The organism is Leptolyngbya sp. FACHB-671, assembly GCF_014695745.1.
Classification (GTDB): Bacteria; Cyanobacteriota; Cyanobacteriia; order Elainellales; family Elainellaceae; genus JAAUTN01.
In genome coordinates, this window is sequence record NZ_JACJOV010000127.1 from 288,358 (window position 1) to 346,028 (window position 57,671).

The following is a 57,671-nucleotide window of genomic DNA, read 5'->3' on the forward strand; positions in this document are numbered from 1 at the left end:
AGTCGACGACAAACTTCAAATCCATCTATCCCTGGCATCATTACGTCTAACAGGATTAGATCTGGGTTAACGTCAACTACACAGCCTAAAGCAGTAGAGCCGCTGCTGGCTTCTAAAACTTCATAACCTTCTACTGCGAGAAGAGCAACAGCAGTCATCCGACTGGAGGGATGATCATCAACAACCAAAATTTTAGGTTTTTCTGAGTCAGGACAGTTCACAAGAAGGACTCGCTTTTTGTCGTTTGTTAGCATCACCTGATATCTGGCGTACAAAACTCGACAGCAACCTGCTCAATTAGTTGGGCTAGTTAACTTGGTAGGTCCGTGCAGCAGTGATGCAACGTCTGCAATACAGTTCTTGGACAGAGGAGCAAACGCCCGTTTGACAGTTACCTATTGCCTTGCTCATTAAGCTTGGGCATTAATCTAGCCTATGATTCCCGGTGTTCAGGTTTTATTGACAAGACAAGTTGTTAATTTGAAGAAGTCTGTAATCTTCTTCAGTGCTAAGTTTGAAACGTCTTTAATCTTTTGCCCTCAGCACACATTTTCTTGCTGAAGTGCCCTTTAGTATAGCTTCAACAAGATTAGGACTGAGAAACTTAATAAATCCGCAATTTAGCGTTATTAATCCATACCAGCGAAATATCCCAATACAGCAAAAAATCGGAGACAAATTGCTCCGATTTGGGAAGTTATATCTGAAAGCAGATTGCCCCTGAAAGCAAGCCGACGGCTAGAGAACTTGACGAGAGACAAATTTCTCGAAATTAGCCTGGGTCTGATGCAGCAGCTGCTCGCGGCTGTCAATGGTTTGCGTCAGGGTGGGAACCAGATTACGAGCCTGTAACGCCATGTGAAGCTGTAGGTGAGCGACGTACTCGCTGAAGTCCTCTCGAAGTGCAGGATTTGAAAGCTGTTCGGATTGCGAAGCCAAAGTGTTCTTCCTCTCTAAACTCTGCGTCAAAGGGTATCAAAGTCAAAGGATGTCAAAAACTGACATGTAGAACGTATCATTTCAACGTTCCTTTGTTTTGCGTTTTGCAATGAAGTGTAATCCTTTTGGGATTAACTGTTGAGAAGTATAAACTTCATTGAAATCTGTCGGCAAACTTTCCCAAAATTTGGGCGAACTTGCCTGAAGTATTTTCAGGTGCGATCGCCTGTCCACATTTGTCGCCTGCCAGCATCCCTTACTCGTCAACATCTACTCTAAGGTTCCCACGCACCATGAGCGCCAAGCAGATTCTAACGCTGAATAGCCAATCTAATAATGACTTACCCTACCAGGCTGCCTATTCAGAGACAGGGCAAGGTCCAGTTGTCTTGTTTCTGCATGGCTTTATGGGCGAAGGAAGCTGTTGGCGATCGCTCACTCAACTGCTCCAGCCTCACTATCGCTGCATCAGCTTAGACATGCTGGGGTTTGGTGCGTCGTCTAAGCCCAAAATTCGCTATGACATCGCCAAGCAGGTTGCTTTTGTGCGGCAATTTGTGGAGACGCTCAATCTGGGTTCAGTGGCAATTGTGGGGCATTCGCTAGGTGGATGGGTCGCTTCAGCCTATGCGCTTGATTACGAGAACTCCGTCAGCGCTTTGATTTTAGCGGCTCCAGCTGGGATTCGAGACGACAGTTTTTGTGGGCGCTATGATGCGCTACGCCCACTGCTGTGGCAAACCCCGCTGGTGGATGGAATGCTCTGGTTGGTAAAGCCCTTCGCTGGTGTTGTTGGACAGCGAGAAGGACTGGAGCGGATTAGCTGGTTTCGACGGGAGCTAAATGCTCAACCTGCGGCCCGATCATTTTTGGTCGATCGGCTCCGTCCTGAAGATGCGATTGACACAGTTGAGAAGGAAATTCATCGGTTGCGGGTGCCGACGCTAGTGATCACGGGCGATCGCGATGAAACGATTCCACTGTGGCACTCGCAGACCTACGCCTCCGAAATTTTGGGGGCTGAGATTGTAGTGATTCCCGGTGCTGACCACGCTTTACCTCAGGGTTATGCCTCCGAAATGGCTGAACTGACCCTGCCATTTTTGAGCCGTGTATCTACTGCTTCGCCTCATCAACCCTCACCATGATAAGCAGGAGTTTCTGTGAAATACTTTGCCGTTTTAATTACGCTGTTGCGCGATCGCACGCTTTTTCTAGAAGAAATTCGTCAAGGTATTAAGATTGAAAGCAAAATCGTTTCGCTGCTAATCTCAAGCTCGATCTTTTTTGCAATTTATGGCGCAATTATTGGCGCAAACAGCAGCCTACCTCAAGTCATTTCATCGGCTGTAAAACTTCCGGCTCTGTATCTAATTACGCTGATTATCTGTTTGCCGACGCTGTTTTTCTTTGACATTTTGTTTGGGTCTACACTGGCTTTCAATCAATATGCTGCTTTGATTCTGACAACAGTCTCAGTAATCAGTGTTTTGCTATTCAGCTTTGCTCCAGTCACTCTGTTTTTTCTAGTTTCAATTCGAGATTACGAATTCTTCCTGCTACTAAACATTGCTATCCTTGCACTCACTGGAGTAATTGGCGTGAAATTGTTTTATCAGGGAATGCAATTTGTTACAGAAGCAAATTACAAGACGTTCAAATCAAGAGAGCCGTTGGTTAAATTGGACGAGGCAGAAAATCCGTCAGAAGATTTTGTTAGTGTGAAAGATGCGATTCCTGTAGAGGATAAAAGTCAAAGGATGCGAACAAGGCTGCTGCAATTTTGGTTATTCCTTTATGCTCTGGTAGGTAGCCAGTTGGGGTGGACGCTCAGACCCTTTTTTGGCGCACCTGGAGAGCCTTTTCAGCTATTTCGCAGTGAAATTGAGAGCAATTTTTATCAACAGGTGATTCGAATAATCTTCACTGTTTTGGGCCTTCAATAGTTTTAAGTGTTGCCAAGATTAAGAGCAGGTTACTTATGCAGTCAGACCTGGAGGAACTGAGAATTACCCAAAAGGAATTGGAAAACTTATCAGGTCTAGATGTAAATGAAGTCTTTGTGGGTGGTGCATGGCGACCTTCGATTATTCGCTATCCCAAAAGGCTTCTTTCGTTTGTAATGACTGAAGTTTTTACGTTTGGGTTAATTCTAATTTTTTGCTTGCCAATTGGTTTAATCATAGCTCGTAGCTTTGGTGGGCTAACGGGAGATGCTAGCAGCACTGCACAATTTCTACAGACTAGTTTTGGAGCGTCGGTGGCGATCGCCCTGCTGTGGAACTTCTACATGTGGCAGAAAGGAAAAAGTATGAAAATACTGGCTCACTTGCTAGATGAGGTAGATAAACACAATGAAATCATTGCAGCAGTTGATGTGATTGATGAACTCGGTTCGGTGAAAAACTCAACGATTAGCCTGATTGATCGGGGAGAAGTTTTAGCTGCCCTTACCGCTACAAGAGAAAGCTTAGTTTGTGCATTGATGACTGAAAAAATTTTGCGAAAACACAAGCGCTTTATTGCCCGTCGTCATGAATTGTTCAACAACATCGAAACCAATTTAGCAGCACTGCAAAATTTGCAGGTGAATAACCAGGCAGATGAATATGGGCAGCTTTTGAATGAAGCGCTTGAAATTGGCATGAGCGTACATCAGGAAATCAGAAAGTTTGAGCGATAAGAGAATTGGGAACCGGGAGATTGCCTGGAATAGCCATAGATAAGCTATAGATAATATATGAATCTTCCTACAGACAGATGACAAGCTTTCGTGCCAGACTGTTGTAACTGATTTGTTGTCTGGCTCAAAGCTATGCTGAGTGTGAATTGGAAAGTTGAACGCTGCCTGAACTGTTGCCATTTTGCGGTCAAGAGTCAGGATGAGTTTTTCGATTGCTTGAAGTGCCGAGAGCAATTGCTACACGACCAAATCACCAACTCGTTAGAAAGAAGCTGCGTATTTTGCGGACAGCCACTCATTCTTCTCATGGAATCCTGTTTACACTGTGGAAATCAGCCTAAATTACTCCAGACGGAGCTAGAAACAGACTGAAAGAAGGGTAGAGCAGTACGCTCTAACTTCTCATCCTTCACCCCTCATTTCCCCAATGGCTTCCCTCTCTGATGCACTAGCGATCGCCCACCAGCACTATCAATCTGGACGGCTAGCTGAAGCAGAACAGGCATATCGCCAAATTTTGGCAGAGCATCCTGACTACACCGAGGTCTGGCATTTCTTGGGAATGACGTTTCACCAGGCAGGACGCTTGCTCGATGCGATGGCTTGCTATCAGCGGGCGTTGAGTTTCAAGCCTGACAATCCCTTTGTTCACAACAATTTGGGTGTCGCTCACCGGGCACAGGGGCAGTTTGATCTAGCGATCGCTCACTATCAACAAGCTTTGGCACTCAAGCCCAGCTACCCAGAAGTTCACAACAATTTGGGCAACCTGTTTCGCCAAACGGGTGATTTGGAGCAGGCGATCGCCCATTATCAGCAAGCCATTTCCCTTGCACCTCGCTATGCAGAAGCGCATAACAACCTGGGCATGGTGCGGCAGGATCAGGGCGAATTTGAGCAGGCGATCGCTCACTATCAGCAAGCCCTAACGCTGAAACCAAACAATGCTGATATCCACAACAATTTGGGAAATGCCCTCCAGGGGCTGAAGAAATTTGAGGCAGCGATCGCTTGCTACCAAAAAGCGTTGGCGTTGCAACCCGAAAATTTCACCTTCTACAACAACTTGGGGGCAGCCTTGCAAGAGTTAGGGCAGTTAACGAAATCGGTGCAGGTTTATCGGCAGGCGCTAACGCTGAAGCCTGACTATGTGGATGCCCATTACAACCTGGGCAATACGCTGAAAGATTTGAAAAAATTGGATGAATGTGTCACCTGTTATCGTCAGGCGATCGCCCTCAAACCCGACTATGCGGATGCCTACAACAATCTAGGTTTAGCGCTATGCGAACAAGGCAAAATTGCTGAATCAGTTGCAGCCTATCAACAGGCAATTTCGCTTCAGCCTGACTATGCGGATGCTCACCTCAATCGAGGGTTGTCATTGCTGCTAGCAGGCGAGCTGGCACAAGGCTTTGAGGAATACGAGTGGCGCTGGCAGGTAAAAGGTCCAAACTTTAAGTCACTTCCTGCTTTTACTCAACCGATGTGGGATGGGTCTTACCTGAACGGCAAAACAATTTTGCTGCACACCGAGCAAGGCTTTGGTGACACGATTCAGTTTATTCGTTACGCGCCGCTGATAGCTGAGCGCGGCGGGCGGGTGATTGTAGAGTGTCAGGAAGCGCTAATCAGGCTGCTGCAAACCGTTCCTGAAATTAACCAGGTAATTGCCAAAGGCACTCCCCTACCGGAATTCCACGTCCATGCGCCATTGCTCAGCTTGCCGCACATTTTCGGGACTACGTTAAATACGATTCCAGCTCAGATTCCCTACCTTAAAGCGCCTGCTTCTGATCTTCACCTCGATGCACCACCCGATCGCTTCAAAGTGGGAATTGTTTGGGCAGGCAGTCCCGATCATCGCAGCGATCGAGATCGCTCCTGTTCTCTCAATCAATTTGTGAAACTGCTGGAAGTCCCAAACGTCCAGCTTTATAGTCTACAAAAAGGCGCAAGAACAGCGGACCTGACGCAGCTGCCAAACGCTAGTACTATCGAAGATCTGAGCCCTCAGCTAAAAGATTTTGCTGACACTGCCGCTGCAATGATGCAGCTTGATTTGATTATCACCGTTGACACCTCAGTCGGTCACTTGGCTGGAGCGCTGGGTCGCCCCGTTTGGGTGCTGCTATCTTTTGCTGCTGACTGGCGCTGGATGTGCGATCGCTCAGATAGCCCCTGGTACCCCACCCTTCGCCTGTTCCGCCAACCCACCCCTGGTGATTGGGATAGCGTCCTTACCGAAACCATTCAAACCCTAAAAACCAAAACTCTAAGACCCCAATCCCCAACCCCTGATCCCCAACCCCCAGCTTCCACTCCCCAACCCTCAGCTCCAAGTCTCCACTCCATCGGCATCGGCTGGGAACTTAGCGCTGCCACGGGCTGGGGCATCTACGGCACCAATCTGACGCTGCAATTGCTTAAAACTCGCGAGTTCAAGCCGATTACTCTACTGCCTCCATTCACCTCGGCGGACTTCAACCCGTTGCATCAGGCACTTTTAAGTCCCCTATTTAACGAGCCGCAGCGAATTGAGCAGATTCTTCAGCAAAATCCTGGTAAAGCCTTGAAGGGAAACTTTTTGTTGCTGAAAGCTTTGGGCAACCAGTTTGAAACCACTCCAAAGTTGGAACGGGTCAGCGGAAAACATAATGTCGGCGTGATTTTTTTTGAAGATACGCAACTGAGCCAAACTGCACTGGCACGAGCAAATTCTTATGACCTAATCTTGGCAGGCTCAAGCTGGAATACTGAGGTGCTAAAGAGCTACGGCTGCAATCCTGTTTGCATGGTGCCCCAGGGAATTGATCCGACGATTTTTCATCCTGCACCTCGGTCGGGTGTGTTGGGCGATCGCTTCGTCATATTTTCTGGGGGTAAGCTGGAATATCGCAAAGGGCAAGATATTGTAATTAAAGCCTTTCGCATCTTCCACTCACGTCACCCAGAAGCATTGCTGCTTACCGCGTGGCACAACTTTTGGCCACAAACCATGATTGAGTTAGAGCAAGCCGGACATGTAGCTGGCTTACCTAAAGTGAGTTCTGATGGACGATTACAGATTCAGAATTGGTTAGCCGACAATGGTATTCCAACCACCGCCTGCATGGATGTGGGACTAATTCCCAATCACCTGGTGGGACAAATTTTGCGAGAAGCAGATGTGGCTGTCTTCCCCAATCGCTGTGAAGGAGGAACAAACCTGGCGGCGATGGAAAGCCTCGCCTGTGGGGTACCAACAATCCTCTCTGCCAACACAGGACATTTAGATTTAATTGATGAAAACCACTGTTACTCACTTAAGACTCAAGGTGAAGTAAAACCAACACAGTCTTATTCAGGTGTTGCAGGATGGGGAGAGCCTGACCCTGAAGAACTGGTTGAAGCATTGGAAGCGATTTATACAAACCGCCAGGAAGCTTACCAGCGAGGCATCAATGCCACTCACTTTATGCAAGATTGGACTTGGGAAAAACAGGTAGGGCGATTGCTTGAAGTGATTAAACCTCTGTTGTGACTTGGGTGTGAATTTGATTTTGATGTCGTTTGACCAAATAACGCTTGAACTGTACACCCTGCCGTTCAACGATTTCAGTGTCATAAAGATGAAAACCAAATTTTTTGAACAGCCCTAAACTAAATTCGCTAGCTTCTGCATAAAGGCGTTGAATTCCGTTACGGCTAGCGTGATCGAGAATTACCTGCATCAGTGTAGAACCGAGACCTTGACGGATGCGATCGCTACGGACATAGGTTGATGCTATATGTCCATCCGCTGCAATGCCCGCAAAGCCTAGAATTCCGGTTTTGTCCACCACCACATAGGTAGTTGGCTGCAAAATGAGTTGGCGAAAGCGATCGGCATCGGTTGCCGTAGAAGCCCATGCTACAGTTTGCTCTGGAGTGTAGCGCTGAGGCGCGGTAGACAAAACAGATTGGTGAAACAACTCTGCCAGTTCTGCCAAATCCGATTCTTGCGCAATTCGAACGTTCATTAGGCTCATCTTCTTAGAAAGCTCCTAAAAGTCTCTGAAACAGCTAAATAGAGCAGCCCGTTAAAGCTTTTGTCTGAATACTCCGGAAGAACATTGAGAATTGTGAATTATTGAACTGGGGCGATCGCCCCTACAACTCCGTTCAGTTATTCACTGACCGTCCGACAAATCTGTTGAAGCAAGGAGATGAGGAACATTCAGACAGAAATTTAGCGTAATGTGGTCAACCTTATACCACGCTAAGTTCGTTGATTTAACAAGGGGCTCAACAGCTAGCAATGAATGTATCAAAGAATGTATTAAAGAGTATCCTACCGCCAAAATTCTCAGGGCTGATTTTTTTAGGACTGTTCATTATCTACTCTGCCCTATTTTTGTTCTACGATCAGCTCCGTTTTCCGCTGATATGGGATGAGAAACACTTTTGGGAAGCAAGCTTACTGTTTAGCCAAAGCCTTGTTCCTGACTTAAACCAGCTTAGAAACTATGGAGCGCTCAACACACCACTACCATTTATTGTTTTTGGCGTACTTGAGTATCTGTTTGGCAACGGCATCTTCACAGGTCGTTTGCTCAACCTAATTCTCTCATTGGTGATGGTTTGTCTAATTGTATTTCCACTTGCTCAAAAAAGCAAAAACGGCGTACTAGCGGCTTGTGGACTACTAATTTTTCCGTATTATCTTTGGTTAAGTACTCATCTTTATACAGATATCATTGCTACCTTTTTTGTCTTTTTAGGATTCTGGCTCTATCTCCGCAACCAGCACTTGTGGAGCAGTGTATCGTTCATCTTGGCGATCGCATCCCGCCAATACATGCTGGCTTTTCCAGTAGCGCTAGCTGCCTATGAGCTAATGTCTTCCCTTAAAGCTGGATTTCAATTTCGTCCGCGACAGTTAGCACCCATAGCAGCAGCAGCAACGATTCTAGGATGGCTTTGGCTGTTTAAAGGCCTCGCACCAGAAGCAGCGATCGCCACCCAAAGCACACCCTCTGTACAGCAGGCAACCTGGTCATTTTCGCTCAGTCCTAGCCTATATTTCCTGAGTTGCATCGGACTCTACTTTGTCATTCCAGAGTGGATTTTGTTTAGCAGAAGCTTCAGCTTAAAACAAATTCTTAGCTTTAGAAATGTTGCTTTAATGCTTGGTTTGTTACCTGCCTTCGTATTTTTTCCGCCTCTAGAAGCACACGGATTACTCATTAAAATTGAGAATTTCTTGCCCGCTCCGTCAGCCGTGCTGGCAGTATTTTATGTTTTGGCTTTTCTAACTTGTGTACGTTTTTCGCGAGCCAACCTTGCCTTCTGGCTGCTATTTGTCAACTGCGGACTCATGCTCAAAGCCTACCCTTGGGACAAATATGCGCTGCCGTTGCTTGTAGTATTTTGGTACTTCAAATCAACCAACATCTTAGATAGTAAAGTTCAGGATACAGGAAACGATTCTCAAAAGGCTAAGACTGCTACTCCGGAAGATAGTGGTTTGTTTAGGCAATCTTTGTAGTTCTAAAGTAAAAACACGGAGTTGTTTAGCAGTAGATAAAGAATAAATGAAGTCTGCACACTCTGCGACACAACTAATTGCAGGTAACGTATGATACTCATAAGTGATTCTACAGGGACTGCTACGTACTACCTAGAGCATTTACGGTTGTGCAGACTAATGAAAATAATTGATCCTGATTGCCCCTGCACATTCCCTCAGTTAATCATTCAATTAATCGCTCTATAATCTGCAACTCAGAACTTGAAACCCAAGTTTTAAGCATTACTACCCCCAGCAAAGTCCCCCTTTGGTAGTTAAGGAATTCTTAGATGAAAAGTGTTTTAACGGCTTCGCCTTTAGTTTCAGTCATCATTCCAGCATACAACGCAGAAGCTTTTATTCAGAGAACTCTCACTTCCGTTTTATCTCAAACCTACAAAAACCTGGAAGTCCTAGTCATTGACGATGGCTCCACCGATCGCACCGTTGAAATTGTTCAAGCAATGGCTGAGGGCGATCGCCGCATTCACCTACTTCAGCAACCTAACTCCGGTGTAGCCGCTGCCCGTAACCTGGGCATCAAACATGCCAAAGGTGAGTTCATCGCTCCCCTCGATGCCGATGACATCTGGTATCCCCAAAACATTGAAAAGCAAGTTCAATGCTTTCTGACATCTGATGAAACTGTCGGACTAGTATATTCCTGGTCAGTAGATATTGACGAGAAAGATGTTCCGACTGGCGAATTTAGAGCCGCAAACATCGGAGGATATATTTACAAAGCACTAATCTGTCATAACTTTTTAGGGAATGCTAGTGCTTCTCTAGTCCGTCGAACTTGTCTGGAAAAAGTAGGCTACTACAATCAGGAGCTAAGAAAGCAAGGAGCTGAAGGTTGTGAAGACTGGGATTTGTATCTAAGAATTGCTGAATATTATCAATTTCGGGCTATTCCAGAATTCTTGATCGGCTATCGCAAGATTTCCAGCAGCATGTCAGGCAACTTTAAGAAGATGGCAAGATCTCATGCCTTGATGCTCCAAACAGTCCAAAACAAACATCCAGAAATGCCCACTCTGCTCTATCGACTCTCTAGCAGCAGTTTTTATATGTACCTTGCTCGGCAGAGCAGTCAATATGGCAATGACTGCGGTACTCTGTTTTGGCTTGTACAAGCTTTAAAGGCAGACTACATCACTCCACTAATACGCTATGGACTATATATGCTTAGCCTAAAAAGTCTGTTAAGGCTAAGCATCCGATCCATGAAATCTATATTCTCCCTAAATAGTCCAGATCAGATCTATCGCAGATCTGGACAAAGCCCCCATCTCATAAGCATCGCAGAGCTTCAATCCAGGCACTTTAGCATCAAATTCAAGCTGTTTGCTGGGCACGTGCTACACCGCCTATTGTTGGCAATCTAAGGTTTAGTGAGAGGGAGAGAAAACCATGGCATCTAGCCGATACATCAAAAAGTCTTTGCGCCGCGATCAAGTTCATCAGATTCAATACATTTACGATTTGATTCGTGAGTTGGTTGGTCGCGATATTAAGCTGCAATATAAGCGATCGATGCTAGGCATTGCATGGTCTTTTGTCACGCCATTAATGCAATTAGTGGTTTATTATTTCATCTTTCGCTTAGTTCTGTCCCTTGATATTCCTAATTACGCAGCCTTCGCCTTCAGCGGCATGTTGGTGTGGACTTGGTTTCAAGCCTCTTTGTTCCGGGGAGCTAGTTCAATTACAGATGGTCGGGAACTGATTCGGCAGCCTGGATTTCCGGTTGCGATTCTACCGATTGTTGCTGTCACGACTAATCTTGTAAATTTTTTGTTATCTCTCCCGATCCTGCTCCTGTTTTTAGGAAATGAGGGAGGTTGGCTTAAGCCAGCATTTGCACTGCTTCCTATTCTCATCTTGATCCAGTTCCTATTGACTCTCAGCCTGACTTATCTGGTTGCTGCTATTAACGTCACGTTTCGCGACACTCAACACATCTTAGGAGTTCTTCTTAACCTGGTCTTTTACCTAACTCCAATCTTTTATGACACGGATACGATTCCAGCCCAATACCTTCAAGCGTTTCATCTCAACCCGATGACTTATTTGATCGAGGCTTATCGTACTGTATTGCTTGAAGGCGCGCTGCCGGGCTTGCTACCACTTCTGTTCTTGGCTTTGATGTCTCTGGGTCTTTTGTTTGGTACTTATCGGATCTTCCGACGAGCAAGCTACCGTTTTGCAGAGGAATTGTAAATGCAGCACGCCATTCTCGCGCAGGGCTTATACAAGCAGTTCACTCGATATCATGCAAATAAACCCACGACGCTGCAAGAAGCAATTTTGCGCGGACTGCGTCGCATGAAACCCATCGACCAGTTTTGGGCACTGCGTGATGTTAGCTTTAGCATTGAGCCGGGACGGATGGTGGGGCTAATTGGCCGCAACGGGTCGGGCAAATCAACGTTGCTCAGGCTTTTGGGGGGAATCGGGCGACCTGACAAGGGAAAAATCAGAACTTACGGCAAAGTTAGGGCTTTGCTTGACTTGGGTGTGGGATTACATCCTGACCTGACTGGGAGAGAAAATGTTTTTGTGAGCGGCGTGATATCTGGGCTAACGCGACGTGAGGTGCAGCAACGCTTTGACTCAATCGTGGGATTTGCAGAGCTAGAGTCTTCAATTGATAATCCTCTACGCACTTACAGCACAGGGATGAGACTGCGACTGGGCTTTGCGATCGCTGTGCATACTTCTCCTGAAATTTTGCTCCTGGATGAAGTGCTCGCGGTAGGAGATCTCTCGTTTCAGCGAAAATGTCTGGACCGAATTAACCAGTTTAAGGCAGAAGGATGCGCCATCATCCTAGTTTCCCATGATGAGTCTCAAATCCAGCAGCTTTGTGATGAAGTCATCTATTTGCGTGAGGGGCAATTGATCGCGCATGGTGAACCCGAAATCGTGATCGGACAATATGTTGCCGAAATCAGTAATCGCACACATCAACGCACACCACCAGAATATTTAACTTCAACTACAGAGTCCGGCATTGAACTGAGGCTACACGAAAATCGCTTTGGTTCTCTGGAAATGCAGATTACAAACGTGCAATTGCTAAGTGCAGCAGGGTTCCCCGTTAAAGAATTGCACAGTGGTGACGCACTACAAATCGAAATCGAATATTCAGCGCCTCAGCCGATCGCTTCCCCCATCTTTGGAGTGACGATAACCCGTGAAGACCAACTTGCTTGTTACGACACAAACACAGCAGCAACTGGACAAGCGACACCAACCATTCAGGGACAGGGGAAAATCACGCTTCACTTAAAGAGGTTGGATCTCAACAGCGGACAGTACTACGTCAACGTGAGCATTTATGAGTCGGAGTGGAACTATGCCTACGATCACCATTGGCATGTTTATCCTTTGCTGATTCGGCAGAGTGGCTATGAGAAGGGAATATTGAGTGTGCCTCATCAGTGGGAGTTTAACAATGCTCAAACCCTTGCACACAGAGGTCATTAGACCAATCTAGTGAAACTGTTTCGAGACAAATCTGAAGTACGACGTGCATTAACTGCGAGGCTGCCGTGCTACCTATTGCGAGATGACAGATATGGCTTACTCGACAACTTCTGACAATCCGGCATCGAACAGCAACCTTCATCTCATGATCGTCGAGGCATATGAAGGAGTAGCGGAGCTGTATGCAGACGAGCCAGAAGAGATAAAAGCCGCTAGAGGATTAGGGCTTCCTGTTGCAGAAATTGCCGAGCAACTAGATTGTCGCATTACAGTTCTGAGTTGGGATCAGTGGCGAAATTATGAAGTTAGAAAATTGTGGACCCCTACGCCATCCACTCGCCCCAGTACGCCACCTGATTTTAGCCACGTGCAGGTTGACTTTCAATCGGAGCGAGTTAAGCAAGTCTCACTTCCTGCGATCGATCCAGACTACGGGTTGCCGTTTGAGGAGTGTGGTTTAAGCCCACGATCGCATGGACTCATCAACGACAGTGGCTTATTGTTTTTCGCATCCTACTGTCTTCTGAGAGAACTCAAAATACTTCATCAGCAGGATCCTTTTCAAGCTGTAATTCTGCCTATGTGGGGCGGAGTCGGCTATGTCTCTCAAATGGCACGGGCAACCCATGCTCCAAATCAACTAGATGTGCCCTTCGGTGTGGTTGTAACAGATCCCTCACTTACCCGTCAGCGTGCCAATCAAGAAGGGGAATGGCTCCGTCATGCCGTCATTCGCCGTCAAATGGAAGACTTATCGCTAGCACTCGCTGACCTGACGCTAGCTTTTGGACTGAGAGGAAAAGAAACGGCGATCGCCGGAAGACTACCTGAAGCTTCCCTTCCTGTTTTAGCCCCTCGATTTGTAGAAGCGTCTTGTCTAGATGCGATCGCCTACGCAGCGAACCATCCTGCCCAGAGTTACCAGTCTCTTCAGTTTTTTCTCTATGAACCGCAGGAAGCTGCGTCAGGAGTGCTGAATACATTAGACGCGGTTGCACAGTTAAACCGTCAAGAACTAAGACTAGAACAACCTGTAATAAGTTCCGGTCCTGAAATGACTTTTGCTCCCATGAAGCCTAGGGAGTTTACACATTACTGGTCTTCACGCGGATTTGTCCGAGAATTGGTGCGCGATCGCCAATGGCAATGGCAGCGGGACTATCCACAAATTACACAAGGTTTCCGGGTTCGTTTATATCCCAGTAATTTTGAGTACTTACCGAACGTTTGGGCAGAACTAGCCCGTTGCTCTTTTGTGGTGTTGTCCCCAGCAGCAGCCGAAGGACTTGCAGCCGGAACAGCTTTACCCCAAGAAGTCTTGATTCAGGGAGAACCCAACCCAGAAACTTTAGCAAATCACTTGCAATGGATTGCACAAGCAGATTTGCAGCAGCTAGATCAGATTAGACAAAACCTGTGCCGCCAAGTTGTTGAAGCTCATCGAGGTGAAGGAAGACAGCGGTTGCTTGATGAAACTGCTACCAGCTTAGGGCAACTCCTGGCTAGTCCTCCTCCACCACAGGATTTGTCGGGAGTCGCGCTGCTATTAGGCGATCGCCGTTTCCCTTTACAAACCCTTGCCCAACAAAATCAACCCCCTTCCCTACCAGAAAGCAATTCTCACATTCAGCCAGGCACGTTGTCTGTAGTTGTGCCTTGTTATGAGATGGGAGCCATGCTCAAGGAAGCGATAGAGAGCATCTGGAAGTCTGAGCGGTGCCCGGATGAAGTACTCATTATTGATGACGGGTCACAGGGCGAAGAAACCATTACAACCATTCGAGAATTAGAAGCGATCGCTTCTAGCAAAGGATTGCCCCTAAGGGTAATTCGCAAACGTAACGGGGGGCTAGCGGCTGCCAGAAATACTGGACTTGCAGCGGCAACCGGAGAATTTATCTCTTTTCTAGATGGCGATGACTTGATTGAACCACAGTTTTACTCGCTCGCTCAACACCTGCTTCAGCAGTATCCTCTGTTGGGTGGTGTTGCAGCCTGGGCTTCTATTTTTGGGACAGGTATCCCAGATGGATTCTGGAACTCCCCTCAACCAGAACTACCATTTCTGCTGATCGAAAACAGTGTATTTATTCCCTGCTTGACTCGTACTGTTCTCCTCCGACAGCTTGGTGGCTACGACACTCGCCAAAGATATAACTATGAAGACTGGGAACTCAGCGTTCGAATGCTAGCAGCAGGGTGGATGATTGTCACCATTCCAATGCAGTTGATGAAGTATCGCATCCGCCAAGACTCACTTTATCGCAGCATGACAGATGTACAAAATCAGGTGATGCGAGAACTGTTTTTGACAACTCATCAAGATGTGGTTTCTAAATTTGCAGTAGCGATCGCCATGCAGCTAGAGCACCAGTGGAAACAACTTGCCTATGCAGAGCCACCTTCTAACTCACCTGTATTAACGCAAGTGAGCAATCTGTACACTGCTCTTGCATCTACCCCGATTCCTAAGTATCTAGCGGTTATCCAACGGTTCGTCAGTCGCTTCAAGAGAACTTAAGTATTTTAATTGCTTTATGAAACACCTAATTATCTGTGGTGAATATCCTCCTGCGCCCTTTCCACCCGGAGGTATTGGAACTTACGTCATGCACATTGCCCGCCTGCTTGCCGAAAGTGGCGAGACGGTACATGTAATTACGCAGCTTTGGGCAGGTGCCGCCAAGCGAATTGAGGAGAAATGCCAGGGCAGACTCATTATTCACCGTGTACCGCTTGATGATTGGGACTCCTTTCTCCTACGAAGCCCCAATTCTGAGCAACGAGCAAAAGAAGTGAAGGCGCTCTCCCAGTCCTGCTTTCCGGCTCAAGCCTTTTCCTGGCAGGCAAGCTTACTCGCAGAACAACTGGTTGAAGAAGAGGGTATTGATCTGATCGAGGCACAGGATTATGAGGCTCCTCTCTACTACTTCCAGTTGCGGCGGGCATTAGGACTTGGACCAAAACAAACGCCCCCTTGTTTAATTCACCTACACTCTCCCACAGAATTTATTGCTCAGCATAACGACTGGGATATCAGTTTGCCCAATCTGTTGACCGCCAAACGGTTGGAGGACTATAGCATTGGGGCAGCGGATGCATTGCTGTGCCCCAGTCAATACTTTGCTAACCAAGCAGAAACTCATTACGGATTAACAAAAGGAAGTATTCAAGTCATTCCTCTACCAATCGGTGATAATCCAACGCTAAAGCGCGACTCAGAAACCTGGCAGCAAGGCAACATCTCTTATATAGGGCGGCTAGAGCGACGAAAAGGCGTACTGGAATGGATTGAGGCTGCAGTGGAGGTAGCTGAGAGCCATCCAACAGCTCAGTTTGAATTTATTGGGACCAACTGCCTAGGTTCTCATCGAATCAGTGGAGAAGAATTTGTTGAACGGCAAATTCCAGATCATCTCAAAGCAAGATTTCATTTTCGGGGTAGGCAAAATCGTTCCGTTTTACCGCGCTTTTTGAGGCGATCGCGCATTGCTGTTGTGCCATCCCGCTGGGAAAACTTTCCCAACACTTGTGTGGAGGCAATGTGTTCAGGATTGCCCGTGATTGCCTCTCCAGAAGGTGGCATGGTAGAGATGATCAAAGATGGTGAAACAGGTTGGCTAGCAGACAGTGCCAGTTCACAAAGCCTTGCCACAGTTCTCAAACGAGCCTTAGAGACCCCACCCGCTGAAATAGCTGAGATGGGTGACAAAGCGGCCTTCTCAATTCGCCAAATGTGTGACAACGAGAGAATTTTGGAGAAACATCTAGAACTCAGGCAACAGCTCATTGATCACAAGGCAAAACGCTCTCTCTGTCTGCCTGTTAATCTCCCTTGGCAAAAACAACCGCTATCTAATGAGTCCGCTCACCGAGTTGCTAAAACTGACGCTGAAGGAATTGCAGTTGTAATCTCCTGTTTCAATGATGGAGAAATTCTTGATAAATGCCTGCAGAGTGTAGCGAATCAATCCCAAAAGCCAATAAAAATAGTCATAGTAGACAGTGGCTCAACTGATGAACAAACGCTGAAAGGGCTACGGCAGGCAGAATGGGATGGCTTGCAAATTATTCAAAACAAGAAGGGAGATCCAGTTTCAGCCAAAAACCTAGGCATCAAGACTATCTTGCAGTCTGAGTGTAAGCCTTTAGGATTTGCCTTCTTTGAAGCGAAACACATCTTCTACCCCAACTTTATTGAAACCTGTGAATCAACACTCCGCAAGTGTCCAGAAGTTGGAGTTATTTCCTGTTGGGCACGAGAGGGTGGTAGTGAACAAGCTTGGGTGAAACCTTGTCCTAGTTTTCCCTATCAATGGCTAACGAACGAAGCAGTTCCGTTCAGTGTCGTCCGAACAGAAACACTGCATGAAGTCAATCAATTCAGAGCAGAAATGCATCAAGGATACGAGGACTGGGATTTGCTCAATGCAATTCTAGCGGCAGGATGGGTTGCTGTGACACTTCCCGAAATCCTTGCCGATGACTGGTCGGGCAACAGTTCCGTTCTCAATATGCCTAGCATTCACGCTCACGGCAGAATGCGTCGAGAAATGCTGGAAAGGTTTCCAGGTTTGGTTGCTCGTGATGCCCAAGAAATTGCGCTCCTGAGTAGTTTGAATCCTGTACCGTCTATTCAACAGGAGTTGTCTACACCTCAAGGCAAGCAATTTCTGACTCAAATCATTCTTTCTTCATTCAAAGAAGCAACTTTTCGGATTCTTGGAAAAGTCAAAAGCACTGTCTTTCAAGTCTTGTCCTCTTTTCTGAAACCAATCAGAAAACAGGCAGTTTGAGGAATCTCTATCTAATTGACCAAGTCGTTCATTTTTGATTTAGACCTGTATGAATCCCTTAATATCTGTTGTCATTTGTACACACAATCGAGATCGGTATTTAGGCAAAGCAATTCGAAGTTTGCTCGATCAGCAAATGCCTAAAGATCAATACGAAATCGTCGTAGTTGATAACCGCTCAACAGATACTACAAAAGACGTAGTAGAGCAATTTTCAGCAGAAAATCCTATTCGATACATTTATGAGCCAAATCTAGGACTTTCCTATGCACGTAACACGGGCTGGCGTAGCTCCGAAGGGAAGTACATTGCTTATTTAGACGATGATGCGATCGCCCATCCAGGTTGGCTCAACACGATTCTTGAGGTATTTGAGACCGTAACTCCAAGACCTGGATGCATCGGTGGAAAAGCAGAAGCGATCTGGGAAGCTCCAAGACCAGACTGGGTTTCTGATGAGTTGGTTACGGGCTTGACTGTAATTGATTGGTCAGATACTCCGCATCCCATTTCCGATCTATCTCAAGAATGGTTGGTCGGTGCAAATATGGCATTTCCCAAAGAAGTACTGGAGGAGATTGACGGATTTATCCCAGGGCTTGACCGAGCAGGCAAGAACTTGTTATCTGGAGGCGATGTTTTTCTAGAGAAGCAAATCATGCAAGCAGGATATTCCTGCTTCTATCATCCCAAAATGGCCATTGGTCATCACATTCAAAAAACCAGATTAGATCGTCAGTGGTTTCTTCGGAGATATTACTGGCAAGGAGTTTCTGATGCTGCAACTCATTTAATTGAACAGTCTCCTTCTGCAATTGGACGGCTGCAAGCTGCTGTATCCAGAGCTGTGAATTTGCTGCGATCGCCCCAAAAAGTTTCTCACTTGTTGTTGCCCAGAGAAGATCCAAAACAATTTACAGAAAAGTGTTTTGCACTGATTGAAGTCGGTCACATCGTCGGACTGTTAGGAGCAGTACAAAGATAAAATGCCATGCATATTCATTTAATTCGTACCCGTTATCCGCATTGGGGTGGAAACTCTGGTATCCACCAGTTTGTTCGATACATCGATCAAAACAAATATGACATAGATACGTGGGTCACTTCAGACAGCGATGAAGACTTTCCTCTACAACATTCAGGGTTACGAGATGTGCTGCGCTACGCAGTTCAAATGCGAGGAATTCAGTGGTACAAATTAAGCGACCTCACCGCAGAGTATAAAGCTCTGCAAAAGTGTCGGAAGCAACAAGTTGATATTGTCCATTATTTGGATGGAGAGCACTCACCACAGTTTCTACCCAGGCTGCTCAAGCTATTAGGGAAAAAGCGTCCTAAAGTCATCGCCACCTTCCACCAACCCCCTGAACTGCTTGACTCACTTCTCGATCGTTCAGTCATTCCACTACTGGACTTTGTTACGGTAGTATCGCCTGCACAAGTTGCTTATTTTAGTGATTTGATCGGAGCTGATAAAGTTTCCTCAATTCTACATGGCATTGATACAGACTACTTTCATCCAGGTGATGGATCCAAAGAAGACAAGTTTAAATGCATCACTGTTGGTAAATATTTAAGAGATTTTGTAGCATTACGAGCCGTTGCGGAAGCACTCAGCGATCGCAAGGACATTGAATTTCATGTTGTTTCCTCAAATGCAGATGAAGTTAAAGACTTAGCAAACGTCACAATTCATCAGGGCATTGATGATGCTAGTTTACTCAAGCTTTATCAACAATCCAATTTGTTGTTTCTGCCATTAACTCAATCTACTGCCAATAATGCTCTGTTGGAAGGTATTGCCTGTGGGTTACCTGTCTTATCCACCGATTTGCCTTCTGTAAAAGCTTATTTGCCAGGGAAAGAAGCCATTCTGGTACAAAACAACGATCCGAAACAACTCACAAACGCAATATTAGAACTGGCTGATAATCCAGTAGATTGCAAGGTAATGGGAGCAGAAGCTCGCAGACGAGCAAGAGAACTGGATTGGAAGAATATTACTTCTCAGTATGAAGCTCTCTATTCTCAAGTCATGAGTAGTTAGCTTGTGCGGCAATAAACATAACAGCAAAGTAAAGAAAAATCTGGAGATTACGTGAACGTATCCATCGTGATCGCTGCCCATAACGCAGCAGGGACAATTGCTGAAACGCTTAATTCCCTCCTATGCCAAACTTATTTGGACTGGGAGGCAATCATTGTTGATGACGGCTCAAGCGACGAAACAGCAGCGATCGCGGCTCAATTTACAGCAAAAGATGCCCGAATTCAGGTAGTGAGCCAACCTCAAGGAGGGGTCAGTTCAGCTAGAAATCGAGGAGTTAGTTTAGCTCAGTCCAACTGGTTACTTTTTCTAGATGCGGACGATTGGCTCTTACCTCCTTGTCTTGAGCTATTGACAAACGTGCTGAAGTTAAACGCTGAAGTAGATGCGGTCTACTGTGGTTGGGCACGAGTTGCCCCAGATGGAAGATATATTGACCAGTACTGCTGTCCCTGCTCAGACAACCTATTTGAGGTATTTGCAAAATACTGTGCTTTTGCAATTCACACCTGCATCTTCAGACACTCACTGTTTGAGTCAGTTGGGGGATTTAATCCTTCGCTCAAAACCTGTGAGGATTGGGATCTGTGGCAACGGATTGCTCGCACAGGGGCTTCTTTTGCAGCCGTTTACAAGGTTCTTGCACTGTATCGGATGAGACCGGATTCAGCTTCAATGAGCAGTTTCCAAGTTTTTACAGATGGTTTGCAGGTAATCACTCAAGGGCATTCAACTGATCCACGCATCTCGAACCCGGATCCCAATTACCAAAACGGATTACCCACAGACCAACTCTCCAGCACAAAGTATTACTTTGCCTGTTGGATTGCTGGACTCATGATTGGCAGCGGTAGCGATGCGCGATCGCTGCTCGAAGTTCTCAAAGATGAACCTGCTCCTGAGCTAGATCCACAAAACATTGTCCAAAATCTCTTCCTAGCATCGCTTTTACCTACCTGCCAAACTCCAAGTGAGTGGAATAAACTTTGGGCTACTATACAAGCGCAAGTTAACAATTTCCTACTTGCTTTAGAGGAACAAACTCAAATTTCAGGATTACATCACGATGTTTATACTGCTCTTGAACAGCACTGCTCAGAGCCATTAGCAATACCAGAACGTATGGAAACTAAAGTTTCACATACTATTCAGCTTGAGATTACAGAACCCATACCTAACCTTTCCTTGCCAGAAGGGGTTGAACGCCTTCATTGCACCATTGAACTAGAAGGAACTTGTCTCGGCACATTAGAACTTCCCGTTTTTGAAGGGTATGTTCATAGTTATGTGTTGACTGATGCGATCGCCGCTGACTTTGCTTGGCAAATTATAGGGCATTTCTTTGAGCACACTGTTTATCCCTCCTTGAGTATTGAAACACAGGAAACTCGTTCATCCATTCGACGAGGAAACCTGTGCCTTGCAGAATTACCGTCTGAACAACCTATCGTTTGGTCGAAAATTCATAATCAGATTGGCTGGACAGTGTTTCTACAAGAGATTTGGGCACGTCCAGATTTGCCAGAGGCTAGCTTTTATGATCCTCAAGCGCCAGAAGAGGCGAGCACAAAGTGTTGCTTAAGTGACGGTTGGCTCACACTTGAAGTGAGTGGAACATTGTCAGACGTAAAAGTTGCAGGACAACAGCTTGACGTAGTTCTTACAGTAGGTGGGGTTGCTATTGGAGTTGTCCCGGTACCTGTTAAAGATGATGTGGTGCGATCGCAAGAACTTAGAGCAGCACTTACAGCGGCAACAGGATATGAACTCTGCTGCACAGCCGTTCGAGAAGGGCTCCTTGGCAGACCTGTTACAGAGCCAACCTCTCTCCGAGATAGACTCCTCGAAGCAGCTTCTCACAATTCGCCTACTGATGCTCTTAACCGCGTCCTATCACCTAGTGAGAGAGGTGTGGTGCTAGGGCGACGTACCTTTAATGTGTTTGGGACAAGCGCTTCTCGCAGGGCAGTGTTTCCTGCCACAGTAGCCCGTGAACTGAGCGATTGTGCTTTGATGGCTGGCGAACCTGTCCTACATGTGCTGGAGCCAAGTGAACAAGCTGCCCGTGTAGTCTATGCACCTGACTTAATTTGGCGTCCCGTTCAAAAGCAAAAAACCTCTTCCACGCATACATTCCGCTCCAATACAAAACAGGCAGTTGAGGTACCGCTTTATAATCGCAGCTACTTTGAAACGACCTTTGCAACTGGTCCCGTTCACTGGAATTACACGAACCAGTATGAACAAACCAAGTATGAGCAAACGCTCTCCTTGCTACCTCCCAAGCCAATCGCACGGGTGCTTGAGCTTGCTTGTGCTGAGGGACACTTCACCGCGCAGCTGGCTCCTCATGTTGAACATTTGACTGCTGCTGATATTTCTCAAATTGCTCTTGAACAAGCGGCTGAACGGTGCGCTGGCTTGAAAAATGTTGACTTCATGCATCTCGACTTCATGAAGGAACCCTTGCCTAAACCGTTCGATTTAATTATCTGTAGCGAAGTACTTTACTTTGCTAATGAGAGAGAAACCCTTCAGAATGTGGCTCAAAAGTTTGCAGATGCCCTCGCGCCCGGTGGTTACTTATTAACGGCACATGCAAACCTGGTTATTGATGAACCCGATCGCCCTGGCTTTAACTGGAACTTTCCGTTTGGGGCAAAAGTAATTGGGGAAATACTAGCAAGCACACCCTCCCTTCACCTAGTCAGAGAAATCTGGACTCCGCTTTATCGAATTCAGCTTTTTCAACGTAGCCCGCAGTTTCGGTGGTTCTTCTCCCAAACTGCTCCAGAGTTGATTAAATTGCCGCAACCTACACCACCCCCACCTCAAGTTGCCGCCGATGTTCTGTGGAATGGAGGTACACCTCGCGATCAGACAGTTCAGTCTGTTTCGACCTATCATCTCCCGATTCTCATGTACCATCGGGTTGCCCCTAGCGGTGCGTCGGAGTCAGCTCGCTATCGTGTCAGTCCGGATGCCTTTGAGGAACAGGTTCGTTATTTATATGACGCAGGATACTACAGCATTACGCTAGAGGATTGGCACGCCGCAATGAAAGCTCACCGACCGTTACCAGGTCGAGCTATCATGTTCACGTTTGATGATGGCTATCAAGACTTTCAAACCTACGCCTGGCCAATTCTGAAGCAGTATGAGTTCACAGCGATTGTCTTTCTTGTTGCAAATTTAGTAGGCAAAACCAATCTTTGGGACCAGGCTTACGGAGAAGAAATTCCCCTGCTCGAATGGCAGCAAATTCGACAACTAGAGAGTGAAGGAGTTGAATTTGGCTCACACTCTGCAAACCATCATCCGCTAACCACAATTCCTTATGAGGCAGTAATCCGAGAGGGAATTTGCTCACGTATGATTTTGGAGCGGGAACTGGGACATCTCGTCAAAACCTTTGCCTATCCTCACGGTGCTGAAGATCGAGTCATCCAGCATCTAATAGGAGCCTGTGGCTACTCCTTTGGATTAAGTTGCCGATCGGGATTGTGTGGTCTACAGGAACCTCTACTCGCTCTGCCTCGCATTGAAATCACTGGTTCTGATAAGTTGCGTGATTTTGTTGCGAAGCTAAATCCATGAGGAATAGCGATCGCCCTTAGACTTTAAGAACACAAATCGGCATCAGTTAAGTCGAAAATCATGGAATCAATACCAGAGCATAAAATCATACGCTCACAACTTTTTTCAGATTGTTTCTTCTTGAGTATTGTTGTCCTAATCTCTTTAATTCTCTACATTCCGTCTCTCGGCTTTTATAGTGACGACTGGTCATTTTTAGCACCTCTTAATCTCTCTACAGATCAATCCTTTCTGGGGTTGTTTCAATCTGTCTATCTACATCAGCCTAACGTCCAGATGCGACCTGTGCAGGTTCTTTACATTGCAGGTCTTTATTGGTTATTTGGCTTAAATCCATTAGGATATCATCTAATTAATTGTGTATTTCTTAGCTTGGGAATCGTCTTCTTCTACTTAGTTCTTAGAGAATTAAAGCAACCACGCTTTCTTGCACTATCCATTCCGTTAGTATATGCGCTACTTCCTCACTATTCAACGAACCGATTTTGGGTAGCAGCTTTTCAAATTACTTTAAGCATGACCCTATACTTTCTAAGTTTATATGCAGACCTTGTAGCAGTACGTACCAAAACGACATTAGGACTGTGGGCTTGGAAGTTGATCAGTATTGCAAGCCTTTTAATTAGTGGGTTAGCCTATGAAATCTTTTTGCCCTGGTTTCTATTTAACCCCTTATTATCTTGGTATAAGGGGAGATTACTCAATCAATCAATTTTAAGCTATTTCAGCAAGCTAAAATTAATATTGTTAATGGGAAGCACGTTCCCTTGCGTAGTATTTGTGTTTCTCTTCAAGAAGATGACAACAACTCGTCAAGGAGAACTTGAGTTCAAAGAGCATCTAGGTTGGCTTTTTCAACTTTTTAAGGACGCAGTTACAATTAGCTATGGTGACTATGGATTTAAATTACCTCGGATTGTAGGCAGTATTATTTATAGTCAAACTAACTGGGTAATATTAATATTAGGCGGATTGGTGGGGTTGGTTGTGTTCAGTTATCTATTTCATATCGTTAAACTACAGAACATTAACCTACTCAATTACACTAACGGACTGAAATTGACTTTAGCTAGTTTCTTTGTTTTTGCAGCAGGCTATTCAATATTTTTGCTTACGCAAAACGCCCAAAACTCAGCCGCAGGCATTAGCAACCGTATCGCTATAGCCTCGGCAATAGGAGTAGCATTTACTTTCATAGGCTTAATCGGACTGGCAAGCAGTTTTATTCGTACAAATCGCTCACGTAAAGTCCTTTTTTGCCTGCTAATCGCTTTACTCTGTAGTAGTGGTTTTATAATCAACAATGCCATTGCTTCCTATTGGGCTGATGCCTACCGTCAAGAACAGAATATCCTTGCTGATATTCAACAACACCTGCCATCCTTAAAGGATGATGCTACTTTGATTCTTGACGGGATCTGTCCCTATTCCGGACCAGCAGTCGTTTTTGAGTCCAATTGGGATTTAGCAGGAGCATTGCGGATAATCTATAAAACCTACACTTTGAAAGCTGATGTCGTGACGCCTAATTTACAAGTGAATGAGGATGGACTTACCACAGCCTTATACTACGGATCACTAGTGAGTCATTATCCCTACGAAAATCTATTGATTTACAATATTAAAGACAAATTAGTTCATGAGATAACGGATGCGGATGCAGCTTATCGCTATTTTCAAACTTTTAATGCTGACTATGACAACAATTGCCCCAAAGGAAGAGAAGGTCATGGCGTAAGAATTTTCTAAGCTATTATTTTCCTATTCAATCTGGTTAGCAACAATTCATTCTGAGGTCTGCTTCTCTTTACAAGCAGATGGTCAAAGTTGACGCGAAAATCCGGCTTGGACACCATGCTCTGGATTCCGTAATCGAATTGCTCTATCCGGTTGATTTGTACAAGGTAATTCTGCTGCCCAACAAGCCCCCTTTTGATTTTTTGGAGAGAAGTAGGTTACGTCATTAATTTGTTTTTCTACCACTTCTACTTGAACAACTTGGGGCGGTAAAAGGAGGCGCGATCGCACTCCTTGACTGGTTAAGCTCGTTCCAACCATGGCAGCCAACAATAGTGAAATGAATAGACTTTGGTGCTGTAGCTCCTTAAGTTGCCATGAAGACAGCGGCTGGTTAGTAATTCTCGCCAAACTAACTTGGAGTTGTGATTGAAATAGGAGAGCAGCCAGCAAAGTAGGCAAAAGAACAAAATATCCTATACCAAACCTCAACAAAGGTGCTTGCGATAAGGTGAAAGCGCTTCCAACAAACGCCAAGATTAAAATCCAACAGTAACTGAAATTCTGTTTTGCTCGGGATTCTTTGATTACATAACCCGTTGATGCAATAGATATTCCAACTAATAGCACAATTAATTTACTTGAGCTGATAGAGTTAAACCATTGCCAGAACAGCCATAGACTGGAGTTGGCTTGAGAGGGCGGAGAGCCAAACCAACTGCCCCAACCACGAGTTACTTCACCAAGCGCTTGAGCTTCGTGAGAAGTGATTGCCCAGGGCACGTCAAGACATAGTAAAGGAGAAGGATATAGCAAGCAACCAGAATTGGTTGCTCCAAAGAAAAGTATGGGTAGTAAGAGTAAAATACTGACTACACTGCCCACCAAAAATCGTCTTGAACTAAATCTTCTACCGAATAAGTACACTAGGCTAGTGACAAACAGAAGAGGCAGGGCTGTAAGCTTAATTGATGTTGCTCCAATAGCTAATATTAGGGGAATCAAATCAGCATAAAGAACTGGATGCTTCAACTGAGTAGAATTAATGGAATCGGAACTTACTAATATCACCCAAGCAACCACACCCGTCAAAAAGATAACTGGAATGTCAGGAGAGGGAGAGATTAAAACAGTTGACAAAAGCCGGGTCGCAACACTGCCCGAAATAACTATAAATAAGAAAAATACGATAAACCAGTCACTAATTTTTGATTTTTTAGCAAAGCCTTGAGTTAAACAGACTATACAATGCAAGGATGCCAGAAATATAACAAAACCATTCGTTACGGCACTAGCTCGACCTTCCAGGAAGACGGCATTGAGAGGTGCGGCAAGAGCAAACCAGGCGGAGGCAAAGCCGAGTTGCTTTGAAAGTAAGGCGATACCGGGAACTGCACCAAATTCTGATAACCAACGGATTGCACCATAGTGATAAAGACCTGTGTCAATCCAGGTCACTTGGCGTGTGGTTAAGGCGGCAACTCCAATGGACAGCGTCAAGATTCCTACAAGTACACTGGGAGTCAAGTGCGATCGCAGTATTGCGATTTCACATCGAACCTTTGGGGACAGCAAGGACAGAAAGCCTAGTATCGTAGCTACTAATCCTCCTACCCAGGACGATAAAGCAAAGATAAAAGACGTTGCTAAAAGCGCAATAGAAAGGAAAACAACGCCCAACCAAAGAGAAATAATTGAGCGATCGCCCAATCTCACAAAAATGTTTGCTTTCAAACTATTCAGCAAGGCTGTGCCAGTTAACCAACAAACAATACTTAAAAGAGTCCAAACAGCAATAAAGTAGAGCATAAATCTAGACTATTAAACACACCAAGCTTAACAAGATTAAGTGCTTTTTCTAGATAATAAAGGCTAGTTAGTAAAATATTTGTACTGGCTTAATATGACTAGCGAGAAGTGTAGAGATACTCTTTAAAGAGTGCATAAAGGCGGCGATTGTTTAACATACAGTAGACATACAAGTATTAGTATTAATTAACACGTTAGAGATATTCCCTAGGCACTATTCCCACCTCATCTACCTGCCTTATCTTCAGCAAAATTTTCTATCCCTTCCGGGTATCACGCTTCACGAGGAATGTTCAGTGCAGTCAATTTGTGGCTCAGCTCAAGCAAGGGGATTACCCATTCAAAAAATTAGAGATAGCAAATTAGATACGTGATTTTATCCGGATAGATAAGTGGTTTGTTAGTAAAAGGTCTTGGCAGAGACTTTTAAAAATTTGGAAGTACCTAGTGGCATTTTCCAGGTCCTATCTGGAGGCGAGTGAATACTTGTAATGACTTTGACCAACTCAGATGTACGTTCTTCCATAGAACCAGCAATTTCAATTGTGATTCCGGTTCACAATGGCGGTGAAAGCTTCCGCGAATGTTTGTCTAGTTTAACCAAATTTGTTCCTAACTCTATAGAAGTTGTCATTGTTGTAGATGGTGGAACGGATGATTCTTGGCGTTTAGCTGAAGAGTCTGGAGCAAAGGTCAGTAAGTTCCCGACTGCAGGTGGCCCGGCCCGAGCAAGAAATGCAGGGGCGAAGGCAGCTCAAGGTGACATTCTGTTTTTTGTTGATGCAGATGTCACCATTGGTGCTGACACGTTGTCGCAGGTGGCGATCGCCTTCCAAACGTATCCCAATATTGCAGCCCTGATTGGCTCTTACGATGATGCTCCTGGCGCAACTAATTTTCTATCCCAATATAAAAACTTGTTTCATCACTATACTCATCAAACGGGTTGTGAAGAAGCCTCTACATTTTGGGGTGCCTGTGGTGCAATTCGACGAGATGTATTTTTAGAGATTGGCGGTTTTGACGAAGCGTATCGCTATCCTTCCATTGAAGATATTGAGTTAGGCTATCGACTTAAACGGGCGGGACATCAAATTCGGCTTTGTAAAAATGTGCAGGTCAAGCACTTAAAGTGTTGGAGACCCGTCTCTCTGTTGAGGGCTGAATTCTTCTACCGTGCCTTGCCCTGGACTGAGTTGCTATGGCGCGATCGCCAATTTGTCAATGACCTAAATCTCAAAACCTCAAGTCGCGTCAGTCTAGTACTGACTTATGGGCTATTGATTGCTCTGGCTGCAAGCTTCTGGTGGCTACCTGCACTGGGTTTGGCAGGTATTCTGAGTTTGTCTTTGCTGCTGCTAAATTTTTCTGTTTATCAATTCTTTCAACACAAGCGGGGATTATGGTTTGCCGTGCGGACCGTTCCCTGGCACTGGCTTTATTTTCTCTACAGCGGACTTGCTTTTGCAATTGGCACTATTCGCTACCACATCCGCCAGTACAGATTGCCAAAGCCAAGTTCCCTCAAATCTAAAGCATCAATCTGAATAAGCATCCACTTCTACAAATTCAGACTAGATGTTCGCCAAGGTTTTACGCTCGACGCGGGTCAACTTTAAAGGATATTGGAGAAGGATTGATGAAGCATTACCCTGTTGCAATTCTGGGAGGCGGTCCAGCTGGGTTGACTGCTGCATACCAATTAGTCAAGCAAGGTATCCAGTCTGTTGTGTTAGAGAGGTCTGACAAGGTTGGTGGAATTTCCAGAACCGAAACCTATAAGGGCTATCGGTTTGACATTGGTGGGCACCGATTTTTCACTAAAGTAACTGAGGTTGAGCAATTTTGGCACGAAATTCTGACAGACGACTTCATCAAAGTTCCTCGACTGTCCCGAATTTATTATCAAGGCAAGTTTTACAACTATCCGCTCTCTTTGTTCAACGCACTAAGTAATCTCGGTGTTGTCACCAGTTTCATGATTTTGGTGAGTTATCTCAAGGCAAAGCTAAAAGCAAAGCTGCGACCTGGAAACGAACCAGAAACTTTTGAAGAATGGGTAATTGACTGCTTTGGCTATCGCCTTTACCGCATCTTCTTTAAAACCTACACCGAGAAAGTGTGGGGCATTCCATGCGACAAAATTCGGGCAGACTGGGCTGCTCAGCGAATTCAGGGGATGTCTCTCAAAAGAGCGGTAATCAACGCAGTATTTGGCAGCCAAAACGCCAAGAGCCTGATTAAAGAATTTGACTATCCACGGCTTGGTCCGGGCATGATGTGGGAACGCTGTCAGGAAATTTTGGACAGTAAAGGCTCTCCGGTTGAGCTACACACATCGGTACTTCGGGTAGAGCGTGAAGGAACCCGCATCAAAAGTATTACAGCGCAGAGAGGCGATCAGACCTTTCAAATTGAGGCAGATCATTTTGTCTCTACTATGCCTGTCACAGCACTGTTGCATCGGCTTGATCCACCCCCGCCTGAGCATGTTCTAGAGGCTGCTAGAGGGCTAAAATATCGGGACTTTTTGATTGTATCTCTGGTCGTCAACCAACCAGATCTATTTCCTGATAACTGGATTTATATTCATAGCCCAGAGTTTAAGGTTGGCAGAATTCAGAACTTTAAGAACTGGAGCCCAGAAATGGTGCCTGATAGCAGTAAGACCTGTCTAGGCATGGAATATTTTTGCAGCGAAGGGGATGACCTCTGGGAAATGTCAGATGCAGATTTAATCAAGCTGGCAAGCCGTGAGGCGGTTGAGTTAGGGTTAGGAGTCAATAAGGGTGATGTGGAAGATGGAACGGTGATTCGCCAACATAAAGCCTATCCGGTTTATGACGGGGAGTACCGCCAGCACTTACAGGTGATTCAAGATTACTTGGAAACATTTGAAAACCTGCAAACGGTTGGTCGCAATGGAATGCACCGCTACAACAATCAAGACCACTCGATGCTGACAGCGATGTTGGCAGTCCGGAACATTCTAGGTGAAAAGCACGATCTGTGGAATGTAAATACGGAACGGTCATACCACGAGGAGTTTACAAAGCAGCAGTGGTCAAGCGTTCAGGAGCAGTTTAAGGAGGGGCGATCGCCCATTGAAGCAACAGTGGTAACTCCTAGTTGAAATCAAACATCCCTTAAATAGTTGTACTAACGATTCAAGGAGCGTAGACATCATGTCAGAGCCGCAAGTTACGATCGTAGTTACACCTCGTGAGCGATTTAGCTATACTCGTGAGTCGTTAGAGAGCATTTATCAATACACAAAAGTTCCGTTCAAACTTGTGTATGTAGACGGCAATTCCCCGACAAAAATTCGACAATATCTGGAAGCAAAGTCACAGGAAAAGGGTTTTGAAATTATTCGCACTAACTACTACCTTTTCCCTAACCGCTCCAGGAACCTAGGACTAGAACGGGTTGAGACTCCGTATGTCGTGTTTGTAGATAATGATGTCATCGTAACCTCGGGTTGGCTAGAAGCACTAATTCAATGCTCAGAGGAGACTGGTGCTACCGTTGTCGGGCCATTAGTGTGTCAGGAAGAACCTGTTCATGAAACGATTCACTTTGCGGGCGGTGAGTCACGGATTATTCGCGACATCAAAGGAAGACTTCGCTTACGCGAAAAAATGTATAAGCAAGGGCGACGCGTAGCAGATATTCGTCCTCAACTTCAGCGTACTCCAACAGAGTTATCAGAGTTTCACTGCACATTAGTGAAAACTGAAGTTTTTAGGCAAATTAGTTTTTTCGATGAAGCCATGCTTAACACTAAAGAGCATGTAGATTTCTGTATGGCAGTTGCTCAGGTAGGGGGGACTGTGTATTTTGAACCAGACAGTGTTGCAACTTACGTACCCGGCAAACCCCTAAAATGGACAGATTTGCACTTCTATATGCTGCGTTGGAGTGATGCCTGGGAGTTAGCTAGCCTTAGCCGAATGCAAGAAAAGTGGGGGTTAGCAGAGGATAGCTATTTTAAGCAAAAGTACAAGGCACTGGGTTGGAGAAGGCGCGATACAATCCTTTTGCCCCTCATTCAGAAAATTACCTTTGGTATTAAACATCGATTTCTCCAAAAGGTTTTGATGTATGGCTTGCTTGCTCCTGTGGAAAAGAGGCTTAATCGCTATCTCACGACACAGTACGCTAAGCAACATTTGCAGCAGCAACAAGTTCAAGCTCCCACACACTCTAAAATCTTAGAGACAGCTACATCCAGAAATTAGCTACGTAGCCGAATGAAGATTCTTCTACTCCACGATTACGGTACAGCGACGGGAGGGGCTGAACTGCAAATGTTGTCTCTGCGGCAAGGATTGCGCGATCGCGGACATGATGTACGTCTTTTCTCCAGTCGAGTCATACCCGTGTCAGGGAGCCCATTACTCTCTGACTACCATTGCTTTGGCAGCAACACGCGGCTTCAAGTCTTGTCCCAAACTGCTAATGTTTCTGCCTACTTAAACCTGCGTCATGCCTTAAATACTTTTTGCCCTGACGTTGTCCATGTCCGCATGTTCATGTGGCAACTTTCGCCACTCATTCTCCCTCTACTCAAATCTGTGCCCTGCCTCTATCAAACAGCAGTCTACAAGGCGATTTGTCCGCTAGGAACTAAAGTTTTACCCGATGGTCAACCTTGCCAGCATACAGCAGGAGTCAGTTGCCTGCAGCACTGTCTGTCACCTCAGGCTTGGGTGCCTTTGATGTTGCAGCGACAGCTTTGGTTACGTTGGAAGGATGCTTTTGACCTGGTTGTCGCCCTCAGTCATGCAATGAAAGCAAAGTTGGAAGCAGAGGGAATTAGACCGGTTGAAGTGGTACACAATGGCGTATCTGAGCGTCCTATGCGATCGCCCCTCACTCACCCTCCGACTGTAGTGTTTGCCGGACGGTTAGTACCAGAAAAAGGGGTGAACGTTCTACTGCAAGCTTTTGCTCAGGCTAGACTGCAAGTGCCCAATGCACGACTGTGGATTGCAGGACAGGGTACTGAAGCAATGAATTTGCAAACCTTGGCGGCACAACTCAAAGTAGAGGATTGTGTAACCTGGCTTGGACATTTACCTCACGCTCAGCTTGAGAAACAATTTGAGCAAGCCTGGGTACAAGTTGTACCTTCTTTGTGGGAAGAACCCTTTGGTAATGTGTCAACCGAGGCAATGATGCGCGGAACGGCAGTAATTGCCAGTGCTGTTGGGGCACAGCCAGAAATTGTCAGCGATGGCACAACGGGCTTTTTAGTGCCACCGGATGACGTTCATGCACTCACTGCTGCACTATTGCGTCTGTTGCAAAATCCATCTCTAGCAGAACAAATGGGACAGGATGGACGCAAACATGCATTCACTCACTTTAGTGAAAATCGACGCACCGATCGCTTTGTAGAGATTTATCAGCAGATTCAAGCAACAGGAAAGCACTCCCAGGGATTGAATCCATTCAAAGCTATCTCATGAGCATCAAACAAAAAGCGATCAAAGGTGTAGTCTGGTCTGCTATTCAAAGCTGGGGTAGCCAGGCAGGATCACTAATTGTTTTTTTGGTGCTAGCTCGTTTGCTATCCCCTGAAGCCTTCGGGTTAGTCGCGTTGGCCAATATATTTTTGGCATTTATGCAAATCTTCCTAAATCAGGGATTTGCTCAAGTCATTGTGCAACGGCAGAACTTAGAACCAGAACACCTAGATACTGCTTTTTGGACTAATCTTGCAATCGGCATCTTACTCACAGTTCTGGGGTTAACAACTGCTGATCGGGTTGCTGCCTTATTTAATCAGCCTCAGCTCACGCCAATCGTACAAGGATTCTCTCTGCTGTTTTTAGTTACTTCTTTTGGCAACATTCAGCAAGCTTTGTTGGAGCGGAACCTAGCTTTTAGGACGATCGCCATTCGCTGGCTAGTCGGAACTTTAGCTGGTGGCTGCGTAGGTGTAATCATGGCAGTTTATGGCTTTGGCGTTTGGAGCCTCGTGAGCCAGCAGTTGGTGCAAGACCTGGTTGGCACCTTAATACTATGGGTTGCGAGCGATTGGCGACCAAGGTTTAAAGCTTCACTCAAACATTTTCAGCAATTGTGTAGTTTTGGAATCAGTATTTTAGGGTTCAATCTTTTAAATTTTCTAAACACACGAGCAGATGACTTTCTCATCGGTTATTTTTTAGGTTCAGTCGCTTTAGGCTATTACACGATCGCTTATCGAATATTAGGTGTAATGACCCAACTGTTGGTTAATACCAGCAACCAGGTTGCGCTACCAACCTTTTCGCGACTGCAAGAAGAACCTGAGCTTTTCCGTAAAGCATTTTATACCGCGACTCAACTCACTAGTCTAGTTGCTTTTCCTACATTTTTAGGTGTAGCTACCCTTGCACCCGAACTGATTGTATTACTGTTTGGCAATCAGTGGCTACCTTCAATTCCCGTGCTGCAAATTTTGTGTTTTGCCGGAATGTTGCGGGCAATTAACTTCTTTAAAGGATCTGTGTTTATTGCAATGGGTAAGCCCGCCTGGACACTCTGGTTTGGCTTGTTAAATACAGCAGTCAACTTGGTTGGCTTTGCTATATCCGTGCAATGGGGAATTGTTGCAGTTGCCTCTGCCTACGCGATTCGGGGATATTTAATTTTTCCGATCAATCAATGGGCAGTTAGCCGATTAATCAAAACACCAATGCTCACTTATCTCAGTCAGTTTACGGCTCCACTTGTTAGCTCGTTAGTAATGGCAGGTTTTATCTTAGGCTCCAAACAATTACTTCAAAATTTACTCAACTCTCAAGCACTCTTAGTCGTTTGCATTCTGCTCGGAGCAATGGTGTACAGCCTGAGTATCCGATTACTTTCACCAAAGTTATTTGAAAAACTGCTGGGTATTCTTCACTTAGCTTTGTCAAAAACAAAGAGCCAAGGGGCTTAGTCAAATTTCGTTAGTTTGTTGCGTAAGTTTTGGTTATATCCATCAGCTACATCCAACACTGAACCTAGTTCTATGACACAGCATCCAATTTTCTCGATTATCATTCCCACTTACGCTCGTCCAGAGCGATTGACAAACTGTCTGCACGCGATCGCCCAGCTTGACTACCCAGGCGATCGCTTTGAGGTCATTGTTGTAGACGACGGTAGCCCAACTTCAATGGAGGCAGTCGTTGCTCCCTTTCGCGACCAACTACACCTGACGCTGATTCGACAAGTTAATGCGGGTCCCGCCAAAGCCCGCAACGTGGGTGCAGAACAAGCCAACGGACAGTTCTTAGTTTTTACTGACGACGACTGCGCTCCCGTCCGGGACTGGTTAAAAGCGTTAGAGTCCCGCTTCACCACGACCCCTCGCTGCATCATTGGGGGTCGCACCCTCAACGCTCTGCCCAACAACCTCTACTCCACCGCCAGTCAGGTTCTGATTGATTATTTGTACAAGTACTACAGCGTTGAAGGCGATCGCTCTAGCTTTTTTGCGTCTAACAACATTGCTCTGCCTGCTGACCAGTTTCGGGCGCTGGGTGGCTTTGATACGAGTTTTTCCCTAGCAGCGGGAGAAGATCGAGAATTTTGCGATCGCTGGCTGTATCACGGCTACCTCATGCTTTACGCCCCAGAAGTGCAGGTCTATCATGCTCACAGCCTCACCTTACCCAAGTTCTGGCAACAGCATTTCAACTACGGGCGAGGCGCATTCTGCTTTCACCAGTCCCGCGCTCGACGCAACGTAGAACAAATCAAAGTCGAACCGCTGTCCTTTTACTTCAACCTTTTGACTTATCCACTATCACAAACCTCTCCACTTCAGGGATTACTAATTTCAGTCTTGTTTCTTCTGTCGCAGCTAGCAAACATCACTGGCTTCCTTTGGGAGCGGGCTCAGGTGACCGGAACGCGCCCCGTAGTTATTCCAAACAGGCTGTAAATCTAGCTAAAAGGGGTTTACAACCTACTCATTCACAACAAATTTAGAACTGATTTGGCAACTTCACTAAAAATTGACCGAAAAACCTTCAGCAGATCGGATATACTGATTGACCAACTGACAATTTGGGCAATCTATCCCTGGACAGATTTTTGCTAAAGGTAATTTCACCCTTATGGAAGACAAGCTAAAAGAGCTGATTGGACAGTCCAACGTCTGGCTTTACATTGAGAGCAGCAAAGGCTGGGTCAAAAATGCGGAGATTTTAGAGGTGGTCAATAAAACGGTCACATTCCGCTACGAGCACGAATCTGAAAGCGAGAAGCGGACTTGGGAAAAGACCACACGGATTAAAAATATCTCCGAAATCGAAGTGAAGCTGTTGTCCCTTCCCAAGGAAGACCTTCAAGTCACCGCGCTGAAAGACAGACTATCTAATCTCCTGGGTCAAGACTAAAATATGACCTCGTAGTAGCGCATCTTCGGTAGCATGGGAGGGCAATCCTTGAAACGGGGCAACTGAGCCAGTCCATGCAGCCATATAAAACCCAGCTACGGGTGCGCTACCACGAAATGGACGCACTGGGGCATGTCAACAACGCCGTCTACCAGCACTATCTAGAACAGGCGGCGATCGAACACTCAGAACACCTGGGGCTTAACCTCGATCGCTATCGCGAACTGGGTGGCTGGTTTGTGATGCGACGAGTGGAACTCGACTATTTGCGTCCGGCGATCGCAGGCGACATCCTCGAAGTCACCACTTGGCTTCAGGAAATGCGCGGGACTCGTGCTATCCGGCGTTATGAGATTCGTAAGCAGGGTAGTGATGACCTATTGCTCAAAGCAGAGGCACTGTGGGTCTGGGTCGATGCGATCGCCATGCGTCCACGCGCAATTCCCGATGTTCTGATTGCCGCTTTTGGGCAACTTGCTCCCGCAGCCAAGGAGTAACCCAATGCAATCCCTAGAAACTTGGCAACACGACTACATCATCAGTAACGGGATTCGGCTGCATTATGTGACTCAGGGGGAAGGTCCGCTGATGCTAATGCTGCACGGCTTTCCTGAATTCTGGTACTCCTGGCGCAAGCAGATTCCTGAGTTTGCTCAAGACTACAAAGTCGTGGCACTCGATCTGCGGGGCTACAATGACAGCGAAAAACCCACAGACCAGTCTGCCTACGTTATGTCTGAGTTTATCAAAGACATAGAAGGCGTGATTCGTGGGCTGGGCTACGATCGCTGTGTGCTAGTGGGGCACGACTGGGGTGGGGCGATCGCCTGGAACTTTGCCTATGCCCATCCTGAATTGGTAGAAAAGCTAATCATTCTGAATCTACCCCATCCCGCCAAATTTGCTGAAGGTCTACGCACTCCCCAACAGCTTCTTCGCAGTTCCTACATTTTCTTCTTCCAAATTCCCTGGCTACCCGAACTGTTAGTACAAGCCTCTGGCTACCAGATTGTTGCTGCAGCTCTAACCGGAATGGCCGTTAACAAGAGTGCCTTCTCTGACGCAGATTTAGCTGCTTATAAAGAAGCCGCCGCTAAGCCCGGTGCCCTGACCGCTATGATCAACTATTACCGCAACCCATTTCAGCAGGGAATCGTCAACCAGGAATGGGGCGTTTTGGATGTGCCAACTCTGATGATTTGGGGCGAAAATGATACGGCTTTAGGCAAAGAACTCACCTATGGGACTGAAGCCTACGTCAAAAACTTTCAAATTCGCTATATTCCCGACTGTAGCCACTGGGTGCAGCAAGAACGCCCTGACCTGGTAAATCAATACATACGAGAATACCTGGCTAGCTAGTCAGATCTCAGTCATTACTTCCCGTAGGTTGGGTGAAGCAAAGCGTAACCCAACGAGACCGGGGCGATCGCCTAAATTCACACTGTAGCCCCCAGCTTAAATTAGAAGACCCGCAATTAAGCAGGTTCAAAAATCAAACCCACGCCGAAACCGTGGGTCAAATTTGTGTCGCTTACTAGAATTGCAAGAACAACAAAGCGTTTGCAAATTGCTGATGTCGTTGGAACCACCTTTGGCAAGCGGAATAATGTGATCCACCGAAAGTTTGGTGCTAGAGCCACAGCTTTTACACTGGTGCTGATCGCGTTCTAGCACATATTTTCTAACCTCTGTCGGAATTAAAATCCGGGGCATTTTACTCATCTTGAAACTAGGAATTTAGAGTTCTGGTGTATTTTGGCGATCGCCCTAATCAACAATAGTTCGTCGAATATCATCAAGCGGCGATTCGGGTTGAGAACTTGCTTCATCACTGCTTTCTGAGGTATCAGCCAACTCAGGTTCATCAGGACAAAACTCTATAGAGATTCTAACTCTTCCTTTCTGCCAACCTTGAGTAAGACCTAGAACCTCGCAACCCACACCAATATCAAACCAAAAAGCTTGTTTTCCTGTACATTTTTGTATCGCTCTTAGTAATTCAGATACCTTGAAGGTGTTATTACTCATCAGTCCACTAATGTTCCAGTCAGAGGAAATTACTGCACTTGGATCTAGCCTTTTAAAGTCATTATTCATTCGTTCTACTAATACTTTTAATTCTGAAGGTCTATTACGGTTTTGGCTTTAGCTAAGTTACGCGATGCTTCACCCAAACTACTAGAGGATTGTTTGGCGGATGTCTTCCAGGGGAGATTTAGGGACATCCGGGCAGAATTCTATGCTGACTCTGATTCTTCCTTTGTGCCAGTTCCGCTTACCAAATCTCAGGATTTCACAGGACAGTCCTTGTGAGAATAGGTGGGCTTCTTCATGAGATAGTAACCGTTGGGCGATCGCCTCCACAAACTCAGCGACTCTAAGAGTTGGTGGTAGATCCAAATACTGCAAAAGTTCAGCAGATTCTACTGATAAAACTTCGTCACGATTCAGTAGATCAAAGTTGTCTTGGCGATCGGTTTCTTGCATAAAATTCTATTCCTTGTCCTCAACTATCATTTGGCGAATGCTGTCCAAAGGTGATTCTGCTTGGATAGTTTCCAAAACTTTACTTTCGCCATCTTCTAAAGATTCAAGCTCTTCCACATAAAACTCAACCTCAACTTTGGTCCTGACTTTTCCGACTTTCCAACTGTCAGAACCGACCTGAAGAATTTCGCACTCCATACCAGAATTAAACCATCGGGCATATTCATCAGGCTTATTGTTAGGAGCTAAACGTTTTTGATCAATTTGGATTCCTTTATTTCTAAGTTCACCACTTAAATGGCTTCCTAGCGAACTGGAAAACGATAAATCTATTGCCTTCCTAAATTTCCCAACTTTGTATGTGGAATCACCAAACGCAAGGACATCATCGTTCCCGCGGTTTTGCCTTTCAAACTTTTCAGTCATAGTCATTCTGTCCAATTACAAATCAATGCTTGAAAGGTGAGTTTAGTTAGAGCAAATTTCTCCGGAGAGGGCGTAGCATTCGGGCGGGAATTTCTGGTTTGTTCTAGGGTTTATTTGCCGAATGCTGCGCCCCTACAGGTTGTTGGGCTATGGGGTTGATTCTTCAAATAGCTTTTGATGTTCTGCTTCTGTTGAAGAGACGATCGCCCCATTTGCTTCAGTGGTGACATCAGCTTCAAGTACTTCTGAAACTTCTAATTGAGGAGATAGGTCTGGGATTGGTAGAGGCATGAGCAGATCTGACCTGTTAATTTCTGGTAGCTTTTTGCGATCGAGATGCATAGATTCGAGGCAAGTGTTAATGCCTGCGATCGCCTTGTTGTAGACCGCGATTTTTTGCTCAACTTCAGCTTGTTTACGGCGATTGGTTTTGAGTTTTTCCTCTGCTTCTTTGTCGAGGATTTGAGAGAGGTAAAGCCGCGCCTGATCATACTGCTGCAAGATTGCTTCTGCCTGCTGGCTTGCGCTGGTTAGTAGGTGATAGTTGAGCGTTTGGTTAATTGTTTGGCGGAAGGTGCGCATTACCGTTTCTTTCACTTTTTGCTCAAGGTCGAGCTTGAGCAGTTGGCGAATGGCGGGTTCAGCTTCAATCATGTTTTGGTAGTCGTAACCCCGGCAAGCCTGTTGCAAGGTTTGGCGCAGTTGCCACATGGAACAGGTGCCCTCTGTGTAAAACTCGGGACGCTCACGCACATAGCGATCGCACTCCGTCCGGGCTTCGTTTACCACTGCCTTTTTCACCTGCTCTAGCAGTAGATTCAGGTTGCGCTCAATGCTGTCATCGTTTCCTAGCAGGCGATAGAGGTTGCGGTAATATTCCTGCTGTTTAACCCGATTGGTGAGTCGATGGAAGAAGTTGGTGACGACCTCAACAGCAGATTCGACCAGCACATCTTCTAGCCCATTTGCCAAGTAGTAGAAAGCCTCAGTCAAAATGCCCAACAGTGGCACAACAGAGTTGCGCTTATGGCTTGCCTGGGCGCGTTTGTGGACTTCGCCCACGGAGAAAGTGTTGAGCAATTCGTCCAAACGGCTAACCATTCTGGCTTTGAGCTTGAGGAAGTCGCGCTCTAAGGTGGAGTTGCTGGCGCTGGCGATCGCTTCATTCACCTCTCGCTCGATGTCTTGCTGAAAGGCATCTCCAACCTGCTTTAGCTCCTTACCAAGTTGCCTGAGTTCCTGTTCCTTAATTGCCTCAATGTCTTGCGGTTGGCTCTCCAGGTCTTGCCAGGTTGCCAGGTAAGATTTTCGCAGAGAAATGCAGAGCGGTTGCAGATCGTCTGCCAGGTTTGCCAGCAGCAGGGGGCGCTTTTCTTCGGTCAGGTAGCGGGTGACTGCGGTGCGAAATTCTTCGATGCCGCTGTCTAGAATCAGTTGCTCAATCAGCGGATCTCCCTGTTCGCTGAGAATTCGCACATAGTTTTCGTTGGGCGACTCGTAGCTTTTGACATCAATGCGGAAGCGGTCGGCGGGTAATTTACCAGAACTAGCGCAGTAGCGGTTAAATTCGCTGACAAACTGAGGCGTTTCTTCGTGTGCGTTGGTGTCCTGAACATTCTTAGCAAAAAGGGTATCGAGTCCAAAGCGATCGCCCCTTCCTGCTGCTTTAATCTGACTGCCATAGAAGCCCAACAATCCGCTAGTTTTGTAAACGCGGCTGGAATCGCGGAACTGTTCTTGAATCAGGTTATCGAGCCGTTGCCGCAGTTGGGTGTTGTACCAAGTTTCATCAACGCGGTTAAAGACATAGAAGAGGCGATCGCGAATACCGGGATTAGAACGAGTTCGTTCTAGCAGATCGGTTTCTTCAGTGGTCATATCGCCTGCCGACGCGGGTTTCAGCACACAGACAACGGCGGACGTATCTGAGTCTTCAATTTTGCGATAGGTTAAGTCAGCATCACGCTTGACGGGGGCATCAATTCCCGGTGTATCAATCAGAATGTTGCCATCTTTGAGCAAATCATGGTGACAGTAATATTCCACCCGCTTTAGTACAGCACTGTTGCTGCCTCGACGGGCATAGCTAGCAGCTTCTTGGAGCGTCGAGAAGTTGAAATGCTCCATTGAATAGGTCGTGTTGCTGACCGTATTAATGTGGTCGCGGTTGTTGAGCAATCCTTCGATCAGAAAATGGAGAGCGCTGGCTTGTTTCGCCCGTTCTGACTTACTCTCTCCACCTTCCTGGTGAATGATTTCCCGGCATTTTCGCCGCAGCAGATCCACCACTTCCATTTGATTGACGTTCACCGATGCAGTCAGTCCTAATCGCTGACAGAGGACGCTTGCCTGCTCTCGAATTTCTGCCTCACTCAAGAAGGTCAACACCACCCGCTCTTTGCCTGGTTCTGCATAAGCAATCTGACATTCGGTGCCAGTAGCGTGCCCTTCAGCGCTGTAGAGCAATTCTCGCTCCAGCAAAGCGTTGATCAGCATCGATTTTCCGGCGCTAAATGCTCCCGCGAACACGATCTCAAAAGTGGGGGCGATCGCCTTTCTTAAGGACGTATGAATCGCGGTCGTGTTTTGTTGCGATCGCAGCGAAGGTTCCTGGTTGAGCAATTGCAACAGTGCATCAACTTGCTCTTGCAGACTTTGGCAGGAGGGCAATTCGTCCATCGGTAGTGGAGTCCTTATGTGGGAAATGCTTGACGATAAAGAGGGATACCTTGCCCAGCATTCCCACTCCACATTTCAAGATTGAAGTGGTGGTACGGATTTCAACCCATACTGATAGAAAATTTCAGACCTCGCAGCTAGCTGAGTACTCTAAACTTGCCGCAGTACAACAGCAAACTCATGACAATACAGCTTTAATTCGAGCTAACAATTCACTGGTGTTGAAAGGTTTAGTGATGTAGTCGTTTGCACCTGCTTCTAGCCCCCAGGTTTTGTCAATGTCCTGGTCTTTGGCTGAGAGAATTACAATTGGCACATTAGAAAAGGCCCGAATGCGCCAGCAGATCTCCATGCCGCCGACTTCTGGCAGCATCAGGTCAAGCAAAATCACATCGGGAACTTGCTTATGAAACTGCTTAATTGCGGTTGCTCCGTCTGAGGCAGTTGTAACGTCATAGCCTTCTTTTCGTAAAGCGTAGCTGAGGCTATCTCTTAAAGGAGCTTCATCATCTACGATTAATACGTGTGGCATGGTTCAGATGAGTTTTTAACTTTTGTATCCTCTCGGACATTTTATCCTTAATGGTAGTTGTCACCTGCTTCTAAGGTAGTGACCATTTTGTTCCTGAGCGGCTACAGCCAAGCTATTGAGCTCGGAGGTCTGCCATCAACAGATTGATCCGCTCTGCCACATCCGCTTTTCCTTCTGGGTCAGCATTATGCAAAAAAATATCGAGAACAAACCAGCGGCAAAGAGCAGGGTCAATTTGTACCAGGTTAAGCATGACTGCGTTTAAAACTTCTGTCACCAGGTCATCAGGAAGCCGGCGAATTTCGTCGCAGATGGCGATTGCTTCTTCAGTTTTCTGGGTTTCTCTTGCCGCCACCATTACCTTAACCACTGCATTAACCAGCTTGCCTAAGTCATTTTCCAAATCGTTCATGTTTTGAGAACTGTTAATAATCGCTAAGTTGATCAAATTCAAAATAAATTTATGTAAGAAGGCGGAAACACGGCACACCACGCTTCCGCCTTCACCATAATTTTTTCGTGAATCCTAACACGGGAGTTGAAACAGTTTCCACAGCAATAAACCCCTTATCCTCCTTTTTCCGTGGAAAGAGCCGTACTAGTGAAAACAGAAAGAAACGGCATCTATCTTTTGGCAGAGATGTTTCTTCCTGTTCCTGCCTGATAATATTTGAGGAGTGAGACTTGCCCGACAAGTCTTTATTTCTCCGCGATCAACAGTGATCAGACAAGAAATGTCATTGATGTTACCGAACCAATCGAAGAACTGGAAAAGTGTCTTAGTAGGAACGCTTTCCAGTTAGCATGGGTCATTGTTGTAACCTCACGTTTCAACCTCAGGTGCATTAATCTCCTTGCTACTCTCACTTAATTTGCCTCACGTCTTAATAAGGATTAAGCCATGCCGACCGTGACAGCCAACAGTGACACTGACAATCTTGACCCCAAGCAACTTTTAAGAGTGCTGACAGAGGTAAAGAAAGGAAACTTTTCGGTAAGAATGCCTAATGACCAAACGGGCATTTCTGGAAAGATTTCTGACACGCTGAACGAAATCATCGAAATGAATCAGCGCATGGCTCAGGAGTTGGAGCATGTCAGTACGGTAGTGGGCAAAGAGGGCAAGATTGACCAGCGAGCTTCTTTGGGCAATGCCACAGGTTCCTGGACAGCGTGTGTTGAGTCGGTCAATACCTTAATTACTGACCTGGTGCAGCCTATGGAGGAAACCACCCGTGTAATCCGGGCGGTTGCTAGTGGTGACTTGTCACAGTCGATCGCCACTGAAATTGAGGGACGACCGCTGCGAGGTGAATTCCTGCAAACCGCGCAAATCGTCAACACGATGGTGGGGCAGCTCAATTCCTTTGCCTCTGAGGTGACGAAGGTAGCTAGAGAGGTGGGCACCGAAGGCAAACTCGGTGTACAGGCAGAAGTGGAAGGCGTTGCCGGAACCTGGAAAGACCTGACCGACAGTGTGAACTCAATGGCAGGCAGCTTGACAGCCCAGGTGCGGAATATTGCTGAAGTTACGACGGCGATCGCCAACGGTGACCTCTCCAAGAAAATCACCGTAAATGTGAAAGGCGAAATTTTAGAGCTGAAAGACACGATCAATGTGATGGTGGACCAGCTCAACTCCTTTGCCTCTGAGGTAACGCGGGTCGCGCGAGAAGTTGGTACAGAAGGGAAACTCGGCGTACAGGCAGAAGTCCGAGGGGTAGCTGGAACCTGGAAAGATTTGACCGATTCCGTCAACTTCATGGCGGGCAGCTTGACGGCGCAGGTGCGGAATATTGCTGAAGTCACGACGGCGATCGCGAACGGCGACCTCTCCAAGAAAATCACAGTAGATGTGAAAGGCGAAATTCTGGAGCTAAAAGACACGATCAACGTGATGGTCGATCAGCTCAACTCCTTCGCCTCCGAGGTGACGCGGGTCGCGCGAGAAGTAGGAACGGAAGGCAAGCTCGGTGTACAGGCAGATGTAAAAGGTGTCGCCGGAACCTGGAAAGACCTCACCGATTCGGTGAACTCAATGGCAGGCAGCTTGACGGCGCAGGTGCGGAATATTGCTGAAGTTACGACAGCAGTAGCGAACGGTGACCTGTCGAAGAAAATCACGGTAGATGTGAAGGGCGAAATTCTAGAGCTAAAAGACACGATCAATGTGATGGTGGATCAGCTCAACTCCTTTGCCTCTGAGGTAACGCGGGTCGCGCGAGAAGTGGGAACGGAAGGTAAGCTCGGTGTGCAGGCAGAAGTCCGAGGGGTAGCTGGAACCTGGAAAGACCTCACCGATTCGGTGAACTCAATGGCAGGCAGTTTGACGGCGCAGGTGCGGAATATCGCCGAAGTGACGACGGCGATCGCGAACGGCGACCTCTCCAAGAAAATTACTGTTCAAGTCAAAGGCGAAATTCTTGAACTGAAAGACACGATTAACACGATGGTCGATCAGTTAAGCGGCTTTGCCTCAGAGGTAACGCGGGTGGCGCGAGAGGTGGGTTCAGAAGGAAAGCTGGGTGTGCAGGCAGACGTGCGCGGTGTAGCCGGAACCTGGAAAGACCTGACCGACTCCGTCAACTTCATGGCAGGCAGCTTGACGGCGCAGGTGCGGAACATCGCCGAGGTCACGACGGCGGTGGCGAACGGCGACCTCTCCAAGAAAATCACCGTCGATGTGAAAGGTGAGATTCTCGAACTGAAAAACACGATCAACATCATGGTTGATCAGTTAAACTCCTTCGCCTCTGAGGTAACGCGGGTTGCGCGAGAGGTGGGAACGGAAGGAAAACTGGGTGTGCAAGCCGAAGTTCGAGGCGTAGCCGGAACCTGGAAAGACCTCACCGACTCGGTGAACTCGATGGCAGGCAGTTTGACGGCACAGGTGCGGAACATCGCCGAAGTGACGACAGCGGTGGCAAACGGCGACCTTTCCAAGAAAATCACGGTAGATGTAAAAGGTGAAATCCTCGAACTGAAAAACACGATCAACACGATGGTCGATCAGTTGAGCGGTTTTGCTTCTGAGGTAACCAGGGTGGCGCGAGAGGTCGGTTCAGAAGGAAAACTGGGTGTGCAAGCTTACGTGCGAGGCGTAGCGGGCATCTGGAAAGACCTGACCGACAGTGTGAACTTCATGGCAGGCAGCTTGACGGCGCAAGTGCGAAACATTGCCGAAGTCACGAAAGCGGTAGCAAACGGCGACCTGTCGAAGAAAATCACGGTAGATGTAAAAGGCGAAATTCTCGAACTGAAAAACACGATCAACACGATGGTGGATCAGCTCAACTCCTTTGCCTCTGAGGTAACGCGGGTGGCAAAAGAGGTAGGCACCGAGGGAATTCTGGGCGGTCAAGCAGATGTGCGAGGTGTAGCTGGAACCTGGAAAGACCTCACCGACTCGGTAAACTCGATGGCAGGCAACCTCACCGCTCAAGTGCGAGGCATCGCGAAAGTCGTGACAGCGGTGGCAAACGGCGACCTGAAGCGAAAGCTGATGCTGGAGGCGAAGGGCGAGATTGAAACCCTGGCAGACACGATTAACGAGATGATCGATACGCTGGCAACCTTTGCCGACCAGGTAACAACAGTTGCACGGGAAGTAGGGATTGAAGGGAAACTGGGCGGTCAGGCAAAAGTTCCTGGTGCGGCAGGTACGTGGCGCGACCTAACCGACAACGTGAACGAACTGGCGGCAAACTTGACCACACAGGTGAGGGCGATCGCCGAAGTAGCAACTGCTGTGACCAAGGGCGACTTAACCCGGTCGATTTCCGTTGCCGCAGAAGGCGAGGTGGCGATCCTCAAAGACAACATCAACCAGATGATCGCCAACCTGCGCGAGACGACGCAGAAAAACACCGAGCAAGACTGGCTCAAGACCAACTTAGCTAAATTCACCCGCATGTTGCAGGGGCAGCGCGACCTGGAGACAGTGTCCAAGCTAATTCTGTCGGAACTAGCTCCCCTGGTATCGGCACAGCACGGCGTATTTTACTTGATGGATGGCGGCGAACAGCAAGAAGCTTGCCTGAAGCTGCTCAGCACCTATGCTTACCGAGAGCGCAAGCATCTAGCCAATCGCTTCCATCTGGGTGAAGGACTGGTGGGTCAGTGTGCTTTAGAAAAAGAGCGGATCTTGATTACCGAAGTACCTCATGACTACGTCAAGATCAGTTCGGGTTTAGGGGAAGCTTCACCGCTGAATCTGGTGGTTCTGCCTGTTCTATTTGAAGGACAGGTGACGGCTGTAATTGAGCTAGCTTCCTTCCGCCGCTTCAGCGAAATTCACCTCACTTTCTTTGACCAACTCACCGAAAGTATTGCGATCGTACTCAACACGATCGCCGCCAGTATGAGAACCGAGGAGCTGCTGAAGCAGTCCCAATCTTTGACCGAAGAACTCCAGAGCCAGCAAAAGGAGCTAACCGACACCAACAAGCGACTAGAGCAACAGGCTCAGTCACTCAAGGCATCGGAAGAACTGCTGAAGAGCCAGCAAGAACAGCTTCAGCAAACCAATGAGGAGCTAGAAGAAAAAGCCGAACTGCTGGTACTGCAAAACCGCGAAGTGGAGCGTAAAAATAGCGAGATTGAACAGGCTCGACAATCTTTAGAGGAAAAAGCTGAACAGCTTGCCATGACCTCAAAGTACAAGTCTGAGTTTCTGGCTAATATGTCCCACGAGTTACGCACCCCGCTAAATAGTCTGCTGATTTTGGCGCGGCTGCTGACTGAGAACAATGACGGCAACCTCACCAGTAAACAGGTTGACTATGCCCGCACCATCTACTCTTCTGGCAACGACCTACTTGGCTTAATTAACGATATTCTCGACCTAGCAAAAATTGAATCTGGCACCATGTCAGTGGATGTCAGCCAGATTCACTTTAACGATCTGCGCGACCAGATTGAGCGAACTTTTCGACAAGTGGCCCAGGACAAAAAGCTAGAGTTTTCGATTGAATTCGCCGAAAACTTACCTTCGGCACTTTACACCGATCCCAAGCGACTCCTGCAAGTATTGAAGAACCTGCTGTCTAACGCCTTCAAATTTACTGAGCAGGGGCAGGTGTGTCTGCGGGTTGGGGTGGTGACTCAGGGCTGGAGTTCTCAGCGATCGCCCCTCTCTAGAGCTAACTCAGTGATTGCCTTCTCAGTTACCGACACCGGCATTGGCATTGCCCCTGAAAAGCAACGCCTGATCTTTGAGGCCTTCCAGCAGGCAGATGGCACAACCAGCCGCAAGTATGGCGGCACAGGGTTGGGGCTATCGATTAGCCGAGAAATTGCTCAGATGCTAGGTGGCGAAATTGCTCTAGTCAGCCAACCAGAGCAGGGCAGCACATTCACCCTCTATTTACCCCAGACCTATGTAAGCCCAGAGGATAAGCCCCAAGACCCCATCACCAGAACCCTCAGAAACGCTGAGTTAGTAACCACCTCTATCAGCTCTAGCGGACTAACAAGCCTATCGCTCTCCGGCACAAGTAGCTTGCCTGCCGCCGATATCGAAGACGATCGAGGCAACATCGAACCGGGCGATCGCGTTCTCCTGGTGATTGAAGACGACCTCAACTTTGCCCGAATTTTACTCGACATGGCGCGATCGCAGGGCTTTAAGGGCATCGCCGCCAGCCGCAGCGACGTAGGACTGATGCTCGCGAAAGAGTTTAAGCCCGCTGCGATCATGCTCGATATTCGTCTACCTGTGATGGACGGTTGGACGGTACTCGATCGGCTAAAGCGTGACCCTGAGACTCGCCATATCCCTGTTCACATGATGTCGGTCGAGGAAGGGAAGCACAAGAGCTTGAAGCTAGGGGCGATCGCCTACCTGCAAAAGCCCGTCAGCAGTGAATCTCTGTCAAATGCGCTGACCGACATCAAGAGCTTCATTGACCGTCCAGTCAAGCATCTGTTGCTGATCGAAGCCGATGAAATGCAGCGGCACAGTATCGTAGACCTGATTGGCAACAGTGACGTTAGCACGACCGCCGTCAGCAGCGGCTCCGCTGCCATCGAAGCACTGCAATCAGGGCACTTTGACTGCATCGTGCTAGACATGGGCTTGCCCGACATCTCCGGTCTAGAACTGCTGGAGCAAATCCGCCGTGAAGCCCCTAACGCCAATTTGCCCATCGTTATCTACGTCGGCAAAGAACTGTCCGCGCAAGAGGAAATTCAACTTCAGCAACTTGCCGAAACGACCGTCGTGCGAGAAGTCCGCACCCCCGAACGGTTGCTCGATGAAACGTCTCTATTTCTGCACCGAATTCAAGCAAACCTGCCTGCCCCCAAGCGGCAGATGCTAGAGCAGTTGCAGAAGTCTGACCCCATCCTCGCCAATAAAAAGGTGCTGATTGTAGATGACGACATCCGCAACATCTTTGCCCTAACCAGCGTGCTAGAGCGCTATCAAATGCAAATCATTCATGCCGAAAATGGGCGAGATGGCATTGCGCTGCTGCAATCTATGTCAGATGTTGACCTGGTATTGATGGACGTGATGATGCCTGAAATGGACGGTTACGAAACTATGCAGGCAATTCGTCAGGAAGAGCGTTTCAATGATCTTCCGATCATTGCCCTGACGGCAAAGGCGATGATGGGCGATCGCGAGAAATGCATTGAAGCGGGCGCATCCGACTACATCACCAAACCCGTCAACACGGATCAACTGCTGTCGCTGCTGCGAGTTTGGCTGTATCGGTAGGGACGAGGGATGGCGATCGCAGGCTAATTTTGTAGGGGCGGTTCGCGAACCGCCCCTACCGAGGTTTGTGGCTCATAAAAGTGAGAAATTGCTGTGAATTGGGTATCAGATTAGTGGACAAAGCTTCGTTAAAGCTTTGAGATCTGCCAATGAACCTCTAAGGTTCACAAACGAAGCTTAGAGTCTAATGAATGAACTTGGAGCTTCGCCGATGAAGCTTTGGAACTCGTGAATGAAGCTTTGAGCTTCGTAAATAAACCTTAGAGCTTCACCAATGAAGCTTTGAGGTTAGCGAATAAATCCTTCATGTTCCCCGACGAATTCTTACAGCGGGTTTCACTTGGATAAACCCCAATCTTTTGTAAGGGCGAACGGCCGTTCGCCCCTACGATGTAGCTGACTCATCTGAAAACGGCTGTAAGCTGCGTGAATGAATTTCAGAGCTTCGCGAGTAAATCTTTGAGCCTCACAAACAAATCTTTAACCCTGACCGATTAAACTTTGAATTTAGCGAGCGAATCTTTAAGCTTGGTGAATGAGTCTTCTAATTTATTGAGTAATTGAGTTGGGTGACGAGTCCTTTGACACAATGTCCTACCGTTCTGCATCCCCAATCCCTGATCCCTAGCCCCCAATTTCCAAAACTGGCGTAAGTTCATGCAGTCTGAAACCCAAGTCAATATTCTCCTGGCAGATGACGAACCGGAAAACTTAATCGCGCTAGAAGCTGTGTTGGAAGGGTTGGGACAAAACCTGGTTAAAGCCAATTCGGGCGAAGATGTTTTGCGATACCTGCTCTATCAGGACTTTGCGGTGATTTTGCTGGACGTGCAGATGCCCAAGCTGGATGGATTTGAGACGGCGATGATGATTCGCCAGAGAGAGCGATCGCACCATACCCCAATCATTTTCCTCACGGCCTTTAGCACCAGTGATAGCCTCATGTGCAAAGGCTATTCTTTGGGAGCCGTAGACTATTTGTTTAAACCGATTGACCCGGTCATCCTGAGTTCTAAGGTGGCCGTCTTTGTAGACCTCTACAAGAAAACGTTAGAAGTCCAGCGCCAGGGCTTAGAACTAGCAGCCATCAATGCCGAACTGCGGCAGAGCGAAGAGCGATTTCGCACACTCAGCGCTTGCTCTCCGGTTGGCATCTTCCTCACTGACATAGAGGGCCACTGCACCTACGCCAACCCCCGCTGTCAAGAAATTTGTGGCTTTAACCTGCAAGATAACTCCAGTCAAGGCTGGCTAGACTTTGTCCACCCCGAAGATCAGGAAAGGGCGATCGCCAACTGGCTGACTCATCTCCGAGACGGACATGAATATTCAGATGAATTTCGGTTGCAGCGACAGGACAGTACTTGCTGGGTGCATCTTCGCTCCTCTCCCATGCTTTCCAACGTGGATACCCTAGTTGGACACGTCGGCACCCTGGAAGACATCACTGAGCGCAAACAAGCCGAAACCGCCCGCGCTCAGATCATCCAAGAGCAGGTCGCCCGTCGCGAAGCAGAAACCGCCAATCGGCTAAAGGATGAATTTCTAGCAGTGCTTTCCCACGAACTTCGCACTCCCCTAAACGCCATCCTGGGCTGGTCGCGTCTGTTGTTAACCAAGGACTTTGATGCAGAAAAAACCCTCCGCGCTTTAGAAACCATCGAGCGCAACGCCAAATCTCAGGCAGAGTTAGTCGAAGACATTCTAGATGTTTCCTTAATCATTCAAGGGAAACTGCGTCTTCAACCTCAGCCCATTGACCTGATTCAGCTCATTACAAGCGTGCTAGATTCCCTTCACCCCATTGCTGAATCTAAGTCAATCCAGTTTGAAACTGAGTTTGATGCAACTGCTGCAAATACCGCGGGAGACTCAGGACGGTTACGACAAATCTTACGAAATCTGCTGTCTAATGCGATCAAATTCTCACCAGAAGAGGGCAAGATCAGAGTTCGTTTGACCAAACAGCAAGATGACGAGAAAAGCTTTGCTCAGATTCAAGTGATCGATCACGGCATCGGCATTGAACCCGATTTTTTGCCCTATGTATTCGATCGCTTCCGTCAGGCAGACAGCAGCACCACCCGATCTTATAGCGGCTTAGGCTTAGGACTGGCGATCGTCCGCCATCTCACTGAGCTACACGACGGTACCGTTCAAGCTGAAAGCGCAGGCGAAGGCAAGGGAGCAACATTCACCGTTAACCTGCCGCTCCTCGAACAGCCAACCTAGCTCACATCGTAGATTGCGTGGATGGGTCAGCAATAGCGTAATGCATCACTCTTTTCTTCGTGCGTTACGCTGTCGCTAACGCACCCTACCAAAACTGGAAAGGTGAAACGGATTGAAGTTTGTGTCCGTGTCGTAGTAATCTTCCCGTTCCTGTTGCTTAAGCCAACCCGTGAGCCAATAAGTCGCGGGAGTAAAGAGAATTTCCACGCCGCACTTAAACAAATAGTTTGAAACAATCAGCGTCAGCAGCAGACTATTGGGAACCACGTTGGTGAAGGCAACCAGGATAAAAATGGTGGTGTCTACGAGCTGCCCAATCAGCGTAGAACTGATAGTTCTCACCCAAAGCTGTCTGCCGCCCGTGAGAATCTTGAGCTTTGCCAAAATGAAAGAGTTAGAAAACTCACCTGCAAAGTAAGCCACTAGACTGGCGGCTACAATTCGAGGAGTCAACCCTAAAATTTTCTCGTAAGCTTCCTGGTTAGTCCACTCTGCGGCAGGCGGTAATGCCCCTACCACAATCAAAGTGATAGACAATAGCAAGGCTGAGATAAAGCCGAGCCAGATTACTTTGCGCGATCGCCCATAGCCATAAACCTCCGTCAACACATCGCCAAAGATGTAGCTCAGCGGAAACAAAATCGTCCCGCCATCGAAGGTGAATGGACCCAGGTTGACAATTTTGGTAGACGTAATGTTTGAAATCAGCAACACCGTCACAAACAAAGCAGTGATGGTGTCTAGATGCTTAAATGACTTAGACACAATGCTGATAATTCTCGCTAGATAGGATGCTCAGCTATTGTAATAGACCTGTTGAAACATATTGCCTGCTGTAAGGGCGAACGTCTGTTCGCCCCTACCGCTAAACTCAGGCAACGACCTGTTTGAGGTGATCTGCTAGACGAATCGCTAAGGCTGCTAACGTCAGTGTTGGGTTTGCCGCTGGGGAAGTGGGAAAGACCGACAGGTCACAGGCATAAAGGTTGTCATAGCTGAGGAATTTCAGATCGGTATCCACCACTCCACTGTTATCAGCGCCCATTCGCAGTGTGCCGACTTCATGGGCAACGCCACCCAATCCAGCTTGCTTTAAGTCCAAGTTGTTGTTGGGTAGTGGTACACCACCTAACGTAGCAATCACCTGATCTTTCAACGCATTTGCTTCACCTAAGAAGCGATCGCTCTCTGGGCTACGCTGCATCTGCACCACAGGTTTGACAAAAGACGGTCCCATTTGTTGAACGGTGTTAGTCTCCATTAGTGGCACATTAAACAGAAACACCAGTTCACACAGCATCATGTTATTTCTCAACATTTGCTGTCGTGTCAAGATGTCATCGTCCACATAGCGCCCCTGATTAAAGTCTGCTCCTAACTCTAGCACCATGTTGAAAGCGTGCTGATCGGCTGAAATGGACTTGTGTTGTGACAGGATTTTGCTGGAGTCGATAGCGCTAAAGAAAGGTGAGTTTGCCGGAACAGCAAAGTGAGTGAAGTAAATCGGGTGGTCAGTGATTCCCACGCCAATCTTGCCGTTGGGGTCGAGTAGTCCGCTGAGTTGAGCAATCTTAGTGCTCTCTATGGTGCCTGCTGACAGCACCACAGTTTTAGATTGGTAGGTACGATATTTCTGAGCAATCAGGTCATAGGCGACTACTCCCGTTACTGAAGTTCCGGTGGTTTGTAGCTCCACGACAGCATGATTCAAGTTAATCGAAAGGTTGTCATCACCAGCAGGATTATCCGTTAGCTTTGACTCCATCAACAGGTCAGCAGTAGAAAACATGCCGTTGGGAATCAGGCTACCGTTGCTGTACTGCACCGCCATTGGCGCATCAAAGTGATTGAAATCAGGAAATTGAGTCCGCAGCGATCGCTTCACCTGTTGATGATAGTTTGAGGGAGCCTGCGGAACGCGGTTCATCAGATCTTCGGCCCGCTGATAACCACTGTCTTCCAGATACCATTTGATTTGGGTTGGCCACTGATCCATTTCCCAGGAAAGCATTCGGGGAATTAGCCCGCCCCAAAAGAGCGATCGCCCACCCAGGTTAAACGCCTGCCCACCAATGAAGTTAGAACCAGGTGCGTTGGCATAGTTGTCAACTTTAAACTCATCATAGAGTCCCCAAACGTGTTTATCAAACTGCCCCACGCGATGTTGACGGGGCAAGTTTGCCACATGGCTAGGAAACAGATAGCTGCCTGCTTCCAGCACCAGTACCTTCATACCTAGATCAGAAAGCTGGTCTGCCAGAATGCCACCGCCGATGCCAGAACCGATGACGATCACATCAAATAGGTCTGTCTCATTTAAATTGGGCTGAAAAAACAACTGCTGCACATGAGAGTTTTCCACTACCATTTCCTGACGGGGTGGAAAGGTAACTTGTGCTTCGGTGTAGATGTAATTACCGCCCAGCACAGGCGCTAAAAACAAGTTAGGCTGATTCATCCAGTAAGTTTGTTCCAGCACAAACTTAAAAGTCATGCCGCCACCGTAACGAGCTTCGGGCAGATCAAATCGCCACTCATCATTCTCATAGATGCCGGGAATATCTTGATCCCAGCCATCCACATTGTTGCGTAAGGTAATTTGCAGGTCAGGACGGTAGTTGATGGTTTGAAACCGAATTTGAAACATGGGGCTTTTGTCCACTAAAGTTTATGCAGCATCAACTAAAACAGCCGAGGGCATAGGGAAGCGTTGGAGTTGCGTTTGCCAATTCTCAACTCTCAATTGCTTGTAGTGGAAACGCAGTGCTGTTTCATCCTTCCGGAATATTGCGGGAAGGAAATGTCAGCGATCGCTAGGAAAGACGAGGGAAAGTTTAACCGTCCGCCAAGGGTACAGCCTGCACTTTCAGATCCACGCAGTTGCACCTTAAGATAGAGGTTTATATTTTTCTATCCCAGTGCAACTTCCTGATACCTTTCAGTCTGTTCCATCGAAATTAGAGCTTGATTCTGCTTCAGACCATCCCAACATTGATGCTGTTTTAGAGCAGTTCAATCATTTTGGCGTGCAGCTTGGCTTAGAGCGGATTCAGCGCCTACTGGCAGATCTAGGCAATCCTCATCAGCAAGTACCCATCATTCATGTCGCTGGCTCAAATGGCAAAGGCTCGGTTTGCGCCTATCTTTCCTCGATTTTGACAGAGGCAGGCTACCGGGTTGGGCGCTATACGTCTCCTCATTTGGTGAGTTGGAATGAGCGGATTTGTTTGAATGAAGCGCCAATCTCCGTCGCCGATTTACACCATTTACTGTTGCAGGTGATTGCTGCAATCCAGGAGCCGGAGGAATCCCCGACTCAATTTGAAGTGATTACGGCTGCGGCGTGGCTCTATTTTGCTCAGCAGCAGGTTGATGTTGCGGTAATGGAAGTTGGTTTGGGTGGGCGATTGGATGCAACGAATGTGTGCGATCGCCCCCTCGTCAGTGTGGTCACGTCCCTCAGCCGCGAACACTGGCAGCGTCTCGGACCAACCCTGGCAGACATTTCTCGTGAAAAAGCAGGCATCCTCAAACCCAACTGCCCCGCTGTCATCGCCCCCCTGCCCTCCGAAGCCGAACCCGTGATTAAACAGCGCCTCGCTGAACTTAACTGCCCTACTGTCTACCCTCCAGCCGCGCAACTTTTCACCCCTGGTTGGGCTCTCTACCCCAACCCCCAATCCCCTTTACCTCTCAAATTCCCCCTACCCCTGCCCGGTGCCCATCAACTGATCAATTCTGCTCTGGCGATCGCCACTGTCCAAATTCTTCAGCAGCAAGGTTGGGAGATTTCGGAAGCAGCAATCGTCAGCGGCATGTCCAAAACGCAGTGGCCGGGACGGCTCCAGTGGATTACTTGGCAAGAGCAGCCCGTGTTAATTGATGGGGCTCACAACCCAGCAGCAGCGATCGCCCTGCGACACTACATCGACAACAGCGAAAAAGTGCGCCAGCCAATCCATTGGGTAATGGGAATGCTGACCACAAAGGATCATGCTGATGTGTTTAAGGCGTTGCTGAGAGGGGGCGATCGCCTCTACCTGGTGCCTGTCCCCGACCACCTTTCAGCGGAACCGGAAGCGCTGGCAAAACTAGCATTAGAAATTTGTCCCGACCTAGCGAGTTGTGAAGTGTGTGAAGATGCGATCGATGCTCTGCAAACTGCAACAAAAACCGGGGCAACAGAATTTACCCCGGTTTTGTGCGGTTCGCTCTATTTAATTGGGCATTTCTTTCGGAGTGTTTCTGAAGAAACACAATGATGCAGATGAAAATTTAATTAGAGAATTCCTTGTAGGGGCGAACGGCCGTTCGCCCTTACGTTCAGGACTACCGATTGTTCCATTCCGATTCGGCATCAACGATCGCCTGCTCAACCGTTTTTTGGTCGAGCATAGCAGCCTGCAAATTGTCGTAGATGATGCCTTGCAGTTTCTTCACATCTTTAATCTGCGGTAGCAACACCTGAGCATCTTCCATCTGGCTGGCGCTCACCACCCGTGCCCGATCGGGAGGAGTCACCTCAGCAGGCAGATCGGTAAAATAGCCGTCTTTCAGTGCTTCAACCGTTGAAGGCAGGACATTTGCAGCCTTTGCAAAGGCAAGCTGATTTTCATTGTTAGTCACAAACAACGCAAACTTGACGGCGGCATCTGGCTGATCGGTCGATTGCGGAATCACCAGGTTCATCACCGCAACACTCTTTGCTCCAGTTGAACCCGTGATTTGAGGGGCTACACCCGATACCTCAGCGATCGCAGGTGCATTCGTAGCCACTGTTTCTAAGAAGTGAGGACTAGAGGACAGCAGCGCCACTTCTCCCGACTGATAGAGTTCGATCGCCCGCCGATGTCCCTGAGTCAACACCTCTCTGGGCAGCAGTCCGTCCTTGTACAAATCCACCCAGTACTGAAAAGCTGCCAGACCTTCGGGCGTGTTAAATGCAGCCTGTCCTTCCTCATCCACAAGCTGAACGCCCATCTGAGCAAACGACTGCAACACCTCGGCAGAATCTTCCGGTACAAACGTCACAAAGAAAGCATACTTGCCCGTTTCGTCTTTGACCGCGCGAGCGACCTCTGCCAGATTTTCGTAAGTCGAAACTTGCTCCCACTCCGTATCTTCTGCCGCCGGAAGCGGAATGCCAGCCTGTTCTAAAAGCTGCTGGTTGTAGATCGTCACGCTCGTGGTGAGATACCAGGGAATTCCAAAGCTTTTGCCGTTCAGCGTACCCGCGTCCCAAATCTTGGGCAAATATTGCTGCTGCTGCTCGGGTGAAATCTTGTCTCCCAAATCTAACCAGGCATTTAAACCAGCTAATTGAGCTGCGAAATCAGGGTTTAGATTCACCACATCAGGCGCAGTGCCCGCAGAAACAGCAGTAAGAATTTTGCTTTGCATATCTGCCCAGGGCACATCCACCCAACGCACCTTTGTCTCCGGATTTTCTGACTCAAAGGTGGCAATAAGCTGGTTGAAATAGTCGGTAAACTCTGGCTGAAGCTGCATCGTCCAAAATTCAACTTCTTGAGTGCCCGATTCGGCTTCTGAATTAGTTGGTCCTGCGCTGCAACTGACCATCCAGCTTAGCAGCAGCCCTAACAGAGCAAAGATGCCCAACCGTTTCCATTTGCTGATTCTTCCCATGTTCCCACCCACCGCGACGAATTCGAGTCTAGGATGCTGACCTAGAGCTACAGGTTAAAGGTTATAGGATACAGCTCTATGTCTCCGATTTCCTACCTCCTGTTCTCAATTTGCTTTTTTGAGGGAAATGGGGTGGCGTTATGCGCCGATCCACGGGCCCCAAATCGCGAAGGTAATGCCAGGATTTTGGATGTTGACGAAGAGGGTTTCACCGTCGGGGGCAAAGCAGACTCCGGCAAGTTCGCTGGGGTTGAGCGCATTGTCAGCAAATGGGTAAAGCTCCCCGTCGGGGGTAACTCCGACAATAGATTGGCGATCGCTCCCATCTTCACAAACAAACAGATCTCCAAATGGCGACAGAGTGATGTTATCGGGATTTTTGAGGTGATTTGCGTCAGTCGGTTCAACAAATAGCTCCAGGGTGCCGCCTTGCTCAGCAGTACTGCCCGGAACATAGCGCCAGATTTGCCCTAACCCGGTTGCGCCGCCGATGGTGCAGCAAAAGTAAAATTCGCCATTGCCATACCAGATGCCTTCACCCCGGCTAAATTGGGCTGCGCCGGAATTTGCTCCTTCTAGCCGCACGGTATCAGTAGGGGGGTTGGGGTCAGCGATTGTTACCCACTCCGCCTGCATTGGTTGTCCCACCGAAATCGTTCGGGTGCGGTTGCTGGTGTCGAGCGTTGACAGGACGGGCAGGGCGATCGCCTGCAACACGCCACCTGCCTGCAAATTACCCGGTTGATCTGGAATAAATCGATAGAACAAACCATCTGGACGGTCTTCGGTTTGATACACAATTCCAGTGGCAGGATCAACAGCGATCGCCTCGTGGTTAAACCGCCCCATTGCTACCAGCGGAACCGGATCGACGGGTTCAGTGGCGTTAGCCAAAACCTCAAAGTTGTAGCCATGAGCAACGTCAACCGCTTCTGTATCTGGCGTAGAAACGTCTTCTTCACAGCTAATCCACGATCCCCAAGGAGTTGCACCTCCGGCACAGTTGCGGTGCGTGCCTGCCAGGGAAACAAAATCGCGAATGATGCGGCGATCGCGATTCAAAATCAGTGTAGTAGTGCCGCCACGTCCGGTAGAGTCATAGGTTTTGTGGGGAGGAGCGATCGCTGCTGGCTTATCCCATTCGCCCAGATTCATTTCATGGTTGCGAATCAGAATGATCGTGTTGTCGCGTCCAGCAAATGCCGCCATGCCATCCGGGTTGCCTGGAACTGGATGGCCATCGCTCATCACATTTCCGGTCTGCGAAAGAATCCGATATTGGAATCCGGGAGGCAAATCTAGCAATCCATTGGGGTCACGCACCAAAGAACCGTAACCCTGACTCCGAACTGACTGACCCCGAATTTCTCTGGAATACAGTGCCTTGAGTGGAGCAGCCGCCAGAATGCTTCCGGCGGCTCCGGCTCCTGCCAGGGCAAAAAATTTGCGTCGTGAAACCATCCGTTCTCCTGAGCCTAGCGGATTTACACTGTAGCTCTCTCAGCCCCAAAACAGCCTTTGTAGGGGAAATTCAAACCAAAATTTTCACCTCAGCCGCACAAGCGGTAGCGCGTTCCCTGGCTTGCTCAATCGTTGCGCCGGTGGCAAGGGCTACTCCCATGCGACGGTTTTTGTAGCAGGTGAGTTTGCCAAATAGCCGTAGCTTTGTCTCAGGAATCTGGAGTGCAAGATCAGCTCCAGTCGTTTGCGGACTTTCTCCCGCTTCGGGAGCCAAAATTACGGCAGAAGCACTGGGTTTGATCAGGTCGATGGAACCGATGGGCAGTCCGGCGATCGCCCTTACATGCAGCTCAAACTCCGACATATTCTGACTGATCATCGTCACCATGCCCGTATCGTGCGGTCGTGGACTGACCTCACTAAAGTAGACGGTCTGCTCTCCATCCGGTTCACCCTGAATGAATAGCTCTACA

42 protein-coding genes (2 of these 42 only partly in view) are annotated in these 57,671 nt (G+C 47.5%); 26 read left to right on the top strand and 16 right to left on the bottom strand.

Annotation, left to right across the window (positions count from 1 at the left end):
- Window positions 1-254, bottom strand: the beginning of a protein-coding gene (locus tag H6F93_RS17920) for a response regulator (RefSeq protein WP_190683334.1). The gene continues 799 nt to the left of window position 1, outside the view; the window shows 254 of its 1,053 coding nt (coding positions 1-254); the start codon lies at window positions 252-254; its stop codon lies off the left edge, out of view.
- Between the two features lie 484 nt (window positions 255-738).
- On the bottom strand, window positions 739-939 hold the full coding sequence (locus H6F93_RS17925; RefSeq protein ID WP_190645590.1) for a hypothetical protein: 201 nt from the start codon (window positions 937-939) through the stop codon (window positions 739-741).
- Between the two features lie 293 nt (window positions 940-1,232).
- Here H6F93_RS17925 and H6F93_RS17930 point away from each other — a divergent pair, with 293 nt between their 5' ends.
- The 4 genes from H6F93_RS17930 to H6F93_RS17945 all read left to right on the top strand — a co-directional run bounded on the left by H6F93_RS17930 (window position 1,233) and on the right by H6F93_RS17945 (window position 7,145).
- A complete protein-coding gene (locus tag H6F93_RS17930) occupies window positions 1,233-2,087 on the top strand; it encodes an alpha/beta fold hydrolase (protein WP_190683336.1) in 855 nt (284 codons plus the stop codon).
- 15 nt (window positions 2,088-2,102) lie between these two features.
- Window positions 2,103-2,885, top strand: coding sequence for an actin-binding WH2 domain-containing protein (locus H6F93_RS17935; protein ID WP_190683338.1), 783 nt, complete (start codon window positions 2,103-2,105; stop codon window positions 2,883-2,885).
- 35 nt (window positions 2,886-2,920) lie between these two features.
- On the top strand, window positions 2,921-3,622 hold the full coding sequence (locus H6F93_RS17940) for a hypothetical protein (protein WP_190683340.1): 702 nt from the start codon (window positions 2,921-2,923) through the stop codon (window positions 3,620-3,622).
- A gap of 427 nt (window positions 3,623-4,049) precedes the next feature.
- Window positions 4,050-7,145 carry a tetratricopeptide repeat protein gene (locus H6F93_RS17945; protein ID WP_190683342.1) on the top strand — a complete coding sequence of 1,032 codons (3,096 nt, stop codon included), beginning with the start codon at window positions 4,050-4,052 and terminating at the stop codon, window positions 7,143-7,145.
- Here H6F93_RS17945 and H6F93_RS17950 read toward each other — a convergent pair.
- Window positions 7,129-7,623: a GNAT family N-acetyltransferase gene (locus tag H6F93_RS17950; protein WP_190683344.1), complete on the bottom strand. Its 495-nt coding sequence runs from the start codon at window positions 7,621-7,623 to the stop codon at window positions 7,129-7,131. The genes H6F93_RS17945 and H6F93_RS17950 overlap by 17 nt on opposite strands.
- Before the next feature lie 278 nt (window positions 7,624-7,901).
- Between H6F93_RS17950 and H6F93_RS17955 the strand changes: the two genes are divergently transcribed.
- From H6F93_RS17955 to H6F93_RS18000, 10 genes are all read left to right on the top strand, one after another.
- Window positions 7,902-9,131, top strand: a complete 1,230-nt coding sequence (locus tag H6F93_RS17955) for a glycosyltransferase family protein (protein ID WP_190683346.1) — start codon at window positions 7,902-7,904, stop codon at window positions 9,129-9,131.
- 311 nt (window positions 9,132-9,442) lie between these two features.
- The gene (locus H6F93_RS17960) at window positions 9,443-10,540 is read left to right on the top strand and encodes a glycosyltransferase family 2 protein (protein WP_190683348.1); all 1,098 of its coding nucleotides are present in this window, start codon (window positions 9,443-9,445) and stop codon (window positions 10,538-10,540) included.
- Window positions 10,541-10,565: 25 nt separating this feature from the next.
- Window positions 10,566-11,375, top strand: a complete 810-nt coding sequence (locus tag H6F93_RS17965) for an ABC transporter permease (RefSeq protein WP_190683350.1) — start codon at window positions 10,566-10,568, stop codon at window positions 11,373-11,375.
- Window positions 11,376-12,644, top strand: a complete 1,269-nt coding sequence (locus tag H6F93_RS17970) for an ABC transporter ATP-binding protein (protein ID WP_190683352.1) — start codon at window positions 11,376-11,378, stop codon at window positions 12,642-12,644.
- A gap of 91 nt (window positions 12,645-12,735) precedes the next feature.
- Window positions 12,736-15,165, top strand: coding sequence for a glycosyltransferase family 2 protein (locus H6F93_RS17975; protein WP_190683354.1), 2,430 nt, complete (start codon window positions 12,736-12,738; stop codon window positions 15,163-15,165).
- A gap of 16 nt (window positions 15,166-15,181) precedes the next feature.
- Complete coding sequence (locus tag H6F93_RS17980) at window positions 15,182-17,440, top strand: glycosyltransferase (protein WP_190683357.1); 2,259 nt, start codon at window positions 15,182-15,184, stop codon at window positions 17,438-17,440.
- Between the two features lie 49 nt (window positions 17,441-17,489).
- Window positions 17,490-18,425 (top strand): glycosyltransferase family 2 protein, encoded by a 936-nt coding sequence (locus H6F93_RS17985; protein ID WP_190683361.1) that lies wholly within the window; start codon window positions 17,490-17,492, stop codon window positions 18,423-18,425.
- Window positions 18,426-18,431: 6 nt separating this feature from the next.
- Window positions 18,432-19,487, top strand: coding sequence for a glycosyltransferase family 4 protein (locus H6F93_RS17990; protein WP_190683364.1), 1,056 nt, complete (start codon window positions 18,432-18,434; stop codon window positions 19,485-19,487).
- Between the two features lie 51 nt (window positions 19,488-19,538).
- Complete coding sequence (locus tag H6F93_RS17995; protein ID WP_190683368.1) at window positions 19,539-23,084, top strand: glycosyltransferase; 3,546 nt, start codon at window positions 19,539-19,541, stop codon at window positions 23,082-23,084.
- Window positions 23,085-23,144: 60 nt separating this feature from the next.
- Window positions 23,145-24,833, top strand: coding sequence for a hypothetical protein (locus H6F93_RS18000; RefSeq protein ID WP_190683370.1), 1,689 nt, complete (start codon window positions 23,145-23,147; stop codon window positions 24,831-24,833).
- 72 nt (window positions 24,834-24,905) lie between these two features.
- On the opposite strand, the gene H6F93_RS18005 is transcribed toward H6F93_RS18000, so the two are convergent.
- Window positions 24,906-26,630, bottom strand: a complete 1,725-nt coding sequence (locus H6F93_RS18005; RefSeq protein ID WP_190683373.1) for an LIC_10190 family membrane protein — start codon at window positions 26,628-26,630, stop codon at window positions 24,906-24,908.
- Between the two features lie 491 nt (window positions 26,631-27,121).
- On the opposite strand from H6F93_RS18005, the gene H6F93_RS18010 reads away from it, so the two are divergent.
- The 9 genes from H6F93_RS18010 to H6F93_RS18050 all read left to right on the top strand — a co-directional run bounded on the left by H6F93_RS18010 (window position 27,122) and on the right by H6F93_RS18050 (window position 36,373).
- On the top strand, window positions 27,122-28,177 hold the full coding sequence (locus H6F93_RS18010; RefSeq protein WP_190683375.1) for a glycosyltransferase family 2 protein: 1,056 nt from the start codon (window positions 27,122-27,124) through the stop codon (window positions 28,175-28,177).
- Between the two features lie 92 nt (window positions 28,178-28,269).
- Window positions 28,270-29,763 carry an NAD(P)/FAD-dependent oxidoreductase gene (locus H6F93_RS18015; protein ID WP_190683378.1) on the top strand — a complete coding sequence of 498 codons (1,494 nt, stop codon included), beginning with the start codon at window positions 28,270-28,272 and terminating at the stop codon, window positions 29,761-29,763.
- Between the two features lie 52 nt (window positions 29,764-29,815).
- A complete protein-coding gene (locus H6F93_RS18020; RefSeq protein WP_190683381.1) occupies window positions 29,816-30,871 on the top strand; it encodes a glycosyltransferase family 2 protein in 1,056 nt (351 codons plus the stop codon).
- Window positions 30,872-30,883: 12 nt separating this feature from the next.
- Complete coding sequence (locus tag H6F93_RS18025; RefSeq protein ID WP_190683385.1) at window positions 30,884-32,104, top strand: glycosyltransferase family 4 protein; 1,221 nt, start codon at window positions 30,884-30,886, stop codon at window positions 32,102-32,104.
- Complete coding sequence (locus H6F93_RS18030; protein WP_190683388.1) at window positions 32,101-33,564, top strand: MOP flippase family protein; 1,464 nt, start codon at window positions 32,101-32,103, stop codon at window positions 33,562-33,564. Before H6F93_RS18025 ends, H6F93_RS18030 begins: the two co-directional genes overlap by 4 nt.
- Window positions 33,565-33,636: 72 nt before the next feature.
- On the top strand, window positions 33,637-34,554 hold the full coding sequence (locus H6F93_RS18035; protein WP_190683391.1) for a glycosyltransferase family 2 protein: 918 nt from the start codon (window positions 33,637-33,639) through the stop codon (window positions 34,552-34,554).
- Window positions 34,555-34,729: 175 nt separating this feature from the next.
- Entirely contained in the window at window positions 34,730-35,011 is a 282-nt protein-coding gene (locus tag H6F93_RS18040) for a DUF6679 family protein (RefSeq protein WP_190645612.1), read from the top strand.
- A gap of 74 nt (window positions 35,012-35,085) precedes the next feature.
- Window positions 35,086-35,508, top strand: coding sequence for an acyl-CoA thioesterase (locus tag H6F93_RS18045; protein WP_190683395.1), 423 nt, complete (start codon window positions 35,086-35,088; stop codon window positions 35,506-35,508).
- A 4-nt stretch (window positions 35,509-35,512) separates the two neighbouring features.
- Window positions 35,513-36,373 (top strand): alpha/beta fold hydrolase, encoded by an 861-nt coding sequence (locus tag H6F93_RS18050; RefSeq protein WP_190683398.1) that lies wholly within the window; start codon window positions 35,513-35,515, stop codon window positions 36,371-36,373.
- A 126-nt stretch (window positions 36,374-36,499) separates the two neighbouring features.
- Here H6F93_RS18050 and H6F93_RS18055 read toward each other — a convergent pair whose 3' ends face one another.
- The 7 genes from H6F93_RS18055 to H6F93_RS18085 form a co-directional block, all read right to left on the bottom strand.
- Window positions 36,500-36,727: an HNH endonuclease gene (locus H6F93_RS18055; protein ID WP_242043505.1), complete on the bottom strand. Its 228-nt coding sequence runs from the start codon at window positions 36,725-36,727 to the stop codon at window positions 36,500-36,502.
- 54 nt (window positions 36,728-36,781) lie between these two features.
- The gene (locus tag H6F93_RS18060; protein ID WP_190683404.1) at window positions 36,782-37,111 is read right to left on the bottom strand and encodes a KGK domain-containing protein; all 330 of its coding nucleotides are present in this window, start codon (window positions 37,109-37,111) and stop codon (window positions 36,782-36,784) included.
- Between the two features lie 81 nt (window positions 37,112-37,192).
- Window positions 37,193-37,501, bottom strand: a complete 309-nt coding sequence (locus H6F93_RS18065) for a KGK domain-containing protein (protein WP_190683406.1) — start codon at window positions 37,499-37,501, stop codon at window positions 37,193-37,195.
- Window positions 37,502-37,507: 6 nt separating this feature from the next.
- Entirely contained in the window at window positions 37,508-37,927 is a 420-nt protein-coding gene (locus H6F93_RS18070; RefSeq protein WP_190683409.1) for a KGK domain-containing protein, read from the bottom strand.
- A 147-nt stretch (window positions 37,928-38,074) separates the two neighbouring features.
- A complete protein-coding gene (locus H6F93_RS18075; RefSeq protein WP_190683412.1) occupies window positions 38,075-40,606 on the bottom strand; it encodes a dynamin family protein in 2,532 nt (843 codons plus the stop codon).
- Window positions 40,607-40,784: 178 nt separating this feature from the next.
- Window positions 40,785-41,138: a response regulator transcription factor gene (locus tag H6F93_RS18080; protein ID WP_190683415.1), complete on the bottom strand. Its 354-nt coding sequence runs from the start codon at window positions 41,136-41,138 to the stop codon at window positions 40,785-40,787.
- 112 nt (window positions 41,139-41,250) lie between these two features.
- Window positions 41,251-41,550 carry a hypothetical protein gene (locus tag H6F93_RS18085; protein WP_190645620.1) on the bottom strand — a complete coding sequence of 100 codons (300 nt, stop codon included), beginning with the start codon at window positions 41,548-41,550 and terminating at the stop codon, window positions 41,251-41,253.
- Window positions 41,551-42,039: 489 nt separating this feature from the next.
- Between H6F93_RS18085 and H6F93_RS18090 the strand changes: the two genes are divergently transcribed.
- Entirely contained in the window at window positions 42,040-47,859 is a 5,820-nt protein-coding gene (locus tag H6F93_RS18090) for a HAMP domain-containing protein (RefSeq protein ID WP_190645621.1), read from the top strand.
- A 657-nt stretch (window positions 47,860-48,516) separates the two neighbouring features.
- Window positions 48,517-50,091, top strand: a complete 1,575-nt coding sequence (locus H6F93_RS18095; protein ID WP_190683418.1) for a hybrid sensor histidine kinase/response regulator — start codon at window positions 48,517-48,519, stop codon at window positions 50,089-50,091.
- Window positions 50,092-50,166: 75 nt separating this feature from the next.
- On the opposite strand, the gene H6F93_RS18100 is transcribed toward H6F93_RS18095, so the two are convergent.
- The gene (locus tag H6F93_RS18100) at window positions 50,167-50,856 is read right to left on the bottom strand and encodes a queuosine precursor transporter (RefSeq protein WP_190683421.1); all 690 of its coding nucleotides are present in this window, start codon (window positions 50,854-50,856) and stop codon (window positions 50,167-50,169) included.
- Window positions 50,857-50,962: 106 nt separating this feature from the next.
- Window positions 50,963-52,738, bottom strand: coding sequence for a GMC oxidoreductase (locus H6F93_RS18105; protein WP_190683424.1), 1,776 nt, complete (start codon window positions 52,736-52,738; stop codon window positions 50,963-50,965).
- Window positions 52,739-53,009: 271 nt separating this feature from the next.
- Between H6F93_RS18105 and H6F93_RS18110 the strand changes: the two genes are divergently transcribed.
- Complete coding sequence (locus H6F93_RS18110) at window positions 53,010-54,353, top strand: glutamate ligase domain-containing protein (protein WP_190683427.1); 1,344 nt, start codon at window positions 53,010-53,012, stop codon at window positions 54,351-54,353.
- Between the two features lie 67 nt (window positions 54,354-54,420).
- On the opposite strand, the gene H6F93_RS18115 is transcribed toward H6F93_RS18110, so the two are convergent.
- The 3 genes from H6F93_RS18115 to purT form a co-directional block, all read right to left on the bottom strand.
- Complete coding sequence (locus H6F93_RS18115) at window positions 54,421-55,737, bottom strand: ABC transporter substrate-binding protein (RefSeq protein ID WP_190683430.1); 1,317 nt, start codon at window positions 55,735-55,737, stop codon at window positions 54,421-54,423.
- 138 nt (window positions 55,738-55,875) lie between these two features.
- A complete protein-coding gene (locus H6F93_RS18120) occupies window positions 55,876-57,198 on the bottom strand; it encodes an alkaline phosphatase PhoX (protein WP_190683434.1) in 1,323 nt (440 codons plus the stop codon).
- A gap of 70 nt (window positions 57,199-57,268) precedes the next feature.
- Window positions 57,269-57,671: the final stretch of a formate-dependent phosphoribosylglycinamide formyltransferase gene (purT, locus tag H6F93_RS18125; RefSeq protein ID WP_190683437.1), read on the bottom strand. Its footprint extends 821 nt past the window's final position; the window shows 403 of its 1,224 coding nt (coding positions 822-1,224); its start codon lies beyond the right edge, outside the window; its stop codon occupies window positions 57,269-57,271.

What these genes read in the sequence shown, in the direction of transcription:
- H6F93_RS17930 (WP_190683336.1), top strand. Translation starts at nt 1,233, where the DNA reads ATGAGCGCCAAGCAGATTCTAACGCTGAATAGCCAATCTAATAATGAC.
- H6F93_RS17940 (WP_190683340.1), top strand. Translation starts at nt 2,921, where the DNA reads ATGCAGTCAGACCTGGAGGAACTGAGAATTACCCAAAAGGAATTGGAA.
- H6F93_RS17945 (WP_190683342.1), top strand. Translation starts at nt 4,050, where the DNA reads ATGGCTTCCCTCTCTGATGCACTAGCGATCGCCCACCAGCACTATCAA.
- H6F93_RS17950 (WP_190683344.1), bottom strand. Translation starts at nt 7,623, where the DNA reads ATGAACGTTCGAATTGCGCAAGAATCGGATTTGGCAGAACTGGCAGAG.
- H6F93_RS17955 (WP_190683346.1), top strand. Translation starts at nt 7,902, where the DNA reads ATGAATGTATCAAAGAATGTATTAAAGAGTATCCTACCGCCAAAATTC.
- H6F93_RS17960 (WP_190683348.1), top strand. Translation starts at nt 9,443, where the DNA reads ATGAAAAGTGTTTTAACGGCTTCGCCTTTAGTTTCAGTCATCATTCCA.
- H6F93_RS17965 (WP_190683350.1), top strand. Translation starts at nt 10,566, where the DNA reads ATGGCATCTAGCCGATACATCAAAAAGTCTTTGCGCCGCGATCAAGTT.
- H6F93_RS17970 (WP_190683352.1), top strand. Translation starts at nt 11,376, where the DNA reads ATGCAGCACGCCATTCTCGCGCAGGGCTTATACAAGCAGTTCACTCGA.
- H6F93_RS17975 (WP_190683354.1), top strand. Translation starts at nt 12,736, where the DNA reads ATGGCTTACTCGACAACTTCTGACAATCCGGCATCGAACAGCAACCTT.
- H6F93_RS17980 (WP_190683357.1), top strand. Translation starts at nt 15,182, where the DNA reads ATGAAACACCTAATTATCTGTGGTGAATATCCTCCTGCGCCCTTTCCA.
- H6F93_RS17985 (WP_190683361.1), top strand. Translation starts at nt 17,490, where the DNA reads ATGAATCCCTTAATATCTGTTGTCATTTGTACACACAATCGAGATCGG.
- H6F93_RS17990 (WP_190683364.1), top strand. Translation starts at nt 18,432, where the DNA reads ATGCATATTCATTTAATTCGTACCCGTTATCCGCATTGGGGTGGAAAC.
- H6F93_RS18000 (WP_190683370.1), top strand. Translation starts at nt 23,145, where the DNA reads ATGGAATCAATACCAGAGCATAAAATCATACGCTCACAACTTTTTTCA.
- H6F93_RS18005 (WP_190683373.1), bottom strand. Translation starts at nt 26,630, where the DNA reads ATGCTCTACTTTATTGCTGTTTGGACTCTTTTAAGTATTGTTTGTTGG.
- H6F93_RS18010 (WP_190683375.1), top strand. Translation starts at nt 27,122, where the DNA reads ATGACTTTGACCAACTCAGATGTACGTTCTTCCATAGAACCAGCAATT.
- H6F93_RS18015 (WP_190683378.1), top strand. Translation starts at nt 28,270, where the DNA reads ATGAAGCATTACCCTGTTGCAATTCTGGGAGGCGGTCCAGCTGGGTTG.
- H6F93_RS18020 (WP_190683381.1), top strand. Translation starts at nt 29,816, where the DNA reads ATGTCAGAGCCGCAAGTTACGATCGTAGTTACACCTCGTGAGCGATTT.
- H6F93_RS18025 (WP_190683385.1), top strand. Translation starts at nt 30,884, where the DNA reads ATGAAGATTCTTCTACTCCACGATTACGGTACAGCGACGGGAGGGGCT.
- H6F93_RS18030 (WP_190683388.1), top strand. Translation starts at nt 32,101, where the DNA reads ATGAGCATCAAACAAAAAGCGATCAAAGGTGTAGTCTGGTCTGCTATT.
- H6F93_RS18035 (WP_190683391.1), top strand. Translation starts at nt 33,637, where the DNA reads ATGACACAGCATCCAATTTTCTCGATTATCATTCCCACTTACGCTCGT.
- H6F93_RS18040 (WP_190645612.1), top strand. Translation starts at nt 34,730, where the DNA reads ATGGAAGACAAGCTAAAAGAGCTGATTGGACAGTCCAACGTCTGGCTT.
- H6F93_RS18045 (WP_190683395.1), top strand. Translation starts at nt 35,086, where the DNA reads ATGCAGCCATATAAAACCCAGCTACGGGTGCGCTACCACGAAATGGAC.
- H6F93_RS18050 (WP_190683398.1), top strand. Translation starts at nt 35,513, where the DNA reads ATGCAATCCCTAGAAACTTGGCAACACGACTACATCATCAGTAACGGG.
- H6F93_RS18055 (WP_242043505.1), bottom strand. Translation starts at nt 36,727, where the DNA reads ATGCCCCGGATTTTAATTCCGACAGAGGTTAGAAAATATGTGCTAGAA.
- H6F93_RS18060 (WP_190683404.1), bottom strand. Translation starts at nt 37,111, where the DNA reads ATGAATAATGACTTTAAAAGGCTAGATCCAAGTGCAGTAATTTCCTCT.
- H6F93_RS18065 (WP_190683406.1), bottom strand. Translation starts at nt 37,501, where the DNA reads ATGCAAGAAACCGATCGCCAAGACAACTTTGATCTACTGAATCGTGAC.
- H6F93_RS18070 (WP_190683409.1), bottom strand. Translation starts at nt 37,927, where the DNA reads ATGACTGAAAAGTTTGAAAGGCAAAACCGCGGGAACGATGATGTCCTT.
- H6F93_RS18075 (WP_190683412.1), bottom strand. Translation starts at nt 40,606, where the DNA reads ATGGACGAATTGCCCTCCTGCCAAAGTCTGCAAGAGCAAGTTGATGCA.
- H6F93_RS18080 (WP_190683415.1), bottom strand. Translation starts at nt 41,138, where the DNA reads ATGCCACACGTATTAATCGTAGATGATGAAGCTCCTTTAAGAGATAGC.
- H6F93_RS18085 (WP_190645620.1), bottom strand. Translation starts at nt 41,550, where the DNA reads ATGAACGATTTGGAAAATGACTTAGGCAAGCTGGTTAATGCAGTGGTT.
- H6F93_RS18090 (WP_190645621.1), top strand. Translation starts at nt 42,040, where the DNA reads ATGCCGACCGTGACAGCCAACAGTGACACTGACAATCTTGACCCCAAG.
- H6F93_RS18095 (WP_190683418.1), top strand. Translation starts at nt 48,517, where the DNA reads ATGCAGTCTGAAACCCAAGTCAATATTCTCCTGGCAGATGACGAACCG.
- H6F93_RS18105 (WP_190683424.1), bottom strand. Translation starts at nt 52,738, where the DNA reads ATGTTTCAAATTCGGTTTCAAACCATCAACTACCGTCCTGACCTGCAA.
- H6F93_RS18115 (WP_190683430.1), bottom strand. Translation starts at nt 55,737, where the DNA reads ATGGGAAGAATCAGCAAATGGAAACGGTTGGGCATCTTTGCTCTGTTA.
- H6F93_RS18120 (WP_190683434.1), bottom strand. Translation starts at nt 57,198, where the DNA reads ATGGTTTCACGACGCAAATTTTTTGCCCTGGCAGGAGCCGGAGCCGCC.